Here is a 57,671-nt window from a genome sequence, read left to right on the forward strand (position 1 = left end):
CACGGATGCCGCCCGGCCGGCCGGCACCTGGTACTACCGGGTGACCGCTTCGGATGCGGCCGGGAATACCAGCGCCGCCTCCGACACGGCCACCGCCGTTGTCACGACCGCCGCGCCGGCCACAGTCATGGCCGTCGGCGACCTGGCCTGCGCCTCGGGCACGGCGACGACATCCGTGGCGTGCCGGCACGGAGAGGTCGCGGCGCTGATCGCCGCCGCCGCCCCAGACCGGTTCATCGCCCTGGGCGACCTGCAGTATCAGGAAGCCACCCTGAGCCAGTTCCTGGGCGCCGGCGCCTACAACGACACCTTCGGGCCACTCAAGCCGATCACCCTCCCGGCGCTCGGCAATCACGAATACTACGGCGGAACCACCGGGTACTTCGACTACTTCTACGGCACCGGCGTCACCTCCGGCCCCTACGGTCCGCGCCCCGACGGCTACTACGCGACCTCGGTCGGATCATGGACCGTCATCGTGCTGAACACGGAATGCGACACAGGCGGGGTGACCGGGGGTTGCGGGGCGGGCAGCCCGCAGTACGTCTGGCTGCAGAACCAGCTCACCGTGGCGCCGACCCAGTGCACCCTCGTCGCCGCGCATCGCCCGCGCTGGTCGACCGGTTCCAACCACGGTTCGTATCCGGCGCTGTCGCCGCTCTGGGACCTGATGGCGGCGAACGGCGTCGACGTGTACCTCGGTGCTCACAACCATGTGAGCGAAATATTCAAGCCCATCGGCGTCTCCGGGGCCGGGGCGACGCCCTCACAAAGCCCCACCGGGATCCGCTCCTTCACCGCCGGTGGTGGTGGCGTGAACCAGCAACCGCTCAGCGCCAACACCGACCCGCTGCTCAGCGCGATGGAGGCCCGCAGCCGGGCGGCCTTCGGGCCGTTGCGGCTCACACTCGACGCCGATTCGTATTCGTGGCAGTTCCTGCCGATTTCGGGGATGACCTTCACCAATGTCGGCACCACGGGGGCCTTCAGCGGCACCGACAGCTGCCACTGACCGACTCAGGACAGCTGTACCGCGGCGAAGGCGAGACTGGCGATCAGCGTCCAGGAGGTCAGACCCACGAGGAGCGCTCTGCCTCCGGTGCGCAGGATGGCTGAGACGTTCACTGCGGCGCCGAGGCCGAAGAGCGCGGTCGCGAGCAGGTAGGTCTGCACGGTGTCCGCGCCGGCCAGCACGGCATCCGGCAGCGGCACGAATGTGCGCACGAGCACGGCGGTCAGGAAACCGACCACGAACAGGGGCACGAGCGGCGGGCGGGAGGCACCGGCATCCGTCACCGTGGCGACCCGCGTCTCGCGGCGACGCTCGGCGACCGACACGACCGCGACGATGGGGGCGAGCAGCAGCACCCGGGTGAGCTTCACGACCACGGCGACGGCCAGCGCGGCCGGCCCGGCGATCTGCGCGGTCGCGACCACCTGCCCGACGTCGTGCACGCCCGCGCCGACCCAGTGCCCGAATTGCAGGTCGGTCAGGCCCAGCGGATGCCAGAGCAGCGGCAGCGCCGCGATGGCCAGCGTTCCGCAGAGGGTGACCAGGGCGATCGGGGTAGCGGTGTCGGCATCCTTCGCCTTGACCACCCCGCTCATCGCGCCGATCGCGGAGGCCCCGCAGATCGAGAAGCCGGTGGCGATCAGGATCGGCTGGCTCCCGGGCAGGCCGACCCAGCGGCCGAGCCAGTACGTGCCGACGAAGGTGAGCAGCACGATCGTGACGGTGGTCAGGATCGTCACCCAGCCGAGACCCAGGATGTCCACCAGACTGAGCTTCAGGCCGAGCAGCACGATCCCGATGCGCATGAACCGGATGGCCGCGAGCCTCAAACCCGGGGCGAGGATCCCCGTCAGGGCCCGGTGGGCCGCCGGGAGATTCCCGGCGGCGATTCCGAAGACCACGGCGAGGGTGAGCAGCGGCACTGCGGGAAAGAACGCGTGCACGGTTCCGGCGAGGAGCGCGGCGGCGGCCGCGACCAGCACACCGGGCAGCCACATTCGGCCAAGTTTACGCGTGGGGGGCAGGGCCGCCCGTCGCCGAACCGTGAGAAAAGCCCCTCTCCCGTGCGGGGAAAGGGGCTCTAGTCACGGCTCGGCGACGGGGTGGTGGAGACCTAGCGGTGGTGGAACCTGGCGACCATCGGGCAATCGAAGGGGTCGCGGGCGCCGAGGCCGACCTTGTTCAGGTAGGCGATGACGATGCCGTATGACTCGAAGAGCGACGTCTCGGTGTAGAGGATGTTGTGGCTCTTGCAGTATTCCTTGGTGATCTCCTGCGCCTTGCGCAGGTGCGGGCGCGCCATGTTCGGGAACAGGTGGTGCTCGACCTGGTAGTTCAGCCCGCCCATGAACGTGTCCATGAACGTGCCGCCGCGGATGTTGCGGCTGGTCAGAACCTGACGGCGGAGGAAGTCCACCTTGCTCTCGTGGGGGAGCTGCGGCATGCCCTTGTGGTTGGGAGCGAACGACGCACCCATGTAGACGCCGAAGACGGCCAGCTGAACGCCGATGAACGCGAACGCCATGCCCACGGGCAGGAAGTAGAAGATCGCGGCGACGTAGAGCACGATCCGGGTGGACAGCATGCTGATCTCGAGCCAGCGCTTGTCGACCTTCTTCTTGCCGAAGACGGTCTTGAAGCCCTGCACGTGCAGGTTGAAGCCCTCGGCCATCAGCAGCGGGAAGAAGAGGTAGCCCTGCTTGCGGGTCACGAACGAGCCGATCCAGCTGACCTTCGCGGCATCCTCTTCCCGGAAGACGATGAAGTCGGGGGCGATGTCGGGGTCCTTGCCGATGACGTTCGGGTTGGCGTGGTGACGGCTGTGCTTGTTCATCCACCAGGCGTAGCTGATGCCGACGAACAGGTTGGCGAGGATGCGCCCGGCACGGTCGTTCGCCCGGCCGCCCTCGAACACCTGGCGGTGCGAGGCCTCATGGGCGAGGAAGGCGTACTGGGTGAGGATGATGCCGAGCACGCCGGCCACGATGAGCTGGTACCAGCTGTCGCCGAGCAGGACGAAGGCGGTGCCGGTTGCGAGGGTGGCGAGAACGAGCATCGAGAACACGAACCAGTAGAAACCCGTGGCACGCTTCAGCAGGCCAAGGTTGCGCACGGTGTGCAGCAGCGACGAATACTCGGTGGTGGGGTTTTTCGAATCGCCACCCGGGCGGGTCTTGACAATACGCACCGTGGGTGCGGCAACAGCTTCCGACATGAGGCCTTTGGTTTGTATCCGGACTTCTCAGTCGGTGATGGAGCAAACACTCGTGAAACAGATATCTGTATCCTATGGGCCGGACCCCTCCGAACGGGGTGTTCTCACACCGCTTTCCCAGTCGCTATATGCCTCGTACGGCATATGAGGGGCCTTCAATTTCCCGTGAGCGCACGTTGAAACTCACCGCCAGCTGGGCAGCCAGATGTGCAACTGCCAGAACGTCAGAGACGTCTGGGTTCCCGTCCAGAGCGGATAGAAATAGGCGCTGACGAGGAGTGCGGCGACCAGGAAGCCCAGAACGGCCCATCGTGCCCGGGGGAGAATGAGGCCGATCACGAAGGTGAGGCCGAGGAGCAGATAGGGCTCGAACGCGATCGTGTAGAACTGGAAGACCGTGCGGTTCAGGTACAGCAGCCAGGGCAGATAACCGGCGACCAGCCCCATCAGGATCAGACCGACCTGCCACTCGCGGTACCGCGCCAGGCGGTACACCAGGTAGAGCACGGCCGCCGTGGCCGCCCACCAGATCAGCGGATTGCCGATGCCGGTGATGGCCTCGGAGCAGGTGTTGAACTCGCATCCGTTCTCGCCCCGGCTCGATCCGCGGTAGTACATGCTCGTGGGGCGCACCATGAACAGCCAGGTCAGCGGGTTCGACTGGTACGGATGCGGCGTGGACAGCCCCACGTGATAGGTGTACGCCGCCACCTGGTAGTGCCAGAAACTCTGCACGGTGTCGGGCACCCAGGCCAGGGCCCCCGTCCAGGCGGCGCCGGGCGTCGTCGCCCAGTCCCGGTAGAAGCCCCGGGCCGTGACGAACCAGCCCGTCCAGGAAGCCAGGTAGGTGGCGACGGCCACCGGCACGATCAGCAGGAAGGTCGCCGGCGCCTGCTTGAGCACCGCGGCGCTGAACCAGAACGGGAGGCCGGCCCGGCGCCTCGCGAGGGCGTCGACGACGACCAGGTACACGCCGAACGCGGCGAGGAAGTAGATCCCCGACCATTTGACGCTGCAGGTCAGGCCGAACGCGAGCCCCGCCGCGAGCAGCCAGGGTCGCCACCACAGGGTCGGTCCCCAGCCGGGGTTCCGCCCGGCCTCACGCGCCAGCGCCAGCCGGGCCGTCAGGCGGGTGGCGTGCCAGTCCCGGTCGAGCAGCACCGCGCCGAATCCGAGCAGCGCGAAGAACATGACGTAGTTGTCGAGCAGGGCCACCCGTGACATGACGATGGCGTTGCCGTCGATGGCGAACAGGAAGCCCGCGATCACGGCCAGCAGGGTCGACCCGAACAGCTTTTTCGCGATCAGCATCAGGAGGACGACGGCCAGTACGCCGACCAGCACGGTGACGATCCGCCAGCCCCAGCTGTCGTCGGGGCCGAACGCGGCCATGCCCAGGCTGATCAACCATTTGCCGAGCGGCGGGTGCACGACGAAGGACGGGTCGGACAGGAACACGTCGGTCTGCCCGGCGGCGAAGAGGACATCCGCCCCCTCGGGCCAGGACGACTCGTAGCCGAGGTTGTTCAGCGTCCAGGCATCCTTCACGTAGAAGGTCTCGTCGAAGACCAGCGAGCGCGGGTTGCCGAGGTTCCAGAGTCGCACCGCCGCCGCCAGCAGGGTCACCGCCAGCGGTCCGGCCCAGCGGAACACGCGGCTTGTCAGGAACACGTGACCATCGTAGTGAGCCGGGGCTGCGAGACTGGGATCATGATCCTCCTCGCTGCCACCCCGATCGGAAACCTGGGCGACGCGTCAACGCGTCTGATCGAGGCGCTCGGCACGATGACGATCATCGCCGCCGAGGACACCCGGGTGACCGTGCACCTGCTCAAGGCCCTGGGCATCGAGAACCGTCCCCGGCTGATCAGCCTGCACGACCACAACGAGCGCGGCAAGGCGGCCGAGCTCGTCGAACTCGCCCGCGACACCGACATCCTCGTGCTCAGTGACGCGGGCATGCCGACGGTGTCCGACCCCGGTTTCCACCTGGTGGATGCCGCAGTGGCGGCCGGCGTCGTCGTGTCCGTGCTGCCCGGACCGTCGGCCGTGCTCGCGGCGCTGGCCGTGTCCGGGCTGCCCACCGACCGGTTCACCTTCGAGGGTTTCCTGCCGCGCAAGCACGGCGACCGGGTGTCGGCCCTGCGCGAGGTGGCCGCGGAGCGTCGCACCATGGTGTTCTTCGAATCGCCCAACCGGCTGGCTGCCTCCCTGACCGACCTGGCCGCCGTGCTCGGCGCCGAGCGTCGCGTCGTGGTCTGCCGCGAACTGACCAAGTTCTACGAAGAAGTGAAGCGGGGCACCGCGACCGAGCTGGCCGAGTGGGCCGCCGCCGGGGTCAAGGGCGAGATCGCCATCGTCGTCGCCGGGGCCGTGGCACGCGTGCTGGACCTGGAGACCGGAGTGGCCGAGGTGCTCGCGCTGGTGGAATCGGGCATCCGGCTCAAGGATGCCGCCGCCGACGTGTCCGCCGCCTCCGGGCTCGGCAAACGCGCCCTCTACGAGGCGGCGCTGGAGCGGAAGACCGGCAAGCCTGCCGCGGCCCGCACGGATTTTTCGGCCCTGCCGCTGCCCTGACCGGACGTTCGGCGAGCCGGGGAAGGTAACACGGCCAGCGGCATCCGCTGCTCCTAATAGGATGAGAGCATGTCCGACGGCTCATCTTTTTACATCACCACGCCCATTTTCTACGTGAATGATGTCCCCCACATCGGGCACGCCTATACCGAGGTGGCCGCCGACGTGCTCGCGCGCTGGCACCGGCAGTCCGGCGAGGATGCCTGGCTGCTCACCGGAACCGACGAGCACGGGCAGAAGATCCTGCGCACCGCGACCGCCAACGGCGTCACACCGAAGGAGTGGGCCGACCGTCTGGTCGAGACCGCCTGGAAGCCGCTGCTGAAGACGGTCGACATCAAGAACGACGACTTCATCCGCACCACCGATGAGCGCCACGAGGTGAACGCGCAGAAGTTCCTGCAGCACCTCTTCGACGCCGGCCACATCTACACCGGGGAGTACGAGGGCTTCTACTGCGTCGGCTGCGAAGAGTACAAGCAGCCGAGCGACCTCATCGACGGGGTCGGCGAGTACGCCGGGCAGCAGGTCTGCGCCATCCACTCCATCCCGTGCGAGCTGCTGCACGAGAAGAACTACTTCTTCCGCATGAGCACGTTCGGCGACCAGCTGCTCGCGCTCTACGAGGAGAACCCGAACTTCGTGCAGCCCGAATCGGCGCGCAACGAGGTCATCTCCTTCGTCAAGCAGGGCCTCAGCGACCTGTCGATCTCCCGCTCCAGCTTCGACTGGGGCATCAAGGTGCCGTGGGACGACAGCCACGTGGTCTACGTCTGGTTCGACGCTCTGCTCAACTACATCACCGCCGCCGGCTACGGCCACGACGACGAGAAGTTCAGCCGACTCTGGCCGGCGACGCACGTCGTGGGCAAGGACATCCTGCGCTTCCACGCCGTGATCTGGCCGGCCATGCTGCTCGCCGCGGGCATCGAGGTGCCCCGCCAGGTCTTCGGCCACGGCTGGCTGCTCGTGGGCGGCGAGAAGATGAGCAAGTCCAAGCTCACCGGTATCGCCCCGAGCCAGATCACCGACACGTTCGGTTCCGACGCCTTCCGCTACTACTTCATGCGCGCGATCAGCTTCGGCCAGGACGGCTCCTTCTCCTGGGAGGACCTGTCCGCCCGGTACCAGTCCGAGCTGGCCAACGGCTTCGGCAACCTCGCCTCCCGCGTGATCGCCATGATCGTGCGCTACTGCGACGGTGAGATCCCGGTGGGCGGGGACTTCAGCGAGGCTGACGAGCTTATTCGCGGCACCGAGAAGCGGGTGACGGATGCCGCCACGCTGGCGATCAGCCACCTCGCCATCCACGAGGCGATCGCCGCCATCTGGGAACTGGTCGACGACCTCAACGGTTACATCACCGCGCAGGAGCCGTGGGCGCTGGCGAAGGACCCGGCCAACCGGGCCCGCCTCGAGGCCGTTCTGGTCACCGCCGTGCGCGGGCTGGGAACGCTCGCCGTGCTGCTCTCGCCGGTCGTGCCGCAGGCCACCGCGAAACTCTGGACCGCCCTCGGCGGCACCGGTCTGGTCACCGACCAGCGCATCGACCGCGCCTGGGAATGGAGCGGCGGCCCGCGGGTCTTCCCGCTCGAGGCGCTGTTCCCGCGCATCGAGGCCACGGTTGGCTGACGAACCGGGTCCCGTGCGCCAGCGCGACCAGGGCACGGGCCGCGACCTGAACTATCCGCCGCTGCCCGAACCGCTGGTCGTCCCGGTGTACGACAACCACACCCACCTCGAGATCGCCGATGGCGACCAATCCCTCAGTGTCGCCGAGCAGCTCGACCGTGCCTCCAGTGTCGGCGTGCGCGGCGTCATCCAGGTCGGCGGCGATCTGGAGACCTCACGCTGGTCCGCCATGATGGCCGCCCGGGAACCGCGCATGCTCGCGGCCGTGGCCATCCACCCCAATGAGGCACCCGTCTACGACGCTGCCGGCACCCTCGACGACGCCCTGGGCGAGATCGCCGAGCTGGCCACCCGCCCGCGTGTGGTCGCGATCGGGGAGACCGGCCTCGACTACTTCCGCACCGGCCCCGAGGGGCACGCCAGCCAGCAGCGCTCCTTCGAGGCGCACATCGAGATCGCCAAGCAGAACGGTCTCGCGCTGCAGATCCACGACCGCGACGCCCATGCCGCGGTGATCGAGACGCTGCTGCGGGTCGGGGCCCCCGAACGCACCGTTTTCCACTGTTTCTCCGGCGACGCCGAGATGGCCCGCATCCTCGCCGACAACGGCTGGTATCTCTCCTTCGCGGGCACCGTGACCTTCAAGAACGCAGTCAACCTGCGTGCAGCGCTGGCCGCCGTGCCCCGCGCTCTGCTGTTGGTCGAGACGGATGCGCCCTTCCTCACCCCCGCTCCCTTCCGCGGCCGCCCGAACGCGCCGTACCTGCTGCCGCACACGCTGCGCGCCATGGCCGACCACCTCGAAACGGATGTCACCATTCTCGCCAGCCAGATTTCCTCCAACACCGAACTCGTCTACGGGGGCTGGGATGCCGAACCGGTGATCGTCGCCGGAACCGAGTCCGAGACGCGCCCGTTCGGAGGCCTCGCATGACCCCGCCCCGGCACGGCTACGCCCCCGGAGACGAACCGGAGTCCGCGACCCGGTCGACCACCGACGAGGAGGGCGCCGGTCGGCATGCCGCCGACGCGCCCGAGCCCGTTCTGGCCCCCGAGCCCGCGGCATCCGCCGGCCTGCCGGCCGACGTGCCTGCGGCTCCCGCCGGGCTTGCAGTTCCCGCCGCGCGGTCGCTGCTCGGCCCGGCCGAGATCCGCGACCTCGCTGAGATGCTGGGCGTCAACCCCACCAAGAAGCTCGGCCAGAACTTCGTCATCGACGGCAACACGGTGCGCCGCATCGTCAAGGTCGCGACCGTCTCACCGGGCGACACCGTGCTGGAGGTCGGCCCCGGGCTGGGGTCGCTCACCCTCGGCCTGCTCGAGACCGGCGCCGCCGTCGTGGCCGTGGAGATCGATGAGCGGCTGGCCGAGCAACTGCCGCTGACGGTCGAGCTCATGCACCCGGGCGCGCAGCTCACGGTCATCCGTCAGGACGCCCTCAAGATCACCGAACTTCCCGGCGACCCGAGCCGCCTCGTGGCGAACCTGCCCTACAACGTGTCGGTGCCGGTTCTGCTGTACCTGCTGGAGAACTTCCCGTCCATCCGGGCGGGCGTGGTCATGGTGCAGGCCGAGGTGGGGGAGCGCCTCGCGGCGCCGCCCGGCAGCAAGGTCTACGGCAGCCCGAGCGTCAAGGCAGCCTGGTATGGTGCGTTCCGCACCGCCGGCAAGGTCAGCCGTCAGGTCTTCTGGCCGGTCCCGGGCGTCGACTCGATCCTGATCGCGTTCGAACGGCGCCTCGAGCCGCTGGAGTCCGAAGAGCTTCGCCGCGCCACCTTCACCCTCGTCGATGCCGCATTCCAGCAGCGCCGCAAGATGCTGCGCCAGTCGTTGTCCCTGGTTCTCGGCGACTCCACCACCGCCAGCGAGATCATGACGCGGGCCGGGATCGACCCCACTGAGCGTGGTGAACAGCTCACGGCCGAGGACTTCCTCGCCATCGCCCGCGCCCAGCTCGCCGGTCGCTGACGCCCGAGGCCCGCGCGTCAGTCGCCGCCGGACTGGCTGGGCTAGGTTAGACACATGACCAACGCGGCCGCCTCTCCCGTGGTGCATGCGCGGGCGCCGGGCAAGATCAACGTCTTCCTCAAGGTCGGTGCGGTCCTCGACGACGGTTACCACGAGGTCGCCACGGCCTACCAGGCCGTGTCGCTGTTCGAAGACGTGCGCGCCTGGCCGTCGGACGGCTTCTCGGTCGAGTTCACCGGTCCCATCGACGCCTCCGGACTTGCCGTCGACGGCAGCAACCTCGCCATCAAGGCCGCGCGCGCCCTGGCCCGCAAGTCCGGCTATCGCGGGGGAGTACGCCTCTCGATCGAGAAGAACGTGCCCATCGCGGGCGGCATGGGCGGCGGGTCGGCGGATGCCGCGGCCACCCTCCTGGCCTGCGACACCCTCTGGGGGACCGAGGCCACGCGTGAGGACCTGATCGCCATCGCCGCGACCCTGGGCGCCGATGTGCCGTTCGCCTTCACCGGAGGCACCGCCATCGGCACCGGCCGCGGAGACCAGCTCAGCCCGGCCCTGGCCAAGGGACAGTTCCACTGGGTGCTCGCCCTGGCCGAATTCGGCCTGTCCACCCCCGGCGTCTACAACGAACTCGACCGACACCGTGAGCGGCACGCGCAGGACATCTTCCCCGCCCAGATCCAGCCGACGGTCGACGCGAACGTGTTGCAGGCCCTGCGCGCGGGTGACCCCCGCATGCTGGCCGAGGCCCTGCACAACGACCTGCAGGCGCCTGCGTTGCACCTGGCGCCCGGCCTGGGCGCGGTGCTCGAACTGGGCGAGGCGAACGGCGCGCTGGCCGGCCTGCTGTCCGGCTCCGGCCCGACCGTGGCGTTCCTGGTCGCGGATGCCGACAGCGCGCTCGAGCTGCAGGTCGCCCTGAGCGCCTCCCGCCTGCGCGTCGTGCGGGCCACCGGCCCGGTGCACGGAGCGCGCATCATCCACGACTAGCCTCGGGTCTCGACAGGCTCGACCACCGGTCTCGACAGGCTCGACCACCGAGGCTCGGACCCCAACTGTTGCCCGTCCGGACAACTGTTGCCGGTGTGCCGGCAACGGATGTCCGATTCGGCACCGATCACCGGCCGTCGGGGGAGAGACGAGGCGCGTGCGGGGCTCTCAGGCGCGCCCGGTAAACTTGGAAGCTATGGCACATTTGCTCGGGGCCGAGTCCCTGCACCTTGAATTCCCCACCCGCGTCATTTTTGACAGCGTCACCGCCGGTCTCAACGAAGGCGACCGGATCGGCGTCGTCGGCCGCAACGGCGACGGCAAGTCCACGCTCATGCGCCTGCTCGCCGGCCGGATGGAACCCGACTCGGGTCGCGTCACGCGCCGACGCGGCGTCACCATCGGCATGCTCGACCAGGCCGACGACCTGGCGTCGGGCCAGACCGTGGGCCACACCATCGTCGGCGGCATCGACGAGCATGTCTGGGCGGGCGACGCCAAGGTGCGCGACGTGATCGCGGGACTCGTGCGGGACATCCCCTGGGACGCCCTCGTCGACGACCTCTCCGGTGGCCAGCGCCGCCGGGTTGCCCTCGCCGCCGTGCTGATCGGCGACCACGACGTCATCTTCCTCGACGAGCCCACCAACCACCTCGACGTGGAGGGCATCTCCTGGCTGGCCGGCCACCTGCGCACCCGCTGGGCCACGAACTCCGGCGGCCTCGTGGTCGTCACTCACGACCGGTGGTTCCTCGATGAGGTCTGCAACATGACCTGGGAGGTGCACGACCGCCTGATCGAACCGTTCGAGGGTGGCTACGCCGCCTACATCCTGCAGCGCGTCGAACGCGACCGGATGAGCAGCGTGATGGAGGGCAAGCGCCAGAACCTGATGAAGAAGGAACTGGCGTGGCTGCGGCGCGGCGCCCCCGCCCGCACCGCGAAGCCCAAGTTCCGCATCGACGCCGCCAACGAACTGATCGAGAACGAGCCGCCGCCCCGCGACACCGTGTCGATGCAGTCGATGGCCATGCAGCGCCTCGGCAAGGATGTCGTCGACCTGATCGACATCGGCGTCAAGTTCGGCGAGAAGACCGTGCTGAACGACATCACCTGGCGCATCGCACCGGGCGAGCGCACCGGCATCATGGGCGTCAACGGCGCCGGCAAGTCGACGCTGCTGAACCTCGTGGCCGGCACCCTGCAGCCCACCACGGGAACGGTCAAGCGCGGCAAGACCATCAAGGTCGCCGTGCTCACCCAGCAGCTGTTCGAACTCGACGGCATCCAGAACGACCGCGTCAGCGAGGTCATCGGGCGGCAGAAGACGTCGTACATGGCCGGCGGCAAGGAAATCACGCCCGGCCAGATGCTCGAGCGCATGGGGTTCATGAGCGCGCAGCTGACCACGCAGGTCAAGGACCTCTCCGGTGGCCAGAAGCGTCGCCTGCAGCTGCTGTTGATCGTTCTCGACGAGCCGAACGTGCTCATCCTCGACGAGCCCACCAACGACCTGGACACCGACATGCTCGCGGCCATGGAAGACCTGCTGGACTCCTTCCCCGGCACCCTGCTCGTCGTCTCGCACGACCGGTACCTGATCGAGCGTGTCACCGACAACCAGTACGCCGTCACCGAGGGCGGCTTCCGCCACCTGCCCGGCGGCGTGGACCAGTACCTCGAGATGCGCAAGAGGCAGACCAGCGGCAACGACAAGCCCGCGGAGGCGAACGCGGCGAACACGTCCGGCGGCAAGGCGTCCCGCAAGCTCGCCATCGGCGGTGCCGACCTCCGCAATGCGCAGAAGGAACTCGCCTCCATCGACCGCAAGGTGCTCAAGCAGAACGCGCGGATCGCGGCGCTGCACGAGAGTCTCGCCGTGCACGACCAGTCCGACTTCGACGGGCTCGGCGCGCTGAGCTCCGAACTGCAGAAGCTCGAGGTCGCCATCGCCGGCTTCGAGACCCGCTGGATCGAACTGTCTGAGCTGATCGAGGGCTAACCTCGCAGATACTGTGACCGCGTGTGACGCAGGGGCGCACGCGGCGCAGTATCGCCCGATAACCTTGGAACGTGCCTCGCGCTGCAGCGGCACAGACTCCCACCCCCGTTGTCCCGTGGTTTCTCTGTGCCCGAAATGCGTCGGCACCCCCCGCCGAGAAAACGGCACCACAGCTGACAAGGGAACCCCATCGTGAAGAAGAAATTGCTCGCCGCCCTCGCGGTCGTACCATTCGTCGCCCTGCTCGCCGGTTGCTCCGGTGCGGCCGCCGACGAGACCGTGAAGATCGGCGTCGTCGGCGCCAGCGACCCGTACTGGGCCGTCTACGAGGAGGCCGCGGCGGATGCCGGCATCACGGTCGACATCGTCGACTTCGCCGAATTCGGGCAGCCGAACCCGGCCCTGTCCGCCGACGAACTCGACCTGAACCAGTTCCAGCACATCGTCTACCTCGCCGAGTACAACGTGGCCAGCAAGCAGGACCTCACCCCCGTCGGCGCCACCGCGATCTACCCGCTCGCCCTGTATTCGACCGAGTACGGCGACGTGAGCGAGATCAAGAAGGGCGACACCGTCGCGGTGCCGAACGACGCCAGCAACCTGGCCCGCGCGCTGCTCGTGCTGCAGTCGGCGAAGCTGATCACACTGTCCGACGGCGGCAGCATCTACTCGACCCTCGCCGACATCGACACCAAGAAGTCCAAGGTCACCGTGACCGCGCTCGAGGCCTCGCTCACGGCCACCTCGCTGCCCGACGTCGCCGCCGCGATCATCAACAACGACTTCGTCGAGAAGGCCGGCCTCAAGGTCGAGGACGCCCTCGCCCAGGACGACCCCACCGACCCCAACGCGCTGCCGTACGTGAACGTCTTCGCGGCGCGCGCCGAGGACAAGGACAACGCCACCTACAAGAAGCTGGTGGAGATCTACCAGAACACGAAGGCCGTTCAGGATGGCGTGCTCGCCGTGTCCGGCGGTTCCGCGGTAATGGTCAAGACCCCGGTCGCCGACCTCGAGGCGTCCCTCGCCACCGTCGAGAAGGACACCAAGGCCCAGAAGTAGCGCCGCCGACCTGCCCGTTCCGGTCGAGAGCGCCCGTTCCGCGGGTCACTCAGGGCCGGAACGGGCACTGTCACCGCCCAGCAGTACGCCAGTCAGTCAGTAAGGATGTTCCATGTCTGCCCCCAGCCCCGTTGTCGAACTGCGTGACGTGAGCAAGGTGTACCCGCCCACGACCAGGGGCGGGGCCGAGGTCGTCGCCATCGACAAGGTCAGCCTCACGATCGACGCCGGCGACGTGTACGGCATCATCGGCTACTCCGGGGCCGGCAAAAGCACCCTGGTGCGGCTCGTGAACGCACTCGAACGCTCGACATCGGGCGAGATCTTCGTCAACGGCACAGACATCGCCCGGCTGCCCGAACGGGAGTTGCGCCCGGTGCGTCTCGGCATCGGCATGATCTTCCAGCAGTTCAACCTGCTCGGGTCACGCTCTGTGGCGGCGAACGTCGCCTATCCGCTCGAGGTGGCCGGACGGTCCAAGGAAGCCCGCCGGGCTCGGGTGGGCGAGATGCTCGACTTCGTCGGGCTCGGCGACAAGGCCCGCGCCTACCCCGACCAGCTCTCCGGGGGTCAGAAGCAGCGCGTGGGCATCGCGCGGGCCCTGGCCAGCCAGCCGGGCATCCTGCTCGCCGACGAGGCCACCAGCGCACTCGACCCGGAGACCACCTCCGAGGTGCTCGACCTGCTGGGACGGGTGAACAAGGAATTCGGGGTCACCATCATCGTGATCACGCATGAGATGGATGTCATCCAGACCCTGGCGACGAAGGTCGCCGTGATGGACCAGGGCCGGGTGATCGAGCGCGGTGACGTGTTCGACGTGTTCTCGAACCCGCAGCAGGCGGCATCCGCCCGGTTCGTCTCCACCGTGGTGAAGGGACTCCCGTCTCCGCCGGAGCTCGCGGTGCTGCGGCGGCGGCACCCGGGCCGCCTCGTGACCCTGGCCTTCCGCGACAGCAGCGTCGACCAGGCCCGCGTGTTCGGCGAGTTCGCCGCCGCCGGCGTCACCTTCGAGGTGGTCTACGGCGGCATCAATGAGATCCAGGGCCGCTCCTTCGGGCACCTGACGCTCGCGCTCGCCCGGCCGGGGGCCACGGATGCCGCGGCTGATGCCGCCATCGACGCCGCCCTCGACCGGGTGCGAACCCTCACGACCGTCACGGAGGTGCGCTGAAATGGACAGCCTCATCGACCTGTGGCCCGAACTCTGGGTCGCCGCGGGGGAGACCCTCTACATCGTGGGCCTCACCCTTTTCTTCGGCGGGATCGGCGGCCTGCTGGTCGGGCTGGGACTCTATCTGACCCGGGCCGGCAGCATCCTCGAGAACCGCCCGGTCTTCGTGGTGCTCAACCTGCTGGTGAACATCGTGCGACCGATCCCGTTCATCATCTTCCTGGCCGCCGCCCAACCCCTGGCCCGCGTCGTGGTGGGAACCGGGATCGGGAACGCGGCGATCATCTTCACCATCTCGCTCGCGGCATCCTTCGCCATGGGGCGCATCGTGGAGCAGAACCTGCTCACCGTCACGCCCGGTGTGATCGAGGCGGCGCGCAGCGTGGGGGCCGGGCCGATCAGGATCATCTTCACGGTGCTGCTGCCCGAGGCTCTCGGCCCGCTCATCCTCGGCTACACCTTCATCTTCGTGGCGCTCGTGGACATGTCGGCGGTCGCCGGTTATGTCGGCGGAGGCGGCCTCGGTAACTTCGCGCTGCTCTACGGCTACCGCCAGTTCAACCCGGTGGTGACCTGGGCGGCCGTGCTGCTCATCATCGTGCTGGTGCAGCTGGTGCAGTTCCTCGGCAACTGGCTGGCGCGCAAGGCGTTCCGCCGCTAGCCCGGCTGTGACGAAGACGGGTGAGCCCTCCCCCTGGTGGCTGTCCGCAGCAATACACTGAGGCATGACTTCCGCTGGCTTCGCCGAGATCGAGCGCACTTTCGACGTCAACCCGGCCACCGTTCTGCCGCCCCTGCACGACCTGCCCGGCGTCACCCACGTTGACCCGCCCGTCGAGCACCACCTCGACGCCCTGTACTACGACAGCGCCGACCTGGTCCTCGCCAGCCGCCGCCTGACCCTGCGCCGCCGCACAGGGGGAGACGACGCCGGCTGGCACCTCAAACTCCCGGTCGCCGTCGACGAGCGCCGCGAGATGCGGGAACCGCTGGGCGACGACCCCGAGAAGATCCCCGAGGCCATCCTCAACCTCGTGCGGGGCGTGCTCCGCGGTCGCCCCCTCGTGCCCGTGGTGCGGCTGCGCACCCGCCGGGTCCTGCACCAGCTGGTCGGCGCGAACGACTCCGTGCTCGCCGAGGTCTGCGACGACGAGGTGCAGGCCGACCGCCTCGCGCCGAAACCGTTCAGCCAGACCTGGCGGGAATGGGAGGTCGAGCTCGTGCACGGGTCCCGCGCCCTGCTCGACGCCGCCCAGGAGCGCCTGGGATCGGTCGGCGTGGAGCCGTCCGCGAACCCGTCCAAACTGGCCCGCGCCCTCGGAGACCGGCTGCCGGAATTCCGGGCGGCGCCGACGCTCCGGGCGACCCGCAAGAGCTCCGCCGGCACGGTGCTGATGGCCTACGTGCAGGAACAGGTGCAGGCGATCGGCGTGCAGGACGCTCGGGTGCGCGGAAACGATGCGGGTGCCGTGCACCGGATGCGCGTGGCCACCCGGCGCCTGCGCTCGGCCCTGTCCACCTATCGGGACCTGCTCGACACGTCGGTCACCGCTCCGCTCCGTGACGAGCTGCGCTGGCTGGCCGGCGCGCTCGGCGCCGCCCGCGACGCGGAGGTGATCCGCCAGCGCCTCGCCCACCGGATCGGGCAGCAGCCCGCCGAGCTCGTCGTGGGCCCGATGGTGGAGCGCATCGACGCGCACTTCGCCGCCGTCATCCGGTCGGCCCGGCTCGAGGCCCTGGCCGCCCTCGATTCCGACCGGTACTTCGAGCTGCTCGACCGCCTCGACGATCTGCTGGCGTCCGCGCCACTGCGCCCGCGGGCCGAGAAGCCCGCGAGTACAGTCATCCCCGAATTGATACGTGCCGACTGGAAACGGCTGCGGGCATCCGTGTTCCTGGCCCGCGGCACACCGTCGGGGCCCGTTCGGGACGAGGCTCTGCACGAGGCGCGGAAGCGCGCCAAGCAACTGCGCTACGCGGCCGAGACGGCGACGCCGTTGCGGCGCGTGCGCGCGACCCGGCTCGTGGCCGCGGCCCGTCAGGTGCAGGACACCCTCGGCGACCACCAGGACAGCGTCGTGGCCCGCGCCGAGCTGCTGCAGCTCGGCATGACCGCCTACCTGCAGGGCGAGAACGCGTTCAGCTACGGCCGGCTGCACGCCGTGGAAGAGAGCGGGGCCGCCGCGATGGAGGCGCGCTTCTTCCGCACGTGGCGGGATTTTCCGAAGGGGTCGATCGCGAAATAGAGGGACGGGTCTCGACAGGCTCGACCACCGGGTCGGGTCTCGACGGGCTCGACCACCGGGAATGATTGACTTCCGAACGTTCTCGTCCGTCTGGAGTGGATCGGCTGCAGGTGCTCGTGACGCGGGCGCGCTGCGCGCGTCGCGTCAGTCGAAGCCGAGACTGAGCTTGCGCAGCAGGTCCGCCAGGGCGGTCTGCTCTCCCGCCGACAGCGTGGCGAGCAGTTCGGCTTCGGCGTCGACCAGCCGGGTGATCGCCGCATCCACTCGGGTGAGCCCCGCCGGGTTCATGCTCACGAAGATGCCGCGCCCGTCGTTGGGGTCCGTACGGCGGGTCACCAGGCCGCGCTCGACGAGCCGATCGATGCGGTTGGTCATGGTCCCGCTGGAGACCAGCGTCTGCTGCAGCAGCGCCTTGGGGCTCAGCTCGTATGGTGAGCCCGCACGGCGCAGGGCGGAGAGCACGTCGAACTCCCAGGAATCCAGTTCGGATCGGGAGAAGGCGGTGCGCCGGGCGCGGTCCAGGTGTTTGGACAACCGGCCCACGCGGGACAGCACCTGCAACGGTGCGAAGTCGAGGTCGGGCCGTTCGCGCAGCCAGGCATCAACGATCCGGTCGACTTCGTCATGTGCGGGCATCCGTCTATTATCCCGGTCGGGTGCGGAAACCTGCGCGGGAGCCCCCTCTCGGGGTGCCGGGGCGCGCTCCCGGCTCGATATCTGGCAGACTTGACACCGTTGGTCGGCCCCGGGTCGGCGAATTCCGCCGTGGTGTAATGGCAGCACGACAGCCTTTGGAGCTGTTAGGTCTAGGTTCGAGTCCTGGCGGCGGAGCACTTGATTGGCGTCACCATCCGGTCTTTACCGGGCGGCTCCACAGAAGCTAGAGGAAACCACGTGACCGATTCTCGACTCGCTATCGTCGTGCTGGCCGCCGGCCAGGGCACCCGCATGAAGTCCAGCACGCCGAAGCTGCTGCATCAGCTCGCGGGACTTCCCATCCTCAGCCACGTCCTGGCGACATCCCGTGCCCTCGACGCGGCGCACGTCGTCACCGTCGTGCGGCACGAGCGTGACCGGCTGGCCGCCCTCGTCGGCAAGGACCTCCCCGAAAGCCTGATCGTCGACCAGGACGAGCTGCCGGGCACCGGCCGTGCGGTGGAACAGGCCATCGGGGCTCTCCCCGACGATTTCGAGGGCGACGTGCTCGTGGTCAGCGGCGACGTGCCGCTGCTCAACGCGGCCACCCTGGCCAGCTTCGTCGACGCGCACCGCGAACGGGACGTCGCCGCCACCGTGCTGTCGTCCTTCCCGGATGACGCCACCGGCTACGGCCGCATCGTGCGCTCCGAGGAGGGGGCCTTCGACCGCATCGTCGAGCAGAAGGATGCGACCATCGAGGAACGCGCCATCGTCGAGACCAACGCCGGCGTCTACGTCTTCCGCCTGGCCGAGCTGCGTGAGCAGCTGGCCAACGTCACCACCGAGAACGCGCAGGGCGAGAAGTACCTCACCGACGTGGTCGGTCTGCTCCGCCTGGCGGGTTCCGAAGTGCGGGCCGTTCCGGTCGCCGACGCCTGGCTTGTGGCCGGCATCAACGACCGCGCGCAGCTCAGCGAGACCGCGCGTCAGCTGAACGGCTTGATCGTCTACGGCTGGCAGCTGGCCGGTGTGACCGTGCAGGACCCCGCTACCACCTGGATCGACCTCAAGGCCAAGCTGGCACCGGATGTCACTATCCGGCCCGGAACCCAGATCCTCGGCGCGACCGTGATCGAGACCGGCGCCGTGATCGGCCCGGACACCACCCTCGTCGACTGCGAGATCGGCGAGAACGCGGTGGTGAAGCGCACGGATGCGACGCTGGCCGTGATCGGCGCCGGGGCATCCGTCGGCCCGTTCTCGTACCTGCGACCGGGCACGAATCTGGGCGCTGACGGCAAGATCGGCACCTTCGTCGAGACCAAGAACGCGACCATCGGCGCGGGAAGCAAGGTTCCGCACCTCAGTTACGTCGGCGACGCGACGGTGGGCGTCGAGTCGAACATCGGGGCCGGCACGATCTTCGCCAACTACGACGGCGTGACCAAGAACCACAGTGAGATCGGGTCCCACGTGCGCACCGGGTCGCACAACGTCTTCGTGGCGCCGATTAGGATTGGGGACGGAGCATACACGGGTGCCGGAACAATCGTCCGCAAGGACGTGCCGGCCGGGGCCCTGGGCCTCACCGTGGCTCCACAACGCAATATGGACGGCTGGGTACAGACCAACCGCCCAGGAACCGACGCGGCGGCGGCTGCGGCAAAGAGCGGAGACTAGGTGTCTGGAATCAAGACCAGCGGCGAAAAGCGACTTGTATTGGTTTCGGGGCGAGCTCACCCACAACTGGCACTGGACATCGCCACGGAACTTGGTACCGAACTCGTCCACACCGACGCGCGCACCTTCGCGAACGGCGAGATCTACGCGCGTTTCGATGAGAGCGTGCGTGGCTCCGACACCTTCGTGATCCAGTCGCACACCAACCCGATCAACGAATGGGTGATGGAGTCGCTCATCATGGTCGACGCGCTCAAGCGGGCCTCCGCCAAGCGCATCACGGTCGTCGCCCCGTTCTACCCCTACGCCCGCCAGGACAAGAAGGGCCGCGGCCGCGAGCCGATCTCGGCCCGGCTGATCGCCGACCTGTTCAAGGTCGCCGGCGCCGACCGCATCATGGCCGTCGACCTGCACGCCGCCCAGATCCAGGGCTTCTTCGACGGTCCCGTCGACCACCTCTTCGCCATGCCCGTCCTGCTCGAGCACTTCAAAGAGAAGCTCGATCCGGCCACCCTCACGGTCGTCTCGCCCGACATGGGCCGCGTCCGCGTCGCCGACATCTGGAGCGACAAGCTCGGCGCACCGCTGGCCATCATCCACAAGCGTCGCGACCCGAAGGTCGCCAACCAGGTGACCGTCCACGAGATCGTCGGCCAGGTCGAGGGTCGCGTCTGCCTGATCGTCGACGACATGATCGACACCGGCCGCACCATCGTTCTCGCGGCGGAGGCCCTCCGTGCCGCCGGCGCGATCGGCGTCGTCGTCGCCGCCACTCACGCCGTGTTCAGCCACCCGGCTCTGGAACTGCTGCAGAATCCCGCGATCTCCGAGGTCGTCGTCACCGACACCCTGCCGATCCCCGAGGAGAAGCGTTTCCCCACGCTCACCGTGCTGCCGATCGCGCCGCTGCTGGCGCGCGCCATCCACGAGGTCTTCGACGAGGGTTCCGTCACCTCGATGTTCGAGGGTGCCGCGTAGGCCCTGCTGTCCTGCCTGACCCCTGGCCGGTCGTTGACGGATGTCGACGGCCGGCCATCGGTCTGTCCGCACCGGTCAGATCGCAGCTCAGAGCAGGAGCTCGGGCCGGAGTCCGGCCGGTGCGTCGTCCTCATCCCGCTCCCTCCCAGCGGGGCCGATTCTAGGCCGGTATCTCCGTGGTCTGCGCCCGTGGCGCCGAGGGAATGATGCCCAGCGGGATGACATACGTCTCACGCTCGTTGATGTCGATCGCGTAGCACTGCCAGCCGAAACCGCCCGGCCCGCTCAGGTCGAAGCGCGCATCGAAGCCGATGGCTACCGGATAGTACCGGGCCGTGGCCACGCTGCAGGCGTTGTCGGCCGTGGTCGACGCGATCTGCAGGCTGGTGAGGATACCCGGAACAATCAAGGCCACCAGCCCGAGCACGACCACGATGCGCATCAGGGCCAGCGTGCGCCGACTGCGCAGGGGCCTGGCGGCATCCTGCGGCTCGTAACCGGAGAGTTCGGGGTGGTCGTCGCTCATCATCAGGCTCCCAGTATCGCAAACCGTTTCGCATCTGTTGCCGAATCGGACGATTGTTGCCGGCGTACGGGCAACACTTGACCGCTGCGGCAACACTTTCCGCGGTGGGAGTGACTCGGCTGCCCCTCCCCAGGCTCTCAGGGTGGCAGAGGTCCCCCGAATCGCCCGCGAAGCTGCCCGTGGCTGCCTCGCACTGCCAACCTCGCCACATGGCTGACGAGCGCATCGACGAGCACACCGGGCTCTACCTCTCCAAAGGGGGAGGGTCAACCGAGTCGGACGATCGGCAGTTTCGGCGGGAGGTGCAGTTCGGGAGGAGCGCAGTGCGGTTGCGCCGCGGCGTCTTCACCAGCACGGAGCACTGGGCTCCGCTCTCACCGCAGCAGAGGCACCTCGCGCAGATCCGCGCAGTCGTCGCCACTCGAAAGCGGGACCCGGTGATCAGCCATCAATCGGCCGCGGCCGTGTGGGGGATTCCCCTGCCTGAGGCCTGGCCGAGCACGGTTCACGTGCTGGCGCCACCGCAGTCCCGGGCGCGCAGCAAGAACGGCGTGACGGTCCACCGCAGCCCTATTCCGGACGCGGATGTCGTCGACGTCGACGGGATGCTGGTGACCAGTCCCGCCCGAACCCTGCTCGACCTGGCGCGCACCATGCGTTTCGCCACTGCCGTCGTTGCGATCGACCATGCGCTCAATCCGCGGAGTGCAGCTCCCGAGGTCTTCCTGACGGTGGAGGTGCTGCGCGAGAAGTTGCAGGAGTCGAGTTCGGCCCGTGGGCTGGTGCGGGCGAATCGGGCCATCAGCTTCGCCCGGCCCAACGCGGACAACCCGGGTGAATCGCTGAGCCGCGTGGCGATCTTCGAGCTGGGCTTCCCCGATCCGCTATTGCAGACGTGCCACCCGAACCCCCGCGGCGGCTTCTACTTCACCGACTTCGAGTGGCCGGACTATCGCCTGATCGGGGAGTTCGACGGGCAGGGCAAATATCTGAAGGATGAGTATCTGCGGGGTCTCACACCGGGTGAAGCTGTCACCCGGGAGAAGATTCGGGAGGACGACCTCCGCTCGGAAGGCAACGGGATGGCCCGCTGGGGGCCGACCGATGTTCGCCAGCGCCGGTCGCTGTTGCGCATCCTCACCACCGCGGGGCTTCCCGTCCTGCGTTGATGGGCCGCCTGGCCGACACGAGTGTTGCCGGAGCGGACAACTGGTGCCCGTGTACGGGCAACACTTGTCCGCTCCGGCAACAGTTGCGGAAGCGGTGACAGGCGGCGGGGCGGCCAGGGCGGCTAGTGCGAGGAACCCTCGGTGGCGATCTCGCTGCGGTCGCCCGACCACAGGGTGTGGAAGGTGCCGGGCATGTCCACGCGCTTGTACGTGTGGGCGCCGAAGAAGTCGCGCTGTCCCTGCACCAGGGCGGCCGGCAACCGTTCGCTCGCGAGCGAGTCGAAGTAGCTGAGCGCCGACGCGAAACCGGGCACCGGGATGCCCGACAGCGCCGCCGTCGAGACGACGCGGCGCCACGCCGACTCGCCATCGGCGACGGCCTGGGCGAAGTACGGGTCGGCGAGCAGGGTAGGGATCGACGGGTCGTTCGCGTAGGCATCCACGATGCGGTTGAGGAACTGGGCGCGAATGATGCAGCCGCCGCGCCAGATTGTGGCGATGGCGCCCTTGTCGACGCTCCAGCCGTACTTGACCGCGCCGGCGATGATCGCGTCGAAGCCCTGGGCGTAGGCGACGACCTTCGACGCGTAGAGCGCCTGGCGCACGTCGTCCTGGAAGGTGTGGCCGACGACGGCGATCTCCGGGCGTGCGGTGATGCCGGCGCGCACGGGGACGCGCTGCTCCGGGTGGCTGGACACGGCGCGGGCGAAAACGGCCTCGGCGATGCCGCCGACGGGCACGCCCAGGTCGAGCGCGTTCTGCACGGTCCAGACTCCGGTGCCCTTGGACCCGGCCTCGTCGAGCACCACGTCGATGAACGGCAGGCCGGTCTTCGCGTCCACCTGGCGCAGCACCTCGGCGGTGATCTCGATCAGGTAGCTCTCGAGGTCACCCTCATTCCACTCCGTGAACACGTCGGCGATCGCGGCGGGGGAGTGCCCGGTCACCTTGCGGAGCAGGTCGTAGGCCTCGGCAATCAGCTGCATGTCGGCGTATTCGATGCCGTTGTGGATCATCTTGACGAAGTGACCGGCGCCATCCGTGCCGATGTGGGTGACGCAGGGCACACCGTCGACGACGGCCGCGATCGACTCGAGGATCGGGCCGAGGGTCGTGTAGGCCTCCACCGAGCCGCCTGGCATGATGCTGGGGCCCTTGAGCGCGCCCTCTTCACCGCCGGAGATGCCGGCGCCGACGAAGTTCACGCCCGTGGCGCGCACCTCCTTCTCGCGGCGGATGGTGTCCTGGAAGTCGGCGTTGCCGCCGTCGACGATGATGTCGCCGGGCTCGAACAGGGCGGTCAGCTGGCTGATCACGGCGTCCGTGCCCGCACCGGCCTGCACCATGATGATCGCGGTACGCGGCTTCTGCAGCGACGCCACGAACTCCTCGATGGTTTCCGAGGCAACGAAGCCGGCCTCGGGGTGCTCAGTGGTGAGCAGCCGGGTGCGTTCGGGAGAGCGGTTGTACACCGCCACGGTGTTGCCCGCGCGGCTGGCGAGGTTGCGGGCGAGGTTCGAGCCCATCACCGCCAGTCCCACTACGCCAATGTTTGCCTGTGCTGCGCCGGTTTCGGCCACGTTTGCTCCTTCAGCTGTCAATTCTTGAAACTCCTTCAAGGCTAGTCGCTCGGCCCGGGGCCGTTACATGGCGTGCAGCGGGCAGCTCCGGTGACGGATGTCCGGGCGCGCGTTCCCCGCGCCCGGTCGTCTCCGCTAGACTTACCAGTTGAACTTCGGCGAGGGCTGCCGCCCGCCGGGAAACCGTGGGTGCGGCATCCGTTATCGACGCGGCGGAATGCTTCACGGCCTTTCCTCACGCTGACACGCGTTCGAGTTGAAATTGAACCAGTACCCACCTTTGCAGGCGTCTCGCCCGCAAACCAGATCTGGGCCGTAGCGGTCCGCAAGGAGAAACACCATGGCTGACGCCACCAACAAGATTGCCGCCGACCTGCGCGTGAAGTTCGGCAAGGGCGCGGCCCGCAAGCTGCGCGTGCTGGGCAAGATCCCCGCCGTCATGTACGGCCACGGCACCACCCCGGTCCACGTCGCGCTCCCCGCGCACCAGATCGGCCTGCTGCTGCGTCGTGCGAACGCCGTCCTCGAGCTGGAGATCGACGGCAAGAGCCACCTGACCCTGGTCAAGGACGTTCAGAAGGACCCGTTCCTGCAGATCATCGAGCACCTCGACCTCATCGTCATCCGCAAGGGCGAGAAGGTCCAGGTCGAGGTTTCCGTGCACGTGACCGGCGAGCCGGCCCCCGGAATGGTCGCCGACCTGGACACCAAGACCCTGCTGCTCGAGGTCGAGGCCATCAACATCCCCCAGAACCTCCCGCTCTCCATCGAGGGCCTCGAGGAGGGCGCGCAGATCCACGCCAAGGACGTCGAGCTCCCCAAGGGTGCCACGCTCATCTCCGACGAAGAAGCCGTCGTCGTGTCCGTGCACCTGCCGGTTGAAGAGGAAGAGGAAGAAGAGGCCGAGGCCGTTGAGGGCGAAGAGGCCGAGGCTGCTCCCGCCGAGTAGTCATTCCCTTCTGGTTTCGCGTCAAGCGGAGGATTCCCCTGGACGACAATCTCTGGCTCGTAGTCGGGCTCGGCAACCCCGGGCCCGACTACGCCGGTAATCGACACAACGTCGGCCACATGGTGGCTGCCGTGCTCGCCGACCGTGTGTCGGCGAATTTCAAGAACCATAAAACGAATTCGTCGGTCGCCGAGGGGCGCAGCTTCCCCGGTGGTCCGAAGCTGGTGCTGGCCAAGCCGAACACGTACATGAACGTGTCCGGCGGGCCAGTGGCCGCGCTGCTGCGTTTCTACTCACTGCAGCCGTCGCACTTGATTGTGATCCACGACGACCTCGACATCCCGTTCGACACGATGAAGATCAAGGTCGGCGGCGGCCACGGCGGCCACAACGGGCTGCGCGACATCATCGCCGCCATCGGCACGAACGAATTCACCCGCATTCGCGTCGGCGTCGGTCGTCCGCCCGGGCGTCAGCCGGCCGCGGACTTCGTGCTGCACGACTTCACGTCGACCGAGCGTTCGGCCCTGCCCAACCTGTTGACGGATGCCGCCGACGCGATCGAACTCATCTCCGCCGAGGGCGTCACCGCCGCGCAGCAGAAGTTCCACGCCCCGTAGCCTCCCGCGACAGTGCCCGTTCCGGTCGACAGTGACCGGCGCAACGGGCACTCTCGACCGGAACGGGTCAGCCGGTGGCTGTCAGCCGGGTTGCGTACACTTGTCCGGTGACCCTTCAGGGCTTAATTGCCACACTTTCGCGCGCCTCCACATTCGACAACGCACTCGCCTTCGCGAACCGCGACGTCGACTTCTCCCTCGCCGAAGGGCTGCGCGCTCCGCTGCTCGCCGCACTGCTCGAGCGTCGCCGCGAGCTGGGCAAGGCCCCGGCCCTGCTTCTGATCACCGCCACCGGTCGGGAATCGGAGTCGCTGCACGAGAACCTCAACTCCTTCACCGACCACGCCGAAATCATCGACTTCCCCGCCTGGGAGACTCTGCCGCATGAGCGCCTCAGCCCCAGCGCCGAAATCGTCGGCAAACGCCTCTACGCCCTGCGACGGATGCGTGAGTGGGAGGAGAGCGCCCCCGCGGCCAGGCGTCCCCTGATCGTGATCGCCTCCGTGCGCGCCGCGCTGCAGCCCGTGGCCGACAACCTCACCGACTACGAGCCGATCGACCTGGTCGCCGGCCAGCGCGGCCACGACCTCTCGGCCATCGCCCGTCAGCTCGTCGACGTGGCTTACGCCCGCGTGGACATGGTCACCCGTCGCGGTGAGTTCGCCGTGCGCGGTGGCATCCTCGACGTCTTCCCGTCGATCGCCCCGCACCCCTTCCGGGTCGAATTCTTCGGTGACGAGGTCGAGCAGATCCGTGCGTTCTCAGTCGCCGACCAGCGTTCCTTCCCCGACCCGGTCGATTCGGTCAGCCTGCCGCCGAGCCGCGAGCTGCTGCTGAGCCCTGCCGTGCGACAGCGCGCCCGCGAGATGCAGCACGAGTTCCCGAGCCTGTCCGGCCTGCTGGCCAAGATCGCCGAGGGCATCCCGGTCGAGGGCATGGAGAGCCTGGCGCCCGCCCTCGTCGACCGGCTCGTGCCGATCACGCACTACCTGCCCGCAGAGGCGGCCGTCGCCGTGATCTCACCCGAACGCGTCGCCTCGCGGGCGATCAGCCTGGCTGAGACGAACCGGGAATTCCTCGGTGCTGCGTGGAGCGCCGCGACCGCGGGTGCCGAGGCCCCGATCGACCTGGAATCCGGCGACTTCCTCACCCTCGGGCGGCTGCGGGACGCCGTGCAGTTCAGTGCGCCCGGCGCCCCGTCGTCCGCACATGTGTGGTGGACCCTGAGCTCCTTCCAGGCGGCGCCGACGGATGCCCCGGTGCTGCCCGAGCACCGGGAGATCGATGACCTGCTCACCGTCCGGGTCGAGGGCGACGCTGTTCCGAGCTTCCAGGGCAGTGTCGAGGGAGCCGTCGGCCATCTGGCCGAGCGGATGAAGGCAGGCTGGACCGTCGGCATCGTTGCCCAGGGTGCCGGGCTGGTCGAACGCGCCGCCGACGTTCTGGCCGAGCGGGAGCTCCCCGCCCGGATCGTCACGGAATGGCCCAGCGCACCGGAACCCGGCATCGCGTACCTGCTGCAGGCATCCGTCGACCACGGTTTCGAAATACCGGAGACGAAACTCTCCCTCGTCAGCGAGTCCGAGTTCTACGGCCGCACGGTCGGTTACGACGCGCGCCAGGTGAAGAAGCTGGCCAGCCGTCGCAAAAACGTCGTCGACCCGCTGCAGCTGAAGGCCGGCGACCACGTTGTGCACCAGACGCACGGCATCGGCCGGTTCATCGAGCTGACCCAGCGCGAGGTCTCCAGCGGCGGTCGCAACCCGGTCAAGACCAAGCGAGAGTACCTCGTTCTCGAGTACGCGCCGTCCAAGCGCGGGCACCCGGGAGACAAGCTGTTCGTGCCCACCGACCAGCTCGACCTGGTCAGCCGGTACGTCGGCGGCGAGGCTCCGGCGCTGAGCAAGATGGGCGGCAGCGACTGGTCGGCCGCGAAGACCAAGGCGCGTCGCGCGGTGCGCGACATCGCCGTTGAACTCGTCAAGCTCTACTCCGCACGGATGGCCAGCAAGGGCCACGCTTTCGGGCCGGACACCCCCTGGCAGCGCGAGCTGGAGGAGGCGTTCCCGTTCGCGGAGACCCCCGACCAGCTCACCACCATCGACGAGGTCAAGGCCGACATGGAGCGGCCCATCCCGATGGACCGGCTGCTCTCCGGCGACGTCGGCTTCGGCAAGACCGAGGTGGCTGTGCGGGCCGCGTTCAAGGCCATCCAGGACGGCAAGCAGGTCGTCATGCTCGTGCCGACCACCCTGCTCGTGCGCCAGCATATGGAGACGTTCCAGGAGCGCTTCGCCGGGTTCCCGGTGCACCTGCGCGCGCTCAGCCGGTTCCAGACCGAGAAGGAGTCCCGTGAGACCATCGCCGGGATGCTGGACGGCACCGTCGACCTGGTGATCGGCACGCACCGCCTCCTGTCGGACTCCATCGTCTTCAAGGACCTGGGCCTGGTGATCATCGACGAGGAGCAGCGCTTCGGCGTGGAGCACAAGGACGCCCTGAAGAAGCTCAAGACCAATGTGGACATCCTCGCGATGAGCGCCACACCCATCCCACGCACGCTGGAGATGGCGGTCACCGGCATCCGGGAGATGTCCACGCTGGCGACCCCGCCGGAAGACCGGCACCCGATCCTCACCTTCGTCGGGCCGTACTCCGACCGCCAGGTGGCCGCGGCGATCCGGCGGGAGCTGTTGCGCGAGGGGCAGATCTTCCTCGTGCACAACCGGGTGTCCAGCATCAACCGGGTGGCCGCCGCGCTCGCCGAGCTCGTGCCCGAGGCGCGCATCGCGGTGGCGCACGGCCAGCTGCCCGAGGCTCAGCTCGAGCAGGTCGTCGTGGACTTCTGGGAGCGCAAGTTCGACGTTCTCGTCTCCACCACGATCATCGAGACCGGCCTGGACATCGCCAACGCGAATACGATCATCATCGACCGGGCCGACAAGTTCGGCCTCAGCCAGCTGCACCAGCTGCGCGGGCGGGTCGGCCGCGGCCGCGAACGCGCCTACGCCTACTTCCTCTACGACGAGAACAAGCCCCTGACCGAGATCGCGCACGACCGTCTGGCCACGATCGCGGCGAACAACGAGCTCGGCGCCGGCATGCAGGTCGCGCTGAAAGACCTCGAGATCCGTGGCGCGGGCAACCTGCTCGGCGGCGAACAGGCCGGCCACATCGCCGGGGTCGGTTTCGACCTCTACCTCCGCATGATCGGTGAGGCCGTCAGCACATTCCGTGGCGACGTCGCCGAGGGGCAGACCGAGCTGCGGCTGGAACTGCCCGTCGATGCGCACATCCCCGAGGACTACGTGGACAGCGAGCGGCTGCGCCTCGAGGCCTACCAGAAGCTCTCCGCGGCCAGTTCGCCCACGGCCGCGAAGGACCAGATCGACCTGGTGCTCGAGGAGCTCACCGACCGGTACGGCGAACCGCCGCAGCCCGTGCAGAACCTGGTGCTGGTGTCGCGGCTGCGCTGGCTGGCCCAGCAGGCCGGACTGGGCGAGGTCGTGGCCATGGGACCGAACCTGCGGGTGGCCCCGGCCGACCTCGCCGACTCGATGCAGGTGCGTCTGCAGCGCATGTACCCCGGCTCGCGCTACTTCACCCAGAACGGCTCGTTGACGGTGCCCATGCCGCGTGTCAACGGGGAACCGCTCGGGGATGCCGCACTGATCGCGTGGGCCGGCACCCTGCTCGACGCGATCTTCCCGCGTCCGGTCGCGGCTGTCGCCTAGCCCGTCACCGTCCCGTCGGTGATCTCCGGGCCGACGATCGGGGGCGATTAGAGTTATCCGGTGACCTCTTCAGACATCCCCACCCGCCCGGCGTCCGCCTCCAGTCTCGACGAACTCGTGCGCGTGGTGGCCTTGCTCCGTGCCCCGGGCGGATGCCCATGGGATGCCGAGCAGACCCACGAGTCGCTGGTGCAGTACCTGACCGAGGAGACGCACGAACTGATCGAAGCCATCGAGTCGGGCAGCCGTGACGAGTTGCTCGAGGAGCTCGGCGACGTGCTCTACCAGGTGGTCTTCCACGCCGACCTCGCGGCGCACACCGCGGGCGAGGACTTCGACATCCACGATGTCGCCGCGCACATGACCGCAAAAATGGTGGGGCGGCATCCGCATGTCTTCGGCGACGTGAACCTGGAAACCGCCGACGACGTGGCCCGTGCCTGGGACGACTTCAAGGCCGCGGAGAAACCCTCCCGCACGAGCGTGCTCGACGGTATCCCGCAGGGAATGCCGGCGCTCGCCCTCGCCGACAAGGTGCTCGGCCGGGCCCAGAAGATCGGGCTGCTCGGAACCGAGGCCGCGTTCCCGCTCCCGATCGAGAGTGAGGACCAGCTCGGCCCGCTGCTGCTGGCGATCGTGTCCGCGGCCAAAAGCCAGGGCCTCGACTCGGAGCGTGCGCTGCGCACGGCACTTCGCGGGCTGCAGGACGAGATCCGCGAGGCCGAGTCGACGGATGCCGTCGACGTGGCCGACGCCGGCATCATCGGCCTGCCCGGCTGACCCCGTCGCGGCCGCGACTGTTGCTGTAACGGACAACCGTTGCCGGTGTGCCGGCAACAGTTGTCCGCTTCGGCAACGTTTAGAGGCGGCGGACGGCCTCCGGCGCGGTGGTGCCCGCCGGGCAGAGGCGGTACCGTCAGACCATGAGCCAGACATCCTTCAACGACCTTCTGTCCGCCCAGATCGGCAACGAATTCGCTGCGTCTCAGCAGTACATCGCCATCGCCGTCTGGTTCGACAACCAAGCTCTGCCGCGACTTGCCGCCCACTTCTACGCGCAGTCGATCGAAGAGCGCAACCACGCCATGATGCTCGTGCAGTACCGCCTGGACCGCGACCTGGGCGTCGAAATCCCCGGAATCCCGGCCGTGCGCAACGACTTCACCCTCGCGGTCGAGCCCATCGCGTTGGCACTCGCCCAGGAGAAGCAGGTCACCGCGCAGATCGAGGCCATGTTCCGTGCCGCCCGCACCGACGGAGATGCTCTCGGCGAGCAGGCGATGCTCTGGTTCCTCAAGGAACAGGTGGAGGAAGTGGCGTCCATGTCCACTCTCCTGACCATCGCCCAGCGGGCCGGGGACAACCTCTTCGACATCGAGAACTACATCGCACGGGAGACCGTGGCCGGAGGCCCCGTCGACTCCGACGCCCCGGGAGCGGCGGGCGGCGCGCTCTGAGCCGATCGGGCAGAGCCGGCCCCGACCAGACGACCGGGTCCGAACTGGCACAATTGGGGCTATGGCAACACCTGTGACCCCTCCCCGCGGTATGCGCGACTTCCTCCCCGCCGACAAAGCCACCAGGGAGCACGCGCTGGCCGTGATCCGGCGCAGCTTCGCGGCGCACGGCTTCGACGAGATCGAGACCCCCGTCATGGAGGATGCCGCCCGGCTGCACTCGGGGCTCGGTGGCGACAACGAGAAGCTCGCCTTCGCCGTGATGAAGCGTGGCCTCAAGCCGGCGGATGCCGCGGCCGCCGCCGAGTCCGGCGACCTGCTTGCGCTGGCCGACCTGGGGCTCCGGTTCGACCTCACCGTGCCGCTGGCCCGCTTCTACGCCACCCACCGTGCGGAGCTGCCCACGGTGTTCCGCTCCATCCAGATCGCACCGGTCTGGCGGGCGGAGCGCCCGCAGAAAGGGCGGTACCGCCAGTTCGTGCAGTGCGACATCGACATCATCGGCGAGTCCGGGCTGCTCGCCGAGATCGAGCTGATCACCGCGACCGCCGCCGCGCTCGACGCCCTCGGCCTGACCGGGTGCTCGATCCGGATCAACGACCGGCGCATCCTGACCGCCCTGCTGGCGCACTGGCAGGTGGCACCCGAGCTGAACGAACGGGCGCTGATCGTGATCGACAAGCTCGACAAGATCGGCGTCGAGGGGGTCGTCAGCGAGCTCGGCGGCCTGGGCATCCCCACCGACGGTGTCGCCGAGACCCTGACCCTGATCGCCGACGTCGGCTGGAACGCGGCCGAACCGACCCCTCCGGTCTGGCTCGACGGCGACGCCTACGCCGATCTGCTCGCCCTCCGTGCCGCGCTGCCCGGGGTGCGGCTCGTGTTCGACCCGACCCTCGTGCGCGGAATGGGCTACTACACGGGCACCATCTTCGAGATCAGCCACCCGGACCTCGGCTATTCCCTCGGCGGCGGAGGCCGGTACGACGGCATGATCGGACGGTTCCTCGGCACCGACGTGCCGGCCTGCGGGTTCTCGATCGGTTTCGAACGCATCGTCGACCTGCTGGGGGCGGATGCCGCATCCGCCGAGAACGCCGTCGTGCTCGTGTACGACAAGGGAACAGACCCCGCCCGGCTCGTGGCGCTGAAGCGAACACTGGTCGAACAGGGTCTCCGGGTGCGCCTCGAACAGCGCACCAAGAACGTCAAGGCACTGCTGGAACGCGCGGCCGGAGCGGGATACGGGCGCTACGCCTTCGTCGGACCCGGCACCCCCGGCGCGGCCGACCTCGAGTTCCGTTCCCTCGGCGGCTGAGCCCAGTCGCTAGACTGTTATGGGATTGGAATACGGTGCTGTCTTCCTCGATTCCCCAGACCAACACTCAACAATTAATAAACACAAAGGAAACAGGAGATAGCTGTGGCTCTCATTGAGGCAGTAGTAGCACGCGAGATTCTTGACTCCAGAGGCAACCCGACCGTTGAGGTCGAGGTATTGCTTGATGACGGTTCGGTTAGCCGCGCCGCCGTTCCGTCCGGCGCATCCACTGGTGCGTTCGAGGCTTACGAGCTTCACGACGGCGACAAGTCACGTTATTTGGGCAAGGGCGTTCTGAAGGCCGTTGACGCCGTCATCGACGAGCTCGGCCCGGCAGTCGAAGACCTCGACGCCGCGGACCAGCGCATCATCGACGCCGTCCTGAACGAGACCGACGGGACCGACAACAAGCACCGCGTCGGCGCCAACGCCATCCTCGGCGTCAGCCTGGCCGTCGCCAAGGCCGCCGCCACCTCGGCCGGCCTTCCGTTGTTCCGCTACCTCGGTGGCCCGAACGCACACACCCTTCCGGTCCCGATGATGAACATCATCAACGGTGGCTCCCATGCCGACAACGACGTGGACATCCAGGAATTCATGGTTGTCCCGCTCGGCGCCGAGTCCTTCGCCGAGGGCCTCCGCTGGGGCACCGAGACCTACCACGCGCTCAAGGCGCTGCTCAAGTCGAAGGGCCTCTCCACCGGCCTCGGCGACGAGGGTGGCTTCGCCCCCAACCTGCCGAGCAACCGTGCCGCTCTCGACCTCATCGTCGAAGCCATCCAGAACGCCGGCTACACGCCCGGCAAGGACATCGGCCTTGCGCTGGACTGCGCCGCGTCGGAGTTCTACAAGGACGGCGTCTACCACTTCGAGGGCAAGGAACTCACCGCCCAGGAGCTGTCGGCCTACTACGTCGAGCTCGTGGGTGCCTACCCGCTCGTCTCGATCGAAGACCCGCTCGAGGAAGACGACTGGGAGGGCTACGTGCACCTCACCGCCGAACTCGGCGACAAGGTCCAGATCGTCGGAGACGACCTGTTCGTGACGAACCCGGTTCGCCTGGCCAAGGGCCTGGCCCTCGGCACCGCGAACTCCATCCTGGTCAAGGTCAACCAGATCGGCACCCTGACCGAGACGCTCGACGCGGTTTCCCTCGCGCAGCGCGCCGGCTACACCGCCGTCATCTCGCACCGTTCCGGTGAGACCGAAGACACCTTCATCGCCGACCTCGCGGTCGCGACGGACGCCGGCCAGATCAAGACCGGAGCGCCCGCACGCAGCGAGCGCGTCGCGAAGTACAACCAGCTGCTCCGGATCGAAGAAGAGCTGGGCGAGGCCGCCGTATACGCGGGCCGCTCCGCTTTCCCGCGCTTCAAGGCGTAGTTCGACGGGAGCCCTCGAGGCGCGGGTTACGGCCCACGCCTCGAGGGCTCCATTTTTTTGTCCTTTTGCGGTTAGGGTTCCTTTGCGGGGCAACCGCAACATTGATGCGGGAAGGGAGCGGCTGTGGCCAGGAAAAGTGCCGACCGTGCACCTGTCGCGCTGCCCGACACCGAGACGCCCGCCGCCCGGTGGCTGAGGGGTCTGCGCCTGTCGGGCTTCTCCCTGGTGATGATGGGTCTGCTGATCATGGCTGTCGTCATCCTTGCTCCGGGCATCCGCACCTATGTGGACCAGCGCCAGCAGATCGACCGGCTCACAGCTGCTGTGGAGGCCCAGCAGGGGGCCGTGGAAGAGCTCAAAAGCGAGCGCGAGCGCTGGAACGACCGCACCTACGTCACCACCCAGGCCCGGGACCGGTTATCGTACGTGCTGCCCGGCGACGTGAGCTTCCTCGTCATCAACGACCTCGCGCTGCCGGTGACCGGCGGCGCTGCCGCTCCGGTCGCCACCCCCACCATCCAAACCACCAACGTCGATTGGCTGTCTTCCATGTTCGCCTCCGTAATGACGGCCGGTCTGGCTCCCGAGGCCGCGAAATGACCCGGCCCCCCTTCGCGTCGGTCACCGAGTCCGACATCAAGACCGTGTCCGCCCAGCTGGGCCGCCCGGCCCGCAACGTCGTGGGCATTGCCGGGCGCTGTGTGTGCGGCGCCCCGACGGTGGTGGCCACGGCGCCCCGCCTGGCCGACGGAACCCCGTTCCCCACCCTGTACTACCTGACCCACCCGGCGGCCACCGCGGCACTCTCGTTCCTCGAAGCCACCCAGGTGATGAACGAGTACAACCAGCTTCTCGCCGAGGACGACGATGTGCGCGCCCGCTACCGCCGAGCTCACGAGAGCTTCCTGGCCGACCGCGAGACCCTGGGCACGGTGCCGGAGATCGCCGGCATCTCCTCCGGCGGCATGCCCGAACGTGTGAAGTGCCTGCACGCGCTTGCCGCCCACTCCCTGGCCGCAGGTCCCGGCGTGAACCCGATCGGAGACCTCGCCCTCGCCCGCGCGGCCTGGACCCCCACCGTCTGCGAGTGCCTCGACTACACCGCGGCCGACGAGTGACCTTCTCCGCCTGGCGTCGAACCGGTGGGGGCATTGCCGTGGCCCTGGCGGTGGCGCTGGGCTCGGCATCCGTCGCCCCGGCTGCTCCCGCCTTCGCGGCGAACACGCAGGTGCGGGACCTGGAGTACTGGCTGAATGATTACGGATTCACCCAGGCCTGGAACACGACCCGCGGGGCAGGGGTGACGGTCGCCGTGATCGACACGGGCGTCGACGCGAGCGTGCCCGAGCTCACCGGCGCGGTCATCGGGGGCACGGATGTCTCCGGGCTCGGCTCGGCTGACGGGCAGACGCCTGTCGGTGAGGGCAGTGAGCACGGCACCCTGGTGGCCTCACTTCTGGCCGGCCGCGGCACGGGGGAGGGATCCGGTGTCCTGGGTGTGGCCCCGGAGGCGTCCATCCTGGCCGTCTCGGTGGCCTTCGGAAGCAGCGACGCCAGCCTCAGCAACGACGAGCAGATCGCCGAGGGCATTCGCTGGGCCGTTGACAACGGCGCCGACGTGATCAACATGTCCCTCACCCGCAATACTCTGGACTGGCCGTCGAGCTGGGACGACGCCTTCCTGTACGCCTTCGAGAACGACGTCGTCGTCGTTGCCGCCGCGGGCAACCGGGGCAGCGGAACGACCGAGGTGGGTGCCCCGGCCACGATCCCCGGCGTCCTGACCGTCGCCGGCGTCGACCGCACCAAGGGTGCCAGCTTCGACGCGTCCTCTCAGGGCATCACGATCTCCGTGGCGGCACCCAGCGAACAGCTCGTCGGTGTGGTTCCCGGTGGAGGCTACGTGCAGTGGAATGGCACGAGTGCGGCCGCACCCATTGTGTCGGGTCTCGTCGCGCTTGTGCGCGCCGCCTATCCCCGGCTTGACGCGGCCGAGGTGATGAACCGGGTGATCGCGACGGCCGACCCCAATGGACGCGAGGTGCCCAGCCCCATCTACGGCAACGGCCTGATCGACGCGGCGGCGGCGGTCACTGCTCTCGTTCCGGCGTCCACCAGTCCGGAACCGGCGGCCCTGCTGGAGGAATGGATCCGGGTGCACCGGCGCGCGGACACCGAACTCGCACCGACCCCGGACACCTCGACGCAGGTTCCGGTGGCCGTGCAGAACGACCCGGAGCGGCCGCTGCCGAGCGTGGCCGCAGCGTGGTTGCCCACCCCGCTCACCCTGACCTATGTCAGCGTGCCGCTCATGGTGCTGATCGGGTTTGGTACTCTAGTAACGCTGTTCGGCATCGGGGCCACTCGGCACATCAAGCGAATACGATCAAAACGGTAAGTTTTCGCGAATCCAAATCTTGTAGGAGGACTTCCCTAGTGCCCAAAATTCTGATTGTCGGTGGCGGCTACGCCGGTTTCTACACTGCGTGGAAGCTGGAGAAATGGCTCCGCACCGGCGAGGCTGAGGTCACCATGGTCGACCCGCTTCCGTATATGACCTACCAGCCGTTCCTGCCGGAGGTGGCGGCCGGGTCCATCGAGGCCCGTCACGCCGTCGTCGCGCACCGGCGCCACCTCAAGAAGACCACCGTCGTCACGGCGAAGGTCACCCACATCGACCACGCCACCAAGACGGCGACCATCACCCCGCCCATCGGCGAGCCGTACGAATTCGTGTACGACATCGTCGTGGTGACGGCCGGCGCGGTCTCCCGCACCTTCCCGATCCCGGGCGTCGCCGACCAGGCGATCGGGCTCAAGACCATCGAGGAAGCCGTCGCCATCCGCGACCGGATCCTCACCAACTTCGACAAGGCAGCCCTGCTGCCGGCCGGTCCCGAGCGCGATCGCCTGCTCACCTTCGTCGTCATCGGCGGCGGTTTCGCCGGCATCGAGGTCTTCGCCGAGCTGCGCTCCTTCGCCTCGTCGCTGCTCAAGTCCTACCCGCAGATCGGGTTCGACGACACCCACTTCCACCTGATCGAGGCCATGGGGCGCATCATGCCCGAGGTTTCCCTGCCGACCAGCCTCTGGGTCATCAAGCACCTCGACGAGCGCGGCGCTCAGATCCACCTGAACACGCAACTGACCAGCGCGGTCGACGGCAAGATCGAGCTCTCCACCGGTGAGAGCTTCGAAACCGACCTGATCGTCTGGACGGCCGGCGTCATGGCGAACCCGGCCATCGTTCGCCACACGGACCTGCCCATCGAAGAGCGCGGCCGCCTGCAGGTGCGCCCCGACCTGCGCGTCGGCACCGAGGACGAGATCATCATCGACGCCTGGGGTGCCGGCGACATCACCGCAGTGCCCGACCTCAGCGGCGGCGGCGTGGGCGGCTTCTGCGTGCCCAACGCCCAGCACGCCGTGCGCCAGGGCAAGCTTCTCGCGAAGAACATCGTCGCGGTTCTGCGCGACGAGGCACCCAAGGAATACGAGCACAAGAACCTCGGCGCCGTGGCCGGTCTGGGAATCGGTTCCGGTGTCTTCCAATCCGGCAAGATCGCCATCAAGGGCCTGCCGGCCTGGTTCGCCCACCGCGGCTACCACGGCCTGGCCATGCCGAGCTGGGAGCGCAAGCTGCGCGTCGTCTGGGGATGGGTGAACAACTTCTTCCTCGGGCGCGACATCGTGTCCCTGGCCGCGGTGGAGAACCCGCGGGCCACGTTCGTGGAGTTCGCCTCGCGTCCCAAGCCGGCCGCGGATGCCGCCGCTCCGACCAAGGCCCCCGCGACCGCCGCTCCGGCCGCCGCGGTACCGCCCGTCACGGTCCCGGCGGTCAAGGCACGGGCACCTCGTGCCCCGCGCCCGACCGCAGGTAAGAAAGCCGCCGAGCAGGCCGAGGAAACAGCAGCCGTCAAGTAGCAGCGCCTGGGGGTGCCCGTGGGTCAATCCGCGGGCGCCCCAGCGCCTGCCCTCGACTCATTCGGTTGAGTGACGCGCCCCCGTAGCCCAATGGCAGAGGCAGACGACTTAAAATCGTCACAGTCTGGGTTCGACCCCCAGCGGGGGCACCATGCACCACCGCTCATGATCGCGCGCACGCAGCGCCGGGTGGTTGTTTCTGCCGTGTGACTTGGCCTTTCCGCCTCGGTTCGGTCGCGCTACCATCGGCCAGTGAAACGGCCGTCGCCTCCCTGCCACGTGCCTTTCCCCGACCGAGGAGGAACAGTCATGGGTTTTCTTGAAGCAACGTGGGATGTCATCTGGTTCTTCTTCTGGACATTCGCATTCATCGCCTATCTGATGGTGCTCTTCTCGATCATCGGGGACATCTTCCGTGACAGCACACTGAACGGCTGGGCCAAGGCCGGGTGGATGCTGTTCCTTGTCTTCGTGCCGTTCCTGACCGCCCTGGTCTACCTGATCGCCCGGGGCAAGGGCATGGCCGAGCGGCAGATGCAGGCTGCACAGCGCAGCCAGCAGGCCACGGAACAGTACGTGCGGTCGGTCGCAGGATCGGGCGGGTCCGCGGACGAGATCGGCAAGGCGAAGGCCCTGCTCGACAGCGGCACCATCACCCCGGACGAGTACGCGGCCCTGAAAGCGAAGGCACTGCGCTGACCTGAGCCGCTTGCCGTCCGTGGCGCCTATTCGAGGTGGTCCAGGTACCTCAGGATGATGCCCTCGCGCAGCGCCCAGGGGGACACCTCCAGCTCGGTCACGTCGAAGGCGGCCATCGCGGCGCTGAGCACGATTCCGCCGGCCACGATCTGGAAGGTGCGGTCGGCGGTGATTCCGGGCAGTGCCGGACGGGCCTCAGCCGGGATACGGGCCAGCCGGGGGACCCAGTCGGCGAGTTGTGAGCGGGTCAGCAGCATCCGCTCGCCGGAGCCGAAGCCGTCCGCGGTGGACCCGGCCAGTTTTGCCAGGGAGCGGATGGTCTTGGAGGAGCCGACCACGTGGTGCGGTGCCGGGAGCCCCTCGAACGCGGTCACGGCCCGCTCCAGCACGGTGGCCGCGTGCCGGCGGAGGGCGGACACCTGGTCGGGCAGCGGCGGGTCGTCGTGCAGGAAGCCGATGGTGGACCGCCCGGCACCCAGGGGCAGCGACAGCGCGATCGCGGGGATCTCGTTCGCGCCGGCGGCGATCTCGAGGGAACCGCCGCCGATGTCGAAGAGAAGGATGTCCCTGGCCGACCAGCCATACCAGCGCCGTACGGCCAGGAAGGTCAGGCGTGCCTCGTCCTCCCCGGACAGGACCTGCAAGGCCACGCCGGTCTCCCGTTCGACCCGGGCGAGCAGTTCGGGTCCGTTCGACGCCTCGCGCAGCGCCGAGGTGGCGAACGGGAGCAGATCATCGACCTGGTGCCGACGGGCCACCTCGGCCGCGTTCCGCACCGCCTCGAGTACCGCGGTGCAGCCCTCGTCGGTGATGGCTCCGTCGGGTGTGAGGTAGCGCATCAGCCGCAGAACGGATTTGTCGGAGGCCATCGGCACCGGCTGGGCACCCGCATGCGCGTCGACGACCAGCAGGTGGACGGTATTCGAACCGACATCAAGGACTCCGAGGCGCACGCTTCCGACGATAGCGTGCGCGGCGTCCACACCGGCACCGCTACCCGGCACCGCTACCCGGCGACGGTGTCGAGCGCGGTCGAAAGGACACCATCGACCATGGTGTGCACGGAATCCATCAGTGGCAGCAGTCGCTGGTCGTGGGTGACCAGTACGGTGGCCGTGTCGTGCTCGACCGTGAGTTTCAGGATCAGTTCCAGGATGCTGGATCCGCGTTCCTGATCCAGGGCGCTCGTCGGCTCGTCGATGACGAGCACGGTGGGGTCGTTCATCAACGCCCGGGCGATGTTGACGCGCTGCCGCTGCCCTCCGGAGAGCTGCGCCGGGCGCTTACCGGACTGGTCGACCAGGCCCACGGCATCCAGCAGCGCGTCTGCCCGGATGCCGGCCGCACGCCGGGCACGCGCCCCGCGGCGGGCCCCGCCGAGTTCGCCCATCACGACGAGCTGTTCACGGGCGGTCAGTGACGACAGCAGGTTCGACTGCTGGAACACGATGCCGAGACGATCCCGGCGCAACTCCGCCTTCTCGGCCGCGGAGAGCAGGGTCGCGTCGACGTCTCCGATGAACACGGAGCCTTGATCGGGCGTGATCAGGGTGGACGCCACGGCCAGCAGACTGGACTTGCCGGAGCCCGACGGGCCGGTGATGCCGACGATCGAGCCGCGGTCGACCCGGAGGCTGACGTCGTCGACCGCGGTCAGACGGGCACCGCCGTCGGGGAAGGTGAGGGTGATGCGGTCGAGCTGGATCATCGGTTGCTCCCGAGGGCGGTGAGGGGGTCGGCGGCGGTCACGGAACGGAGGGCGAACGCGGCGCCGGCGAGGCCGAGGGCGATCATGGCGGCGGCCGGAAGCAGGGTGGTCAGCGGGCTGAGAACGAACGGAAGCACAGACCCGGCGAGGGCCCCGAGCACGCCGGTCAGTCCGATCCCGACTCCCACGCCGACCACGAGAACGACGGATGCCTGGCCCAGGGCATCGAGGACCAGCATCCGGTTGGACGCGCCGAGGGCCTTCAGCACGGCCACGTCCGGCTGGCGCTGGATGCTCCAGACCGTGAAGAACGCCCCCACGACCAGGGCGGAGATTCCGAACAGCATGGTCACCATGAGCAGCAGCGAGCCGATCTCCGAGCGGAACGCCTCCAGGGCGGTCAGCGACGGGAGCACCCCGGTGGAGGTCGTTCCCGTGGCGAGGTCGGCCGCGGCATAGTCGACGTCGGAGCCGGTGACGGCGAGGACACTCGCCACCGCGTCCGGGCGGCCGGTGGCCGCGCCCACGTCCTGCCAGTCCGTCAGCGGCAGCCACACCACGGGCGTGTGGGAGTACCAGGTGTCGGCGGTGACGGAGTCGACGGTGAAAACCGTCCCGGCCAGGTCGACCGTGTCGCCGGCCCGCACGCCGAGGTCCTCGGCCGCGGTCTCCGGCAGGGTCAGGTGCCCGGCCTCGGCCGGGACCATGCCGAACCCGGCCTCGGCGCCGAACAGGGCCACACTGGTCTGCTTCTGATCGGAGCCGAGGCGGAGTTGCAGGATGCCGAGCGGGCTGACCCGGTCGACGCCGGGCTGGGCGCGCCAGGCATCCGCGTCGGCGCCGGTCACGGCGGAGTCGGCATAGCTCACGGATTCCCCGGCTGCGGGAGCCGAGAACACGATCCGGTCGGCGCTGAGACCGGTGAGGGCCGACACGTTCTGGTCGGCCAGCCCCATGGTCAGGCCGGACAAGAACCCGACCAGCAGGGTGATGAGGGTGACGACCGAGCCGATCAGCACGAATCGCCCCCGGGCAAATCTCAGATCGCGCCATGCAACGAACACTGTCAAGCTCCTCAATCGGGGACGGGTGGGGCGGATGGGCCGGGCAGGGGCGCCGGATGGCGGTTGCCGAGCACTGTCTACTCTCGCGATCAGCCCGCTGCCAGTCATCGTGCGGGCTGACCATCTCCGGTGCACCAAAGGCGGAGGGTCGGCTCCACCTTTCGGACGATGACGGCCGGGGGCCGGGCCGGTAGCCTGAAGGGGTGAGTATCGCGTGACCGCACCCAGCATCGGATCCAGGAACTCCGCCCTGAGCCCCGTCTTCCTCGGGCTGCGCATCGGGCTGCACGGACTGTGCGTCGGCCTGATCGCGCTGGTCGTCGCCACGGCCGGGTCTGCGGGGATGCCCGCCGGCGCCGTGATCATCTGCCTGGCCGCCGTGTTCCTCGGCACCTACGCGGCCGGGTGGCTGCTCAGCCGAAACTTCGACGGCGCACGGCCGCGGCTCGGCGCGGCCTGGGTCGGTGTCCTCGGCCTCGAATGGGTGGCCCTCGCCGTCGTCAGCCCGGAGGCCATCTACCTCGTCTTTCCCCTGTTCTTCCTCGCCCTGCACTTTCTGCGCGGCTGGCGGGGACCCGTTTCGGTCGCCGGAGCGACGCTGGTGGCCATCGCCCTGTTCGGGATGCACCGGGGCTTCGGTGTCGCAGGCATCGTGGGGCCGCTGATCGGTGCTGCCGTGGCCGTGGCGATCGGCCTGGCCTACCGGTCCCTGGACCGGGAGGCCACGGAGCGGGAACGCCTGATCAACGAACTGCGTGCCACCCGAACTCAACTGGCCGCTGCCGAACGGGCCGCCGGGGTGCAGGGCGAACGTGCCCGCCTCGCCCGGGAGATCCACGACACGGTGTCCCAGTCGCTGTCCAGCATCGTGATGCTCCTGCACGCCGCGGAACGCTCCGGCGGCGTGACGGGAACCGGGCTGGACCGGCTGCATCAGGCCCGGGAGGCCGCCGCCCAGGCGCTCGCCGAGACCCGGCAGTTCATCGACGAGCTGTCGCCGCCGGCCCTGCGCGAGGCGACGCTGGTCGAGGCACTGGGGCGCCTGGCGGTACAGACCGGCGACAGCAGCGGAATCCCCGTCGGAGTCACGATCGCCGGCACCCCGGTGCCGCTGCCCACCCAGGTCGAGACGGCACTGCTCCGCATCGCCCAGGGGGCCCTGGCGAACGCCGTGCAGCACGCCCGTGCCAGCCGGATCGACCTCACCCTGAGCATGCTCGACTCCGAGGTCATCCTCGACGTCGTCGACGACGGCGTGGGTTTCACGGCCGGGCCGGACCAGGAGAGCACCACGGACGGGCGCACCTCATTCGGGCTGCAGGCGATGCGGGAGCGGGTCGCGGCCCTCGGCGGTTCGCTCACGGTGGAGAGCGAGCCGGGCCGGGGAACCAGCATCGTGGCCGGATTCGAGGTGCCCGGATGATCGTGCGGGTGCTGATCGCCGATGACCATCCGATCATGCGCACCGGCCTGCAGGCGCTGTGCGAGACGGAACCGTCCATCACCGTCGTCGGGGCGGTCGGCACCGTCGAGGAGGCCCTCGCGGAGGCCGCCCGCCTGCGCCCGGACGTGGTGCTGATGGATCTCCAGTTCAACGGCGAATTCCGCGGGGCTGACGCGACCCGCGGCATCCGTGCCCTGCCGGATCCACCCGCCGTCCTGATCCTCACCAACTACGACACCGACCGGGACATCATCACGGCCATCGAGGGCGGCGCGGCCGGGTATCTCCTCAAGGACACCTCGCCCGACGATCTGCTCGCGGCGATCATGGCCGCGGCGGCCGGTCAGTCGGCGCTGGCGCCGGCGGTCGCGAGCCGGTTGCTGTCCCGAGTGCGCGATTCCACCCGTGCCCTCAGCGCTCGGGAGCTTGAGGTGCTCGCCCTGGTGGCGGAGGGGCTCAGCAACACCGAGGTGGCCCGCCACCTGCACCTCAGCGAGACCACGGTCAAATCCCACCTCGCGCACATCTACCCGAAACTCGGGGTGGCCTCGCGCACGGCGGCCGTCGCGGCAGCGCGGCAGTCCGGACTGATCCGGCGCGCGTGATCGGCCCGGTGTCTGGCGCTTCGCGCCCTGCGTTCCGGCCCGGCAGCCGGGAAACACGGTCTAGTGCCGGGCGGGCACCACGAACCGCTGCCAGGCCCAGGCAGCCACGCTGAGCGCCGCGAACACGCCGGCCCCCGCCCACCACAGGCTGACACCACCGTCACCGGGCCAGAACAGCCCGGCGGGGGAGAGAACCCCGAACATGATGGTGAACGCCAGCACGGTCAGGGCCGCCCAGATCGGCGGCGACCAGCTGAGGATGCTCCGCCCGCTGGTGCGTCCGATCGGGATGAGCACGAGGGCGGCCGACCCGATCGCGGCCAGCACGACGCTGGTGGCGATCTCCGCCGCGAACGCGCTGAGGAATCCGCTGGCCTGCGGCAGGAGGCCCAGCGTGAGCCAGCCGAGCAGGGCCAGCGCGATCAGGCTGCCGGCCCGCAGTGCGGCGAGCTGGCCGCGCCTGCGCCCCGGAAGGCCGGGTGCTGCGGCGACGGATCCGAGCAGCCCGAAAACCAGGGCGGGGTGAATCTCGAATGCCCGGGAGGCGAGAGCGGTCGCGGCGACGAGCAGCAGGTAGCGCGGGAGGAAGGTGACGGATGCCCGCTCGCACCACACCCGTGAACTCCACCAGAGCGGAACGAGCGTTCCGACCGCGTTGACGACGACGAGGGCCGCCATGACCGCCAGAAGCAGCCGCAGGTAGGCCGGCTGGCTGCTCACCGGGCCCGACAGCATGACCAGCGTCGCCGCCGCTGTCACGGCCGCACCGGCCACCAGCCACCGGTTCAGCGGCAGGTCGGGTGCGGTCTCGAACTCGACGCGGCTGCGGTTTCGGCCCGCGATCGAAACGGTCTGCCAGAACGGGCGACCGTTCCGGGCCCGGGAAACGGTTCCAGCGAGGAGGCGCGCGGGAACGCAGAGCAGCAGCAGGGCTCCGAAGGCGAGAAACGCCGCCTGCACCCAGGAGACCGGCGAGGTGGACCACGGCGCCGGCACGGCGGTCGCGAACAGGGTCGGATCGTTCCATCCGCCCGGCACCGGAGCAGGCAAGAGCGCTGAGGGTGAAGAGGCCTGCGGGTGAGGTGGTTCCTGGCCCGGTGCACCGGGTACGGTGCTCTCCGGAGCGGGGGCGGAGGACGCCGGCGGTGCAGTCGCACCCATGGTCGGGATCGGGGCGCCGGGGCCCGTGGTGTCGGGCGTTGCCGCGGCCGCCGGCCCGAAGAGCACCTCCACGCCGGGACTGCCCGGGCCCAGGTTGCCGGCCGGGTCCCGCTGCACCGCGATGACCTGGTGGGACCCGGCGGCGACGCCGCCGGCGAAACAGCTCCAGGACCCGGAGACGACGACGGCGCTGCAGACCGAATAGGCGCCGGAGAAGACGGTCACGGTCGCGTCATCCTCGCCGGAACCGGAATAGGTGGTGCCGGACAGCGGCACCCGGTCGCCGCCCACGGGCGCGCTCACGATGGGGGCCGTCGGGCGGTCCAGGTCGAAGTCGAGGCTGACCGGTGCGCTCGCATTCGACCAGGAGGGTGCGCTGTAGGACGTTTGCTGGCTCGCCGACACGGAGACCGCTCCGCCGGCGACGTTGCCGGTGAACGTGCAGGACCAGGCGCCGGACGCGTCCGCGGTGGCCGTGCAGCGCTTCCCCCCGGCCAGGGAGACGACGACGGATGCCGCCGGATACCCGCTCCCGCGAACGGTGCCGTTGGTCAGTGCGAGGCCGGTCGGGCCCCCGGTCACGACCGGTGCGGACAGCACGGCGATGGTCTGCTCGGCAGCCGATTCGGGGGCACCCGTGACGACGACGCGCAGTCGCACGTCGGGACCACTCGGCAAAGACACCGCCGTGCAACTCCACACCGCGGCGGCGTCGACCACCGCGAAGCAGAGCGGGTCCTGGTCGGAGACGGGGGAGAGCAGCTGGATCTCCCGCCCGACTTCGCCGGTGCCGGAAATCGTCGTGGTGCCACTGCCGACGAAGCTGCCGGGTGCCGGGCTCGTGATGGTCGGTGCCAGGGTCGTCGGGCCGGTGGATTGCGTCGATTCCGGGGATGCCGTCGGTTCCGTCGAGTTCGGGGTGGGCGGCGGCGTGGGGGCCGGGACGGCGACGGCGGCCACCGACGAGCCGAGCGTGAGCAGGCCCACGGTCAGCGCGCCGATCAGGGCGACGATCATCGGGGCAGACCGTGCACGGAGACCGGAGGCGAACCGCCGACCGGATCGCCCGGACTCGGAGCCCGAACCGGACACAGTTCTACCGCGCATCTCTTCACCCCTGGTGACCATTCCACGGGTCACGGCCGGGAAAGTCAACGCGCGACACGCACTGTGACGCAAATGGCCCCCGTTCGGCCGACCGGGAGCCATGGTGCATACTGGCGCTGGCCCCTCCGGGTGCTGATTTCCCCCGACGAGTAAAGGGCGTTCCGTGGCCGTGGTCACCGTTCCGGCATCCCTCCGGGAGACCTCCCGGCCACGCACCCCGACGGCGAAGGCGGTGCGTTGATGCTCGACCTGTCCCCGCGCCCGGTGGACCGTTCGTGGCTGACCCCCGAACTGTTCTGGCCTGCCCTCACGACCGCGACGGCGCACCTCGACACCCCGGTCGCCGCGGTGCACCTGGACGCGCTACGGCACAACACCCACGACATGCTCGACCGCGCGGCCGGTACCCCGCTCCGGGTGGCGTCGAAGTCCATCCGCGTCCGCGGCGTGCTCGAGGCGATCCTGGCCCTGCCCGGCTATCGGGGCGTGCTCGCCTACACCCTGGCCGAGGCACTCTGGCTGGCGGAGACGGTGACGGATGTCGTCGTCGGCTACCCCACGGCCGACCGGGCCGCGATCCTGCAGCTGAGCCGTTCGGAGCGGCTGGCCGCGACCGTCACGCTGATGGTGGACTCGGTCGCGCACCTCGACGTCATCGACGCGGTGCTCCCGCCGGGCAGCCGGGCCCCGATCCGGGTCTGCATCGACCTCGACGCATCCTGGGACGCCCCGCTGCTCGGCCACCTGGGCGTGTGGCGCTCGCCCGTGCACACGCCGGCCGACGCCCGTCGCCTCGCGGTCGCCATTCTGGCCCGGCCCGGTTTCCACCTCGTCGGGATGATGTCCTACGAGGCCCAGGTGGCCGGGGTCGGCGACCGGCCGGCCGGCAGACCGGTCCGGGGGATGCTCAACCGGTGGGTGCGGGGGCGGTCCGTCGCCGAGATCGCCGAGCGCCGCGCCGCGGCCGTGAGCGCGGTGCGGGAGGTCGCGCCCCTCGAATTCGTGAACGGAGGCGGAACCGGTTCGGTCGAGACCACGCGCGGCGACGCATCCGTCACTGACGTCGCCGTCGGCAGCGGTTTCTTCGGGGGGCACCTGTTCGACAATTATGCGAGCTTCCGGCCCGCGCCGGCGGCCGCGGTCGCCTTCTCGGTGGTGCGGAAGCCCCGCCCCGACATGGCCGTCCTGCTCGGCGGCGGGTGGGTGGCCTCCGGGGTTCCCGGCGCCGACCGGGTGCCGCGCCTGGTCTGGCCGGACGGCCTCCACCTGGTTGCGCGGGAGATGGCCGGTGAGGTGCAGACCCCGCTGACCGGCCCTGGCGCGGCCCGGCTCGGGGTCGGCGACCGCGTGTGGGCGCGGCACACCAAATCGGGGGAGCTGAGCGAGCACGTGAACGAGGTTGCACTGGTCGAGAATGGGCAGGTGGTCGACATCCTGCCGACCTACCGTGGCGAGGGGAAGGTGTTCCTGTGAGTGCGAGCGGAGCGGTGTGGCGCAACTGGGCCCGGAACCAGGCGGTGACGCCGGTGCGCGTCGAGCGGCCGTCGACCGTCGCCGCCGTGCAGCGTGCCGTGGTCGCGGCCGGCAAGGTGGGCCTCCGGGTCAAGGCCGTGGGCTCCGGGCACAGCTTCTCGGGCATCGCCCTGGCCCCCGGGGTGCAGCTCGACCTGTTCGACCTCGCCGGCCTGATCGACGCGGATGCCGCGTCCGGCCGGGTCACCCTGGCCGCCGGAACCCGCCTGTTCGAGTTGCCCCGGCTGCTGCGTCCGTACGGCCTGGCCCTCGCCAACATGGGCGACGTGGACCGGCAGACCATCTCCGGCGCACTTTCCACCGGAACCCACGGCACCGGCGGGCGTTTCGGCGGGCTGGCCACTCAGGTTGTGGCCCTGACCCTCGTCACCGGCGACGGCTCCCTGTTGCACGTGAGCGAGACCGAGAACCCGGAGCTGTTGCCGGCGGCCCGGATCGGGCTGGGCGCGCTCGGCATCGTCGTGGACGTGACCGTGCAGTGCGTGCCCGCTTACCTGCTGCACGCCATCGAGGCATCCGAACCGCTCGAGGAGGTGCTCGAGCGCTACCTCGACCGGTCCGACCGGCACGACCATTTCGAGTTCTACTGGTTCCCGCACACCGAAACCGCGCTGACCAAGACCAACACGCGCCTGCCGGTGACCGACGAGCGGTCCCCGTTGGGCGCCGTCTCCCGCTGGGTCGACGACGAACTTCTCGCGAACGGGGTGTACCGGGGCATCTGCGCGCTGGGTGCGCTCGCGCCGGCCACCGTGCCCCGATCCACCCGGCTCGCCACCCGGCTCAGCGGGCGACGCGAATTCACGGACGTCTCCCACCGGGTGTTCGTGACGAACCGCACCGTGCGCTTTCAGGAAATGGAATATGCGCTGCCGCGGGCCCTGGTCCCCGCTGCGCTGCGGGAGGTGCGGGAGCTGATCGCCGCGCGCGGCTGGCGCATCTCCTTCCCGGTCGAGGTGCGCTCGGCCGCAGCCGACGACGTGTGGCTCTCCACTGCCAATGGCAGGGACACCGGTTACATCGCCGTGCACCGGTATTACCGGGAAGATCCGGCCGCCTACTTCCAGGCGGTCGAAGCCATCATGCGCGCGCACGGCGGGCGCCCGCACTGGGGCAAGATGCACGACCGGGATGCCGCCTCCCTCCGCGCCGAGTACCCGCATTTCGACGACTTCCTGTCGGTGCGTGACAGGCTTGACCCGGAGCGCCGCTTCGCCAACAGCTATCTGGAAAGAGTCCTCGGTCGATGAGTAATAGCAACACCCCCGCCGCACGGGCCTGGGAACACCGGGCGGGGGAACTGGGTGACCGGCTGCCCGACGGTTTCACGGTGGGCGTGGCCACCTCAGCCTTCCAGATCGAGGGTGGCGCCCGGGAGGGCGGCCGCGGCGAATCGACCTGGGACCCGTTCACGGCCGCCGCCGGGCGCATCCGTGACGGTTCCAACGCCTCCGTGTCGACGGATCACTTCAACCGGCTCGACGAGGACGTGACCCTGCTCCGCGAGCTGGGCATCGACCACTACCGCTTCTCGCTGGCCTGGGCCCGGCTGCAGCCGGACGGCCGGGGTGCGCTCAGCCGGGCCGGCACCGCCTTCTACGACCGTCTGCTCGACGGGTTGCTGTCCGCGGGAATCAGCCCGATGGCCACCCTGTTCCACTGGGATACCCCGCTGCGGTTGCGCGGCGGCTGGCTGAACCGGGACACCGCCATGCGTTTCGGCGACTACGCGCACCAGGTGGGCGAGGTGTTCGGGGACCGGATCGACTCCTGGCTGACCCTGAACGATCCCGCGACGGTGACCCTGAACGGGTACGCCCTCGGCACGGATGCCCCGGGTGAGGCCCGGCTGTTCGGCGCCCTGCCCGCAGCGCATCACCAGCTGCTCGGCCATGGCCTCGCCGTGCAGGGCCTGCGCGCCGCCGACGTGCGAGGCCGGATCGGGATCGCCAACGTGCACTCGCCCGTGCAGGCGGCCAGCGGCCGCGAAGCCGACGAGGTCGCCGCCGCGCTCTTCGACGTGCTGCACAACCGCCTCTACGCCGACGCCGTACTGCTCGGCCGCTACCCGGAACCGCCCGAGCCCTACCAGGTGCCGCTGAGGATGCTGCTGGAGACCGAACCGGACGACCTGCGCACCATCCACCAGCCGCTGGACTTCTATGGCCTGAACTATTTCCAGCCGAGCCGGATCACGGCCGGCCCGGCGGCCCCGAAGACTCTCACCGGACCCCCGCCCGTCGGGCCGCCGGAGAAGGTCGTGGCGTTCCCCTTCCACGTCACCGCGATGCGCGAGTTCCCGGTGACCAACGCGGGCACCGCCATCGCGCCCGAATACCTCGGCGTGGCCCTCGCCGAGCTGCGGGACCGCTACGCGGAGCACCTGCCTCCCGTCTGCATCACGGCCGGCGGAGCCAGCTTCCCCGACGTGGCCGACAAATGGGGGGCCGTGCACGACCCGGCCCGGATCGACTACCTGGCCGAGCACCTCACGACGGCGCTCGCCGCGGTCGCTCCCGGCGGGATCGCCGAGGGCGTCACCCTCCAGGGCTACACGATCTGGTCCCTGCTGGACAGCTTCGAATGGACGGCCGGCTACACCCAGCGGTTCGGCCTCGTGCACGTCGACTTCCAGGATGGAACCCGCACCCGCACCCCCAAGTCCTCCTACCGCTGGCTGCAGAGGGTGCTCTCCGCCCGCTGACAGTGCGGCGCAGGGAGATTCTTGGAGTGTGTTGGGAAGGACATGGGAGGTTCAGACCGCATGGTTATGATGGTGCTGCGTCGTAGACACGCCGCCGCGGCCTGCTCGTCCGCCCCGCCCCATCACAAGGAGAAGCTGCCATGGAATGGCTCATCCCGGTCCTCATCGTCGTTGCACTCGTCCTCATCATCGGGATCTACCTCTGGTCGACGTACAACTCCCTCGTCACCCTCAAGGTGCGCGTCGACGAGGCGTGGAGTGACATCACCGTACAGATGAAGCGTCGTGCCGACCTGATCCCGAACCTGATCGAAACGGTCAAGGGCTATGCGGCACATGAGCGGGCCGTCTTCGAGAACGTCACCAAGGCCCGGGCCGAATCGCTCAACGCGCAGGGCCCTGCCGACGCCGCCGCCGCGGAGAACCACATGCAGACCGCCCTGCGCAGCATCTTCGCCGTGGCCGAGGCCTACCCGCAGCTGCAGGCCAGCCAGAACTACCTGCAGTTGCAGGGTGAGCTGGTCGACACCGAGGACAAGATCCAGGCCTCCCGCCGGTTCTACAACGGTGGCGTGCGCGAACTGAACACGAAGATCCAGGTCTTCCCCAACAACCTCATCGCCCGCAACCTCGGGTTCACCCAGCGCGACTTCTTCGAGGTGTCCGACTCCGCCGCCATCGCGGAGCCGCCTCGCGTCCAGTTCTAGCGGCGGGCGGCCATGTACAGCGCCATTGCGCGTAACAAGCGCAACACCGTCTTCATCATCATCCTGTTCATCGCCATCATCACCGGTCTCGGCTGGCTGGCCAACGCGATCTACAGCACACCCGGCAACTACAGCATCCTCATCCTCACGGTCGTCGTCGCCACGGGGTACGCCCTGCTGCAGTACTTCATGGCCGGGCGCCAGGCGGTCGCCCTGAGCGGCGGAATCAAAATCAACAGCAAGGCGGAGAACCCGCGGCTGTGGAACATCGTCGAGAACCTGTCGATCACGACCGGGACGCCCATGCCCGAGATCTACGTGATCAACGACCCGGCTCCGAACGCCTTCGCCACCGGTCGCGACCCGCAGCACGCGATCGTCGCTGCCACCACCGGGCTGCTGGAGATCATGACCGACTCCGAACTCGAGGGCGTCATGGCGCATGAGCTCGGCCACGTGCGCAACTATGACATCCGCCTCTCGATGGTCGTATTCGGCCTCGTGGTGGCCGTCGGGTTCATCTCCGACATGTTCCTGCGGATGGCGTTCTTCGGCCGGGACAGCAAGAACAACGGCAGCCCCGTCATCATGGTGGTCGGACTCGTCGCCATGGTCGTGGCGCCCCTGATCGCCACGGTCGTGCAGTTGGCGGTGTCGAGGCAGCGTGAGTACCTGGCGGATGCCACGGGCGCCCTGACCACGCGGCATCCCGATGCCCTGGCCAGCGCGCTCGGCAAGCTCGAGGCCTACGGGCGGCCGATGAAGAAGCAGAACACGTCGATGGCCCACCTCTGGATCGCCGACCCGCTGAAGCCCGGCGTCATGGACAAGCTCTTCGCCACGCACCCGCCGATCGCCGCGCGCGTCGAACGCCTGCACGCCATGGGCCGCCAGTTCTAGAGCCCCGTTCCGGTCGAGAGTGACCGTTCCGCCGGTCACTCTCGACCGGAACGGGCACTGTCGTGCCTAGTTGCGCAGCTCGGCGGCCAGGGCGGCGGCGAGGTTGCCGCGCGGTTCCACCTCGATCTCGGGCAGGCCCTGCCAGGCGGCGGCCTGCCGGAGAACGGCTGCGAGGCGACCGGCCGTGTCCGCCGGCGCACCCGCTTCCGCCCACGCCGCGCGCACCCGCAGCACCTGCGCCTGGCGGTCGTTCTTGAGGTCGACCCGGCCCACGATCGTGTCGCCGAGCAGCACGGGCAGCGAGTAATACCCGAACACCCGTTGCGGTTCGGGGGTGTAGATCTCGATCCGGTAGTGGAAACCGAACAGGCGCAACGCGCGCGCCCGTTCCCAGACGACCGGGTCGAACGGGGAGAGCAGGGTCGCGGCATCCATCCGGCGGGGGAGTCGCGCGTCGCGGTGCAGCCAGGCGGTGCCGGCCTGGCCGCCCGCGCCCCAGCCCGGCACCGCCACCGGGATCAGTTCGCCGGAGTCCTCGAGGTCGCGGACGGCGGCCAGGGTCTCCGGGCCCCGCAACCGGAAGTAGTCGGCGAAGTCCTTCGCCGTGCCGATGCCGTGTGCTCGAGCCGAGCGGCGCACCAGTTCGCGGTGGGCGTCGTCGCGGCTCACGGTGCGGCCCAGCAGTTCCGGTGGGAACACCTGCCCGGGCAGCGCGTACACCCGCTCGAAGCGCTCCCGGCCCTTGATGGCCACGTCACCCCACCGGAACAGGGTTTCAAGCCCGGTCTTCACATCCGACCAGCCCCACCACGGTCCGGTGCGCCGGTTCGCGTCGTGCTCGATGGCGCTCGCGCGCAGGGGTCCGTTGGCGGCGAGCTCGGCGAGCAGCCAGTCCAGCAGTGGGCGGTTGCCCTGCGCCCACGCCTCGGTCGCCGAGCGGTCCCGGAAGTCACGCATCCGCCAGCCGAGCAGCGGCCAGGTGTCGACCGGCACAAACGACGCCTCGTGCGCCCAATACTCGGTCAGCCGCGCCTGGCGGCCCACGGTCAGCCGATCCAGCAACGCCTTGTCGTAGCTGCCGAGGCGGCTGAACGCCGGCAGGTAGTGGCTGCGCTCGAAGACATTCACCGAGTCGATCTGCAACAGCTCGAGCCGGTGCACGAGGGCATCCACCTGACGGATGCCCGGCGTCACGGTCGACGTGCGCCCGAAGCCCTGCGCGGCGAGCGCGATCCGGCGGGCGAGGGCAGGGGAGATCGTCTGGACCATCCCACCGACCCTAGCGGCACCCTTCATACGGCATTCACGCGGTGTTCAGACGAAGGCTCCCTGGCGGTCGGCGACGGCTTCTAGCCTCGCCGTGACCAGTAACCCGACCCACAGCGCCCCGCGTTCCGCGGCCGCCCCCTCGCTGGTCCGACGGAGGAAAATTGTTCACCACCCGCACGCTGACCGCCCTGGCCGCGGCCACCGCCCTTGCCCTGAGCCTGGCCGCCTGCTCCGGAGCAGCGGACGCCGGCTCCGGCACCCCGTCTGTCGACGCCGCCACAGCGACGAGCCTGTCCGCGTTCGGCGACCTGGCCGCGCTCGAGGATGCCGCCAGGGCTGAAGGAGCCCTGAACGTGATCGCCCTGCCGCGGGACTGGGCCAACTACGGCGCCGTGCTCGACGCCTTCGCGAAGAAGTACCCGGAGATCACCATCACCGAGGCCTCGCCCGACGCGTCCAGTGCCGAGGAGATCCTGGCCGCCGAGAACCTCGTCGGCCAGGACACCGCCCCCGACGTCTTCGACCTGGGCCTTGCCGTGGCACTGTCCAGCACCGACTCGTTCGCGCCGTACCAGGTGGCCACCTGGGATGAGATCCCGGATGCGCTCAAGGAGGAGAGCGGCCTGTACACGGGCGATTACGGCGGCTACATGGCCGTCGGCTACGACCCCGACGCCGTATCCGCGCCGACGCAGTTGAGCGACCTGCTCGGCGCCGAGTACAAGGGCAAGGTCGCGATCAACGGTGACCCGACTCAGGCCGGGGCCGCCTTCGCGGCCCTCGGTCTGGCCACCGTGCAGAACGGCGGCACGGTCGCCGACTTCCAGGCCGGGATCGACTTCTTCGACGAGCTCAACCAGGCCGGCAACTTCGTCAAGATCGACCCCACCCCGGCGACGATCGCGTCGGGGGAGACCCCGGTGGTCTTCGACTGGGACTACCTCAACGTGGGCTACGGCACAAGCCTGGCCGGTGAGCGCAACTGGGAGGTCGTCGTCTTCCCCGGGACCGGTTACGCCGGTTACTACAACCAGGCCGTGAACAAGGATGCCCCGAACCCGGCCGCCGCCCGGCTCTGGCAGGAATTCCTCTACAGCGATGAGGGCCAGAACCTCTGGCTCGCCGGCGGCGCCCGCCCCGTGCGTGCCGAGGCCATGCAGGCGGCCGGCACCATCGATGCGGAGCTCTTCGCCGCCCTCCCGGCGGCCCCGGACGAAACCGTCGTTCCGAGCGAGGCGGAGAGCGCCGCGGGAGCCGCCCTTCTCGGCGAGAAGTGGGCCGCAGCTGTCCAGTAGCCGGCGCGGAACGGTAGCAGCCTTCGGGCTGCTGCCGTTCGCGGCGTATGTGCTGCTCTTCCTGCTCGTGCCCACCCTGATCGCCGTGGGCACCGGCTTCGTCGACGAGACCGGGGCGTTCACGTGGGACACGGTCGCAGCGCTGGGGAACCCGGTCGTGCTGGACGCCTTCGCCAACTCGTTCGGGCTGTCGGCGTTCACCGCCGTCGTGGGGGCGGTCGTGGGCGCGCTCGCCTGCTACGGACTCCTCGGGGCGCCAGAGGACGGCCCGCTGCGTTCCGTGGTGGACTCGCTCAGCGGTGTGCTGGCCCAGTTCGGCGGGGTCATGCTGGCCTTCGCCTTCGTGGCGACCATCGGCATCCAGGGTCTGATCACCGTGATCCTGCGAGACTCCTTCGGCGTCGACATCTTCGCCGACGGGGTGTGGCTCTACGAGCTGCCCGGACTGGTGCTTCCCTACATCTACTTTCAGGTTCCGCTGATGATCATCACCTTCCTCCCGGCGCTGCAGGCGCTGAACCCGCACTGGGCCGAGGCCAACGCCACCCTGGGCGGCAACCGGGCGACCTACTGGTTCCGGATCGCTTTCCCGGTGCTCGCCCCGTCGTTCCTCGGCAGCCTGCTGCTGCTGTTCGCCAACGCGTTCTCCTCGTACGCGACCGCTGCCGCGCTCACCAGCCAGGGGTCGCAGATCGTTCCGCTGCAGATCCGCTCGGCCCTGACCAGCGAAACGCTGCTCGGCCGGGAGAACCTGGCCGGGGCCCTCGCGCTCGGCATGATCCTGGTGATGTTCGTCGTCATGTCCGGTTACTCGGTGCTGCAGGCACGGGCGGCACGGTGGCAGCGATGAGGCCGGTGGCGCACGCCCCCAGTCGGCTGGTTCGTGGTCTCATCCTCGGCAGCATCGGCCTCGTCTTCGCGATCCCGATCATCGCCATGGTGGAATTCACCCTGCGCCGCGGCCTCGCCGGCGGTCACGACTTCTCCCGTTGGACGGCACTGTTCCAGGGTGGCTTCACCGGTCCGTACCGCTCGGTCCTCGTCGCCCTCGGCAACTCGGTCGGGCTGGCCGTGGGCACCGTCGCGATCGTGCTCCTGCTGCTGGTGCCGACCCTGCTGCTGGTGCACCTTCGGTTTCCGCGGCTGCGTCGCCTGATGGAGTTCGTCTGCATCCTGCCGATCAGCATCCCGGCCATCGTGCTCGTGGTCGGCCTGGCCCCCGTGTACTCGGTGCTCGCCCGGGTGGCCGGCAGCGGCGTGTGGACCCTCTCCTTCGCCTATGGAATCACGGTGCTCCCGTTCGCCTATCGAGCCATTCAGTCCAACCTCGACGGTGTGGACGTGCGCACGCTCAGCGAGGCCGCCCGCACCCTCGGCGCCGGGTGGGGGAGCGTGCTGCTGCGGGTGCTGATCCCGAACCTGCGCCGCGGCATCCTCGCCGGAGCGTTCATCTCGGTCGCGGTCGTGCTCGGCGAATTCACAATCGCATCCCTCCTCAACCGCATCACCCTGCAGACCGCGCTCGTGGTCGTGAGCAAGGCCGACCCCTACACGGCCGTCATCCTGTCACTGCTCGCGCTCACCTTCGCGTTCCTGCTCCTGCTCGTCATCGGGCGTCTCGGCACGGTCCGCACCGGCCGGCGCCGGCCCATCACCGGAGGTCAGCCATGATCCAGAACCAACTCCAGAACCCGCTCCCGAACCGTCCCCGCACTCCGGAACGGCCGGCAGCGACAGCCCGCACGGGAGCCGCGGTGCGCTTCGAGGGGGTCGTCAAGGACTTCGCCGGGCACCGGGCGCTGGCGAACTTCGATCTCACCCTGCATCCGGGCGAACTCGTCGCCCTGCTCGGCCCGAGCGGCAGCGGCAAGACGACGGCCCTGCGGGTGCTGGCCGGGCTCGAATCGACGGATGCCGGCACCATCCTGATCGACGGAGTCGACGTGTCGACCCTGCCGACAAGCCGGCGTGACCTGGGCATGGTGTTCCAGTCCTACTCGCTGTTCCCGCACCTCAGCGCGGGGGACAACGTGGAGTTCGGCCTGCGAATGCAGAAGGTGCGCGGGGAGGAACGGCGCGACCGTGCCGCTGCCGCCCTGGCCCTGGTCGGGCTCGACGCCCACTACGACCGCTTCGCCCACCAGCTCTCCGGCGGGCAGCAGCAACGGGTGGCGTTGGCGCGCGCCCTGGTCACCGAGCCGAGGGTGCTCCTGCTCGACGAGCCGCTGTCCGCCCTCGACGCCAAGGTGCGGGTGGCGCTGCGTGAGGAAATCCGGCGGATCCAGACCGAACTGGGCATCACGACGCTGTTCGTCACGCACGATCAGGACGAGGCGCTCGCGGTGGCCGACCGGGTTGCCGTCATGCGCGCCGGGTCGATCGAGCAGATCGGAGCGCCGGAAGAGTTGTACACCCGGCCGGCCTCGCCGTTCATCGCTGATTTCATCGGTCTGAGCAATCAGCTTCTCGGCACGGTTCTGCACGGCTTCGCGCAGGTGCACGGTGCGAAGCTGCCGCTCCTGGATCCCTCCCAGGCGGATGGCGCCGTCACCGTCTCCGTGCGTCCGGAAGACCTCGAGCTCGGCCCTGACGGCGCACCGGGGGTGGTCGTCTCGTCGAGCTTCCACGGCTCCCTCCGCCGCACGACGGTGCACCTGCACGACGGCACGCCGCTCGTCGTGCAGCACGACGTGCGCCTGCGCCCGGCCGTGGGGGAGACGGTCGGGGTGACCTTCACGGGGGCACCGGTCTCGGTCGACCCGATTGCTGCGCCGGTGTAGCCGTGCGGCTCATGCCGGAGCCGGTACGTGAGATTGCCTAGAATGATGCCGTGATGGAAACCGATGGTAAACCCGCCCGCGGCGGACTCTTCGGCGCGTTCGGACGCCGCAGGACGGCACCTTCGATTCTGATCGAGGTCCCTCCCTCACCTGCCTCCGGGGTCGACGAGACCCTGCCTGCCGGCATCCGTCTGGCCGCCGCCTGGTCCTGGCGCCTGCTGGCCCTGGCCGGAGCGCTCGCGGTCTTCATCTTCATCGTCATCCAGCTGCGGTTGATCGTCATCCCACTGCTCGTGGCCGTTCTGGTGTCCGCTCTGCTCGTTCCCCTGGTCGGGTTCCTCGTACGGCACCGGTGGCCCAAAGCACTCGCCGTCGCGGTTGCCCTGATCGGCACCTTCGCAATCATCGGCGGTCTGCTCACGCTGGCCGTGACCCAGATCGCCGTCGGCACAGTGGGTCTGAACGACCGTCTCGCTGCTTCCTACGAGAGTCTGAAGGCTGTGCTCCTGGCTTCGCCGCTGCAGCTGACCGAGCCGGAGCTCAACGCCTTCCTCGGCGAGGCCTGGGAGGCCATTCAGGCGGACAGCCAGGTCTTCGTGTCCGGTGCGCTCTCCGTCGGCTCGTCCCTGGGCCATCTGGTGGCCGGGTTTCTACTGGCGCTGTTCAGCCTTCTCTTCATCCTGATCGACGGCAGGGGCATCTGGGCCTGGATCGTGCGCCTGTTTCCGCGTCGGGCGCGTGCGGCCATCGACGGCGCCGGGGTGGCCGGCTGGACAACGCTGGGCAACTTCGCGAAGGTGCAGATCCTGGTGGCCTCCATCGACGCGATCGGCATCGGCACCGGTGCGGCCCTGCTGGGGGTGCCCCTGGCCGTTCCGATCGGTGTGCTGGTGTTCCTCGGTTCCTTCATCCCCATCGTCGGTGCGGTGGCCACCGGTGCGGTGGCCGTCGTGATCGCCCTGATCTTCAACGACTGGGTGGTGGCGCTGCTGATGCTCGGGGTGGTGCTGCTGGTGCAGCAGGTCGAGGGCCATGTTCTGCAGCCCTTGATCATGGGCACCGCGGTCAAGGTGCATCCGCTGGGTGTGGTGTTGGTCGTCGCCTCAGGAGCACTGCTCGCGGGCATCCCGGGGGCGCTGTTCGCCGTGCCGGTCGCCGCCGTGCTGAACGTCATGATCACGTATATCAACAGCGGGGTGTGGCGTTCCAGCCTGGAACCCCCGTCGACCCTGCTGGCCACCCCGCTCTGGCAGACCGTCCCGCAACGCCCCGGTTTCCGTCGCCCCGGAGACCGCCTCGAGAAAAGTGCCACCCATGACTAACGCCTCCCTCGTCGGACCGACCGTGTCCGACTTCGAGTCGGCCCGCGATGTGGTCGGCCGGGTCGCAACCGTGACCCCGATGGAATCCTCGCGGTACCTCACGGAGCTGCTCGGCGCGCCGGTCCTGCTCAAGTGCGAGAACCTGCAGCGCACCGGCTCCTACAAGATCCGGGGCGCGTACAACCGGATGTCCAGGCTCACCGACGAGGAGAAGTCCCGCGGGGTCGTGGCCGCCTCGGCCGGAAACCACGCCCAGGGTGTCGCTTTTGCGGCCCGGGAACTCGGCATCAAGGCCACGATCTTCATGCCCGTCGGCGTCGCACTGCCCAAGCTGCAGGCGACCCGCGATTACGGAGCACACGTCATCCTGCGCGGCAACACTGTGGCTGAGCCGTTGCTGGCCGCCGCCGCCTACGCCGAGGAGACCGGCGCCATCCTGATTCCGCCGTTCGATCACGCGGACGTCGTCTCCGGGCAGGGCACCGTGGGCCTGGAGATCCTCGACCAGGTCCCCGACCTCGCCACCGTCATCGTT

At 69.0% G+C, this 57,671-nt stretch carries 50 protein-coding genes and 2 tRNA genes (1 of these 52 running past the window's edge); 41 read left to right on the plus strand and 11 right to left on the minus strand.

Annotation, left to right across the window (positions count from 1 at the left end):
• On the plus strand, nt 1-1,012 hold a 1,012-nt coding region (locus tag E3T49_RS11485; RefSeq protein ID WP_134425047.1), incomplete at its 5' end, for a metallophosphoesterase family protein.
• A gap of 5 nt (nt 1,013-1,017) precedes the next feature.
• Here E3T49_RS11485 and E3T49_RS11490 read toward each other — a convergent pair.
• The 3 genes from E3T49_RS11490 to E3T49_RS11500 form a co-directional block, all read right to left on the minus strand.
• Complete coding sequence (locus E3T49_RS11490; protein ID WP_134425048.1) at nt 1,018-2,010, minus strand: YeiH family protein; 993 nt, start codon at nt 2,008-2,010, stop codon at nt 1,018-1,020.
• A gap of 116 nt (nt 2,011-2,126) precedes the next feature.
• Nucleotides 2,127-3,227 carry a fatty acid desaturase family protein gene (locus E3T49_RS11495; RefSeq protein WP_134425049.1) on the minus strand — a complete coding sequence of 367 codons (1,101 nt, stop codon included), beginning with the start codon at nt 3,225-3,227 and terminating at the stop codon, nt 2,127-2,129.
• A gap of 183 nt (nt 3,228-3,410) precedes the next feature.
• A complete protein-coding gene (locus E3T49_RS11500; protein ID WP_134425050.1) occupies nt 3,411-4,898 on the minus strand; it encodes a dolichyl-phosphate-mannose--protein mannosyltransferase in 1,488 nt (495 codons plus the stop codon).
• Between the two features lie 39 nt (nt 4,899-4,937).
• Here E3T49_RS11500 and rsmI point away from each other — a divergent pair, with 39 nt between their 5' ends.
• The 10 genes from rsmI to E3T49_RS11550 all read left to right on the plus strand — a co-directional run bounded on the left by rsmI (nt 4,938) and on the right by E3T49_RS11550 (nt 16,878).
• Entirely contained in the window at nt 4,938-5,804 is an 867-nt protein-coding gene (gene rsmI, locus E3T49_RS11505) for a 16S rRNA (cytidine(1402)-2'-O)-methyltransferase (protein WP_134425051.1), read from the plus strand.
• Nucleotides 5,805-5,873: 69 nt separating this feature from the next.
• A complete protein-coding gene (metG, locus tag E3T49_RS11510; protein WP_134425052.1) occupies nt 5,874-7,436 on the plus strand; it encodes a methionine--tRNA ligase in 1,563 nt (520 codons plus the stop codon).
• Nucleotides 7,429-8,370, plus strand: a complete 942-nt coding sequence (locus E3T49_RS11515) for a TatD family hydrolase (protein WP_134425053.1) — start codon at nt 7,429-7,431, stop codon at nt 8,368-8,370. The genes metG and E3T49_RS11515 overlap by 8 nt, the downstream gene beginning before the upstream one ends.
• Before the next feature lie 233 nt (nt 8,371-8,603).
• Nucleotides 8,604-9,404, plus strand: coding sequence for a 16S rRNA (adenine(1518)-N(6)/adenine(1519)-N(6))-dimethyltransferase RsmA (rsmA, locus tag E3T49_RS11520; protein ID WP_241972795.1), 801 nt, complete (start codon nt 8,604-8,606; stop codon nt 9,402-9,404).
• Between the two features lie 54 nt (nt 9,405-9,458).
• Nucleotides 9,459-10,394: a 4-(cytidine 5'-diphospho)-2-C-methyl-D-erythritol kinase gene (locus tag E3T49_RS11525; RefSeq protein WP_134425055.1), complete on the plus strand. Its 936-nt coding sequence runs from the start codon at nt 9,459-9,461 to the stop codon at nt 10,392-10,394.
• A gap of 196 nt (nt 10,395-10,590) precedes the next feature.
• Entirely contained in the window at nt 10,591-12,396 is a 1,806-nt protein-coding gene (locus tag E3T49_RS11530) for an ABC-F family ATP-binding cassette domain-containing protein (protein ID WP_134425056.1), read from the plus strand.
• Between the two features lie 192 nt (nt 12,397-12,588).
• On the plus strand, nt 12,589-13,458 hold the full coding sequence (locus E3T49_RS11535) for a MetQ/NlpA family ABC transporter substrate-binding protein (RefSeq protein WP_134425057.1): 870 nt from the start codon (nt 12,589-12,591) through the stop codon (nt 13,456-13,458).
• A 112-nt stretch (nt 13,459-13,570) separates the two neighbouring features.
• Nucleotides 13,571-14,632 carry a methionine ABC transporter ATP-binding protein gene (locus E3T49_RS11540; RefSeq protein WP_134425058.1) on the plus strand — a complete coding sequence of 354 codons (1,062 nt, stop codon included), beginning with the start codon at nt 13,571-13,573 and terminating at the stop codon, nt 14,630-14,632.
• 1 nt (nt 14,633) lies between these two features.
• Nucleotides 14,634-15,293: a methionine ABC transporter permease gene (locus tag E3T49_RS11545; RefSeq protein ID WP_134425059.1), complete on the plus strand. Its 660-nt coding sequence runs from the start codon at nt 14,634-14,636 to the stop codon at nt 15,291-15,293.
• Between the two features lie 64 nt (nt 15,294-15,357).
• On the plus strand, nt 15,358-16,878 hold the full coding sequence (locus tag E3T49_RS11550) for a CYTH and CHAD domain-containing protein (protein ID WP_134425060.1): 1,521 nt from the start codon (nt 15,358-15,360) through the stop codon (nt 16,876-16,878).
• Between the two features lie 144 nt (nt 16,879-17,022).
• Here E3T49_RS11550 and E3T49_RS11555 read toward each other — a convergent pair whose 3' ends face one another.
• The gene (locus E3T49_RS11555) at nt 17,023-17,514 is read right to left on the minus strand and encodes a MarR family winged helix-turn-helix transcriptional regulator (protein ID WP_134425061.1); all 492 of its coding nucleotides are present in this window, start codon (nt 17,512-17,514) and stop codon (nt 17,023-17,025) included.
• A 123-nt stretch (nt 17,515-17,637) separates the two neighbouring features.
• Here E3T49_RS11555 and E3T49_RS11560 point away from each other — a divergent pair.
• The 3 genes from E3T49_RS11560 to E3T49_RS11570 all read left to right on the plus strand — a co-directional run bounded on the left by E3T49_RS11560 (nt 17,638) and on the right by E3T49_RS11570 (nt 20,175).
• Nucleotides 17,638-17,709: transfer RNA gene (locus E3T49_RS11560), tRNA-Gln, on the plus strand.
• Between the two features lie 63 nt (nt 17,710-17,772).
• On the plus strand, nt 17,773-19,197 hold the full coding sequence (gene glmU, locus E3T49_RS11565; RefSeq protein ID WP_134425062.1) for a bifunctional UDP-N-acetylglucosamine diphosphorylase/glucosamine-1-phosphate N-acetyltransferase GlmU: 1,425 nt from the start codon (nt 17,773-17,775) through the stop codon (nt 19,195-19,197).
• Complete coding sequence (locus tag E3T49_RS11570) at nt 19,198-20,175, plus strand: ribose-phosphate diphosphokinase (RefSeq protein ID WP_134425063.1); 978 nt, start codon at nt 19,198-19,200, stop codon at nt 20,173-20,175.
• 160 nt (nt 20,176-20,335) lie between these two features.
• Here the strand turns inward: E3T49_RS11570 and E3T49_RS11575 are convergent, their stop codons facing one another.
• A complete protein-coding gene (locus tag E3T49_RS11575) occupies nt 20,336-20,701 on the minus strand; it encodes a hypothetical protein (protein ID WP_241972791.1) in 366 nt (121 codons plus the stop codon).
• Nucleotides 20,702-20,910: 209 nt separating this feature from the next.
• Here E3T49_RS11575 and E3T49_RS11580 point away from each other — a divergent pair, with 209 nt between their 5' ends.
• Complete coding sequence (locus tag E3T49_RS11580) at nt 20,911-21,870, plus strand: type IV toxin-antitoxin system AbiEi family antitoxin domain-containing protein (protein WP_134425065.1); 960 nt, start codon at nt 20,911-20,913, stop codon at nt 21,868-21,870.
• Between the two features lie 122 nt (nt 21,871-21,992).
• Here the strand turns inward: E3T49_RS11580 and gndA are convergent, their stop codons facing one another.
• A complete protein-coding gene (gndA, locus tag E3T49_RS11585) occupies nt 21,993-23,396 on the minus strand; it encodes an NADP-dependent phosphogluconate dehydrogenase (RefSeq protein ID WP_241972796.1) in 1,404 nt (467 codons plus the stop codon).
• 394 nt (nt 23,397-23,790) lie between these two features.
• Here gndA and E3T49_RS11590 point away from each other — a divergent pair, with 394 nt between their 5' ends.
• The 13 genes from E3T49_RS11590 to E3T49_RS11650 all read left to right on the plus strand — a co-directional run bounded on the left by E3T49_RS11590 (nt 23,791) and on the right by E3T49_RS11650 (nt 37,537).
• A complete protein-coding gene (locus E3T49_RS11590) occupies nt 23,791-24,399 on the plus strand; it encodes a 50S ribosomal protein L25/general stress protein Ctc (protein WP_134425067.1) in 609 nt (202 codons plus the stop codon).
• A 38-nt stretch (nt 24,400-24,437) separates the two neighbouring features.
• Complete coding sequence (gene pth, locus E3T49_RS11595) at nt 24,438-25,019, plus strand: aminoacyl-tRNA hydrolase (RefSeq protein ID WP_134425068.1); 582 nt, start codon at nt 24,438-24,440, stop codon at nt 25,017-25,019.
• Nucleotides 25,020-25,126: 107 nt separating this feature from the next.
• On the plus strand, nt 25,127-28,753 hold the full coding sequence (gene mfd / locus E3T49_RS11600) for a transcription-repair coupling factor (protein WP_134425069.1): 3,627 nt from the start codon (nt 25,127-25,129) through the stop codon (nt 28,751-28,753).
• A gap of 60 nt (nt 28,754-28,813) precedes the next feature.
• Entirely contained in the window at nt 28,814-29,533 is a 720-nt protein-coding gene (locus tag E3T49_RS11605; RefSeq protein WP_134425070.1) for a nucleoside triphosphate pyrophosphohydrolase, read from the plus strand.
• Between the two features lie 143 nt (nt 29,534-29,676).
• A complete protein-coding gene (locus E3T49_RS11610; RefSeq protein ID WP_134425071.1) occupies nt 29,677-30,210 on the plus strand; it encodes a ferritin in 534 nt (177 codons plus the stop codon).
• Nucleotides 30,211-30,271: 61 nt separating this feature from the next.
• Entirely contained in the window at nt 30,272-31,528 is a 1,257-nt protein-coding gene (gene hisS / locus E3T49_RS11615; protein ID WP_134425072.1) for a histidine--tRNA ligase, read from the plus strand.
• Nucleotides 31,529-31,633: 105 nt separating this feature from the next.
• Nucleotides 31,634-32,914 (plus strand): phosphopyruvate hydratase, encoded by a 1,281-nt coding sequence (gene eno, locus E3T49_RS11620; protein ID WP_134425073.1) that lies wholly within the window; start codon nt 31,634-31,636, stop codon nt 32,912-32,914.
• Nucleotides 32,915-33,037: 123 nt separating this feature from the next.
• The gene (locus tag E3T49_RS11625; RefSeq protein ID WP_134425074.1) at nt 33,038-33,514 is read left to right on the plus strand and encodes an FtsB family cell division protein; all 477 of its coding nucleotides are present in this window, start codon (nt 33,038-33,040) and stop codon (nt 33,512-33,514) included.
• Nucleotides 33,511-34,032 carry a DUF501 domain-containing protein gene (locus E3T49_RS11630; RefSeq protein WP_134425075.1) on the plus strand — a complete coding sequence of 174 codons (522 nt, stop codon included), beginning with the start codon at nt 33,511-33,513 and terminating at the stop codon, nt 34,030-34,032. Before E3T49_RS11625 ends, E3T49_RS11630 begins: the two co-directional genes overlap by 4 nt.
• A complete protein-coding gene (locus E3T49_RS11635) occupies nt 34,029-35,312 on the plus strand; it encodes a S8 family serine peptidase (RefSeq protein WP_241972792.1) in 1,284 nt (427 codons plus the stop codon). The genes E3T49_RS11630 and E3T49_RS11635 overlap by 4 nt, the downstream gene beginning before the upstream one ends.
• Before the next feature lie 38 nt (nt 35,313-35,350).
• Nucleotides 35,351-36,838 carry an NAD(P)/FAD-dependent oxidoreductase gene (locus tag E3T49_RS11640; protein WP_134425076.1) on the plus strand — a complete coding sequence of 496 codons (1,488 nt, stop codon included), beginning with the start codon at nt 35,351-35,353 and terminating at the stop codon, nt 36,836-36,838.
• 76 nt (nt 36,839-36,914) lie between these two features.
• Nucleotides 36,915-36,990: transfer RNA gene (locus tag E3T49_RS11645), tRNA-Leu, on the plus strand.
• Nucleotides 36,991-37,147: 157 nt separating this feature from the next.
• Nucleotides 37,148-37,537, plus strand: a complete 390-nt coding sequence (locus E3T49_RS11650) for an SHOCT domain-containing protein (protein ID WP_134425077.1) — start codon at nt 37,148-37,150, stop codon at nt 37,535-37,537.
• 26 nt (nt 37,538-37,563) lie between these two features.
• Here E3T49_RS11650 and E3T49_RS11655 read toward each other — a convergent pair whose 3' ends face one another.
• From E3T49_RS11655 to E3T49_RS11665, 3 genes are read right to left on the minus strand one after another with little or no spacing between them, the layout of a single operon-like run.
• Nucleotides 37,564-38,490 carry a Ppx/GppA phosphatase family protein gene (locus E3T49_RS11655; protein WP_134425078.1) on the minus strand — a complete coding sequence of 309 codons (927 nt, stop codon included), beginning with the start codon at nt 38,488-38,490 and terminating at the stop codon, nt 37,564-37,566.
• A 53-nt stretch (nt 38,491-38,543) separates the two neighbouring features.
• Nucleotides 38,544-39,245, minus strand: coding sequence for an ABC transporter ATP-binding protein (locus tag E3T49_RS11660; protein ID WP_134425079.1), 702 nt, complete (start codon nt 39,243-39,245; stop codon nt 38,544-38,546).
• Complete coding sequence (locus tag E3T49_RS11665) at nt 39,242-40,309, minus strand: FtsX-like permease family protein (RefSeq protein WP_174722421.1); 1,068 nt, start codon at nt 40,307-40,309, stop codon at nt 39,242-39,244. Before E3T49_RS11665 ends, E3T49_RS11660 begins: the two co-directional genes overlap by 4 nt.
• Before the next feature lie 214 nt (nt 40,310-40,523).
• Here E3T49_RS11665 and E3T49_RS11670 point away from each other — a divergent pair, with 214 nt between their 5' ends.
• Both E3T49_RS11670 and E3T49_RS11675 read left to right on the plus strand, forming a co-directional pair.
• Nucleotides 40,524-41,732, plus strand: a complete 1,209-nt coding sequence (locus tag E3T49_RS11670; RefSeq protein ID WP_241972793.1) for a sensor histidine kinase — start codon at nt 40,524-40,526, stop codon at nt 41,730-41,732.
• A complete protein-coding gene (locus E3T49_RS11675) occupies nt 41,732-42,358 on the plus strand; it encodes a response regulator (RefSeq protein ID WP_134425128.1) in 627 nt (208 codons plus the stop codon). The genes E3T49_RS11670 and E3T49_RS11675 overlap by 1 nt, the downstream gene beginning before the upstream one ends.
• A gap of 60 nt (nt 42,359-42,418) precedes the next feature.
• Here E3T49_RS11675 and E3T49_RS11680 read toward each other — a convergent pair whose 3' ends face one another.
• Nucleotides 42,419-44,536, minus strand: a complete 2,118-nt coding sequence (locus tag E3T49_RS11680) for an Ig-like domain-containing protein (protein WP_166785532.1) — start codon at nt 44,534-44,536, stop codon at nt 42,419-42,421.
• A 330-nt stretch (nt 44,537-44,866) separates the two neighbouring features.
• Between E3T49_RS11680 and E3T49_RS11685 the strand changes: the two genes are divergently transcribed.
• The 5 genes from E3T49_RS11685 (at nt 44,867) to E3T49_RS11705 (ending at nt 50,470) form a co-directional block, all read left to right on the plus strand.
• Complete coding sequence (locus E3T49_RS11685) at nt 44,867-46,099, plus strand: amino acid deaminase/aldolase (protein ID WP_134425082.1); 1,233 nt, start codon at nt 44,867-44,869, stop codon at nt 46,097-46,099.
• Complete coding sequence (locus tag E3T49_RS11690) at nt 46,096-47,409, plus strand: D-arabinono-1,4-lactone oxidase (protein ID WP_134425083.1); 1,314 nt, start codon at nt 46,096-46,098, stop codon at nt 47,407-47,409. Before E3T49_RS11685 ends, E3T49_RS11690 begins: the two co-directional genes overlap by 4 nt.
• On the plus strand, nt 47,406-48,863 hold the full coding sequence (locus tag E3T49_RS11695) for a glycoside hydrolase family 1 protein (RefSeq protein ID WP_134425084.1): 1,458 nt from the start codon (nt 47,406-47,408) through the stop codon (nt 48,861-48,863). Before E3T49_RS11690 ends, E3T49_RS11695 begins: the two co-directional genes overlap by 4 nt.
• Nucleotides 48,864-49,003: 140 nt before the next feature.
• Complete coding sequence (locus E3T49_RS11700; protein ID WP_134425085.1) at nt 49,004-49,570, plus strand: LemA family protein; 567 nt, start codon at nt 49,004-49,006, stop codon at nt 49,568-49,570.
• Between the two features lie 12 nt (nt 49,571-49,582).
• The gene (locus tag E3T49_RS11705) at nt 49,583-50,470 is read left to right on the plus strand and encodes a M48 family metallopeptidase (protein ID WP_134425086.1); all 888 of its coding nucleotides are present in this window, start codon (nt 49,583-49,585) and stop codon (nt 50,468-50,470) included.
• 66 nt (nt 50,471-50,536) lie between these two features.
• Here E3T49_RS11705 and E3T49_RS11710 read toward each other — a convergent pair whose 3' ends face one another.
• Entirely contained in the window at nt 50,537-51,739 is a 1,203-nt protein-coding gene (locus tag E3T49_RS11710; protein ID WP_134425087.1) for a winged helix-turn-helix domain-containing protein, read from the minus strand.
• A 161-nt stretch (nt 51,740-51,900) separates the two neighbouring features.
• On the opposite strand from E3T49_RS11710, the gene E3T49_RS11715 reads away from it, so the two are divergent.
• The 6 genes in view from E3T49_RS11715 to ilvA are tightly spaced (at most 53 nt apart) and all read left to right on the plus strand, a layout consistent with a single transcriptional unit that may run on beyond the window.
• Nucleotides 51,901-53,034, plus strand: a complete 1,134-nt coding sequence (locus tag E3T49_RS11715) for an ABC transporter substrate-binding protein (protein WP_134425088.1) — start codon at nt 51,901-51,903, stop codon at nt 53,032-53,034.
• A 49-nt stretch (nt 53,035-53,083) separates the two neighbouring features.
• Nucleotides 53,084-53,884 carry an ABC transporter permease gene (locus E3T49_RS11720; protein ID WP_338145427.1) on the plus strand — a complete coding sequence of 267 codons (801 nt, stop codon included), beginning with the start codon at nt 53,084-53,086 and terminating at the stop codon, nt 53,882-53,884.
• On the plus strand, nt 53,881-54,705 hold the full coding sequence (locus tag E3T49_RS11725; protein WP_134425090.1) for an ABC transporter permease: 825 nt from the start codon (nt 53,881-53,883) through the stop codon (nt 54,703-54,705). Before E3T49_RS11720 ends, E3T49_RS11725 begins: the two co-directional genes overlap by 4 nt.
• On the plus strand, nt 54,702-55,814 hold the full coding sequence (locus E3T49_RS11730; protein ID WP_134425091.1) for an ABC transporter ATP-binding protein: 1,113 nt from the start codon (nt 54,702-54,704) through the stop codon (nt 55,812-55,814). The genes E3T49_RS11725 and E3T49_RS11730 overlap by 4 nt, the downstream gene beginning before the upstream one ends.
• A gap of 53 nt (nt 55,815-55,867) precedes the next feature.
• The gene (locus E3T49_RS11735) at nt 55,868-57,136 is read left to right on the plus strand and encodes an AI-2E family transporter (RefSeq protein WP_134425129.1); all 1,269 of its coding nucleotides are present in this window, start codon (nt 55,868-55,870) and stop codon (nt 57,134-57,136) included.
• Nucleotides 57,129-57,671, plus strand: the 5' portion of a protein-coding gene (gene ilvA, locus E3T49_RS11740; RefSeq protein WP_134425092.1) for a threonine ammonia-lyase. The gene runs 693 nt beyond the window's last position; 543 of the gene's 1,236 nt are visible here — the first part of the coding sequence; the start codon lies at nt 57,129-57,131; the stop codon falls past the right edge of the window. Before E3T49_RS11735 ends, ilvA begins: the two co-directional genes overlap by 8 nt.

Source organism: Cryobacterium cryoconiti, from assembly GCF_004403065.1.
GTDB lineage: Bacteria > Actinomycetota > Actinomycetes > Actinomycetales > Microbacteriaceae > Cryobacterium > Cryobacterium cryoconiti.

Bases quoted from the DNA above. Each gene is read 5' to 3' on its own strand.
- E3T49_RS11490 (WP_134425048.1), bottom strand. From the start codon at position 2,010: ATGTGGCTGCCCGGTGTGCTGGTCGCGGCCGCCGCCGCGCTCCTCGCC.
- E3T49_RS11495 (WP_134425049.1), bottom strand. From the start codon at position 3,227: ATGTCGGAAGCTGTTGCCGCACCCACGGTGCGTATTGTCAAGACCCGC.
- rsmI (WP_134425051.1), top strand. From the start codon at position 4,938: ATGATCCTCCTCGCTGCCACCCCGATCGGAAACCTGGGCGACGCGTCA.
- metG (WP_134425052.1), top strand. From the start codon at position 5,874: ATGTCCGACGGCTCATCTTTTTACATCACCACGCCCATTTTCTACGTG.
- rsmA (WP_241972795.1), top strand. From the start codon at position 8,604: ATGCTGGGCGTCAACCCCACCAAGAAGCTCGGCCAGAACTTCGTCATC.
- E3T49_RS11525 (WP_134425055.1), top strand. From the start codon at position 9,459: ATGACCAACGCGGCCGCCTCTCCCGTGGTGCATGCGCGGGCGCCGGGC.
- E3T49_RS11530 (WP_134425056.1), top strand. From the start codon at position 10,591: ATGGCACATTTGCTCGGGGCCGAGTCCCTGCACCTTGAATTCCCCACC.
- E3T49_RS11540 (WP_134425058.1), top strand. From the start codon at position 13,571: ATGTCTGCCCCCAGCCCCGTTGTCGAACTGCGTGACGTGAGCAAGGTG.
- E3T49_RS11545 (WP_134425059.1), top strand. From the start codon at position 14,634: ATGGACAGCCTCATCGACCTGTGGCCCGAACTCTGGGTCGCCGCGGGG.
- E3T49_RS11550 (WP_134425060.1), top strand. From the start codon at position 15,358: ATGACTTCCGCTGGCTTCGCCGAGATCGAGCGCACTTTCGACGTCAAC.
- E3T49_RS11555 (WP_134425061.1), bottom strand. From the start codon at position 17,514: ATGCCCGCACATGACGAAGTCGACCGGATCGTTGATGCCTGGCTGCGC.
- E3T49_RS11575 (WP_241972791.1), bottom strand. From the start codon at position 20,701: ATGAGCGACGACCACCCCGAACTCTCCGGTTACGAGCCGCAGGATGCC.
- E3T49_RS11580 (WP_134425065.1), top strand. From the start codon at position 20,911: ATGGCTGACGAGCGCATCGACGAGCACACCGGGCTCTACCTCTCCAAA.
- gndA (WP_241972796.1), bottom strand. From the start codon at position 23,396: ATGGGCTCGAACCTCGCCCGCAACCTCGCCAGCCGCGCGGGCAACACC.
- E3T49_RS11590 (WP_134425067.1), top strand. From the start codon at position 23,791: ATGGCTGACGCCACCAACAAGATTGCCGCCGACCTGCGCGTGAAGTTC.
- E3T49_RS11610 (WP_134425071.1), top strand. From the start codon at position 29,677: ATGAGCCAGACATCCTTCAACGACCTTCTGTCCGCCCAGATCGGCAAC.
- hisS (WP_134425072.1), top strand. From the start codon at position 30,272: ATGGCAACACCTGTGACCCCTCCCCGCGGTATGCGCGACTTCCTCCCC.
- E3T49_RS11630 (WP_134425075.1), top strand. From the start codon at position 33,511: ATGACCCGGCCCCCCTTCGCGTCGGTCACCGAGTCCGACATCAAGACC.
- E3T49_RS11650 (WP_134425077.1), top strand. From the start codon at position 37,148: ATGGGTTTTCTTGAAGCAACGTGGGATGTCATCTGGTTCTTCTTCTGG.
- E3T49_RS11660 (WP_134425079.1), bottom strand. From the start codon at position 39,245: ATGATCCAGCTCGACCGCATCACCCTCACCTTCCCCGACGGCGGTGCC.
- E3T49_RS11680 (WP_166785532.1), bottom strand. From the start codon at position 44,536: ATGATCGTCGCCCTGATCGGCGCGCTGACCGTGGGCCTGCTCACGCTC.
- E3T49_RS11685 (WP_134425082.1), top strand. From the start codon at position 44,867: ATGCTCGACCTGTCCCCGCGCCCGGTGGACCGTTCGTGGCTGACCCCC.
- E3T49_RS11695 (WP_134425084.1), top strand. From the start codon at position 47,406: ATGAGTAATAGCAACACCCCCGCCGCACGGGCCTGGGAACACCGGGCG.
- E3T49_RS11700 (WP_134425085.1), top strand. From the start codon at position 49,004: ATGGAATGGCTCATCCCGGTCCTCATCGTCGTTGCACTCGTCCTCATC.
- E3T49_RS11705 (WP_134425086.1), top strand. From the start codon at position 49,583: ATGTACAGCGCCATTGCGCGTAACAAGCGCAACACCGTCTTCATCATC.
- E3T49_RS11710 (WP_134425087.1), bottom strand. From the start codon at position 51,739: ATGGTCCAGACGATCTCCCCTGCCCTCGCCCGCCGGATCGCGCTCGCC.
- E3T49_RS11725 (WP_134425090.1), top strand. From the start codon at position 53,881: ATGAGGCCGGTGGCGCACGCCCCCAGTCGGCTGGTTCGTGGTCTCATC.
- E3T49_RS11730 (WP_134425091.1), top strand. From the start codon at position 54,702: ATGATCCAGAACCAACTCCAGAACCCGCTCCCGAACCGTCCCCGCACT.
- E3T49_RS11735 (WP_134425129.1), top strand. From the start codon at position 55,868: ATGGAAACCGATGGTAAACCCGCCCGCGGCGGACTCTTCGGCGCGTTC.